56 protein-coding genes (2 of these 56 running past the window's edge) are annotated in these 57,042 nt (G+C 65.9%); 14 read left to right on the top strand and 42 right to left on the bottom strand.

What is annotated here, in order from left to right:
• The 3 genes from hisB to CCK87_RS04855 form a co-directional block, all read right to left on the bottom strand.
• Positions 1–247, bottom strand: partial view of an imidazoleglycerol-phosphate dehydratase HisB gene (hisB, locus tag CCK87_RS04865; RefSeq protein WP_086460279.1) — the start only. The gene continues 362 nt to the left of window position 1, outside the view; only the first 247 of its 609 coding nucleotides appear in the window; the start codon lies at positions 245–247; its stop codon lies off the left edge, out of view.
• A 61-nt stretch (positions 248–308) separates the two neighbouring features.
• The gene (locus CCK87_RS04860; protein ID WP_086460278.1) at positions 309–1,382 is read right to left on the bottom strand and encodes a histidinol-phosphate transaminase; all 1,074 of its coding nucleotides are present in this window, start codon (positions 1,380–1,382) and stop codon (positions 309–311) included.
• A gap of 58 nt (positions 1,383–1,440) precedes the next feature.
• On the bottom strand, positions 1,441–1,788 hold the full coding sequence (locus CCK87_RS04855; protein WP_086460277.1) for a LysM peptidoglycan-binding domain-containing protein: 348 nt from the start codon (positions 1,786–1,788) through the stop codon (positions 1,441–1,443).
• Between the two features lie 283 nt (positions 1,789–2,071).
• Here CCK87_RS04855 and lexA point away from each other — a divergent pair, with 283 nt between their 5' ends.
• Positions 2,072–2,752, top strand: coding sequence for a transcriptional repressor LexA (gene lexA / locus CCK87_RS04850; protein WP_086460276.1), 681 nt, complete (start codon positions 2,072–2,074; stop codon positions 2,750–2,752).
• 87 nt (positions 2,753–2,839) lie between these two features.
• On the opposite strand, the gene hflX is transcribed toward lexA, so the two are convergent.
• Positions 2,840–4,372, bottom strand: coding sequence for a GTPase HflX (gene hflX / locus CCK87_RS04845; protein WP_086460275.1), 1,533 nt, complete (start codon positions 4,370–4,372; stop codon positions 2,840–2,842).
• A gap of 42 nt (positions 4,373–4,414) precedes the next feature.
• Here hflX and CCK87_RS04840 point away from each other — a divergent pair, with 42 nt between their 5' ends.
• Positions 4,415–5,026, top strand: coding sequence for a methyltransferase (locus CCK87_RS04840; RefSeq protein ID WP_086460274.1), 612 nt, complete (start codon positions 4,415–4,417; stop codon positions 5,024–5,026).
• A 9-nt stretch (positions 5,027–5,035) separates the two neighbouring features.
• Here CCK87_RS04840 and dapF read toward each other — a convergent pair whose 3' ends face one another.
• From dapF to CCK87_RS04790, 10 genes are all read right to left on the bottom strand, one after another.
• Positions 5,036–5,917 (bottom strand): diaminopimelate epimerase, encoded by an 882-nt coding sequence (gene dapF / locus CCK87_RS04835; RefSeq protein ID WP_086460273.1) that lies wholly within the window; start codon positions 5,915–5,917, stop codon positions 5,036–5,038.
• A complete protein-coding gene (miaA, locus tag CCK87_RS04830; protein WP_249273709.1) occupies positions 5,907–6,872 on the bottom strand; it encodes a tRNA (adenosine(37)-N6)-dimethylallyltransferase MiaA in 966 nt (321 codons plus the stop codon). The genes dapF and miaA overlap by 11 nt, the downstream gene beginning before the upstream one ends.
• The gene (gene miaB / locus CCK87_RS04825) at positions 6,862–8,406 is read right to left on the bottom strand and encodes a tRNA (N6-isopentenyl adenosine(37)-C2)-methylthiotransferase MiaB (protein WP_086460271.1); all 1,545 of its coding nucleotides are present in this window, start codon (positions 8,404–8,406) and stop codon (positions 6,862–6,864) included. Before miaB ends, miaA begins: the two co-directional genes overlap by 11 nt.
• Positions 8,407–8,453: 47 nt before the next feature.
• Complete coding sequence (locus CCK87_RS04820; protein WP_086460270.1) at positions 8,454–9,134, bottom strand: RecX family transcriptional regulator; 681 nt, start codon at positions 9,132–9,134, stop codon at positions 8,454–8,456.
• Between the two features lie 35 nt (positions 9,135–9,169).
• On the bottom strand, positions 9,170–10,237 hold the full coding sequence (gene recA / locus CCK87_RS04815; protein ID WP_086460269.1) for a recombinase RecA: 1,068 nt from the start codon (positions 10,235–10,237) through the stop codon (positions 9,170–9,172).
• Between the two features lie 261 nt (positions 10,238–10,498).
• Positions 10,499–10,723: a DUF3046 domain-containing protein gene (locus CCK87_RS04810; protein ID WP_086460399.1), complete on the bottom strand. Its 225-nt coding sequence runs from the start codon at positions 10,721–10,723 to the stop codon at positions 10,499–10,501.
• 97 nt (positions 10,724–10,820) lie between these two features.
• Entirely contained in the window at positions 10,821–11,129 is a 309-nt protein-coding gene (locus CCK87_RS04805; RefSeq protein ID WP_044443014.1) for a helix-turn-helix transcriptional regulator, read from the bottom strand.
• A 248-nt stretch (positions 11,130–11,377) separates the two neighbouring features.
• Positions 11,378–11,875: a CinA family protein gene (locus CCK87_RS04800; RefSeq protein WP_086460398.1), complete on the bottom strand. Its 498-nt coding sequence runs from the start codon at positions 11,873–11,875 to the stop codon at positions 11,378–11,380.
• Positions 11,872–12,462, bottom strand: coding sequence for a CDP-diacylglycerol--glycerol-3-phosphate 3-phosphatidyltransferase (gene pgsA / locus CCK87_RS04795; RefSeq protein ID WP_249273708.1), 591 nt, complete (start codon positions 12,460–12,462; stop codon positions 11,872–11,874). Before pgsA ends, CCK87_RS04800 begins: the two co-directional genes overlap by 4 nt.
• Before the next feature lie 6 nt (positions 12,463–12,468).
• Positions 12,469–15,336 (bottom strand): DNA translocase FtsK, encoded by a 2,868-nt coding sequence (locus CCK87_RS04790; RefSeq protein ID WP_086460267.1) that lies wholly within the window; start codon positions 15,334–15,336, stop codon positions 12,469–12,471.
• Positions 15,337–15,414: 78 nt separating this feature from the next.
• Here CCK87_RS04790 and CCK87_RS04785 point away from each other — a divergent pair, with 78 nt between their 5' ends.
• On the top strand, positions 15,415–16,032 hold the full coding sequence (locus CCK87_RS04785; protein WP_086460266.1) for a hypothetical protein: 618 nt from the start codon (positions 15,415–15,417) through the stop codon (positions 16,030–16,032).
• 14 nt (positions 16,033–16,046) lie between these two features.
• Here the strand turns inward: CCK87_RS04785 and CCK87_RS04780 are convergent, their stop codons facing one another.
• The 10 genes from CCK87_RS04780 to hrcA all read right to left on the bottom strand — a co-directional run bounded on the left by CCK87_RS04780 (position 16,047) and on the right by hrcA (position 25,895).
• Positions 16,047–17,723: a ribonuclease J gene (locus CCK87_RS04780; protein ID WP_086460265.1), complete on the bottom strand. Its 1,677-nt coding sequence runs from the start codon at positions 17,721–17,723 to the stop codon at positions 16,047–16,049.
• Positions 17,724–17,763: 40 nt separating this feature from the next.
• Entirely contained in the window at positions 17,764–18,741 is a 978-nt protein-coding gene (gene dapA, locus CCK87_RS04775) for a 4-hydroxy-tetrahydrodipicolinate synthase (protein ID WP_086460264.1), read from the bottom strand.
• A gap of 48 nt (positions 18,742–18,789) precedes the next feature.
• Entirely contained in the window at positions 18,790–19,704 is a 915-nt protein-coding gene (era, locus tag CCK87_RS04770) for a GTPase Era (protein ID WP_086460263.1), read from the bottom strand.
• Complete coding sequence (locus tag CCK87_RS04765) at positions 19,701–20,990, bottom strand: hemolysin family protein (RefSeq protein ID WP_086460262.1); 1,290 nt, start codon at positions 20,988–20,990, stop codon at positions 19,701–19,703. Before CCK87_RS04765 ends, era begins: the two co-directional genes overlap by 4 nt.
• Positions 20,987–21,454, bottom strand: coding sequence for an rRNA maturation RNase YbeY (gene ybeY / locus CCK87_RS04760; protein ID WP_086460261.1), 468 nt, complete (start codon positions 21,452–21,454; stop codon positions 20,987–20,989). Before ybeY ends, CCK87_RS04765 begins: the two co-directional genes overlap by 4 nt.
• Positions 21,451–22,434 (bottom strand): PhoH family protein, encoded by a 984-nt coding sequence (locus tag CCK87_RS04755; RefSeq protein ID WP_249273725.1) that lies wholly within the window; start codon positions 22,432–22,434, stop codon positions 21,451–21,453. The genes ybeY and CCK87_RS04755 overlap by 4 nt, the downstream gene beginning before the upstream one ends.
• A 46-nt stretch (positions 22,435–22,480) precedes the next feature.
• On the bottom strand, positions 22,481–22,843 hold the full coding sequence (locus CCK87_RS04750) for a histidine triad nucleotide-binding protein (RefSeq protein ID WP_086460259.1): 363 nt from the start codon (positions 22,841–22,843) through the stop codon (positions 22,481–22,483).
• An 83-nt stretch (positions 22,844–22,926) separates the two neighbouring features.
• Positions 22,927–23,667 carry a 16S rRNA (uracil(1498)-N(3))-methyltransferase gene (locus CCK87_RS04745; RefSeq protein ID WP_086460258.1) on the bottom strand — a complete coding sequence of 247 codons (741 nt, stop codon included), beginning with the start codon at positions 23,665–23,667 and terminating at the stop codon, positions 22,927–22,929.
• Positions 23,668–23,669: 2 nt separating this feature from the next.
• Entirely contained in the window at positions 23,670–24,776 is a 1,107-nt protein-coding gene (gene dnaJ, locus CCK87_RS04740; protein ID WP_086460257.1) for a molecular chaperone DnaJ, read from the bottom strand.
• A 96-nt stretch (positions 24,777–24,872) separates the two neighbouring features.
• A complete protein-coding gene (gene hrcA / locus CCK87_RS04735) occupies positions 24,873–25,895 on the bottom strand; it encodes a heat-inducible transcriptional repressor HrcA (protein ID WP_086460256.1) in 1,023 nt (340 codons plus the stop codon).
• Positions 25,896–26,078: 183 nt separating this feature from the next.
• Here hrcA and CCK87_RS04730 point away from each other — a divergent pair, with 183 nt between their 5' ends.
• Positions 26,079–26,663 (top strand): DUF4870 domain-containing protein, encoded by a 585-nt coding sequence (locus tag CCK87_RS04730; protein WP_086460255.1) that lies wholly within the window; start codon positions 26,079–26,081, stop codon positions 26,661–26,663.
• Positions 26,664–26,731: 68 nt separating this feature from the next.
• Positions 26,732–27,112 (top strand): DUF4870 domain-containing protein, encoded by a 381-nt coding sequence (locus CCK87_RS04725; protein ID WP_249273707.1) that lies wholly within the window; start codon positions 26,732–26,734, stop codon positions 27,110–27,112.
• A 7-nt stretch (positions 27,113–27,119) separates the two neighbouring features.
• Here CCK87_RS04725 and hemW read toward each other — a convergent pair whose 3' ends face one another.
• From hemW to lepA, 3 genes are read right to left on the bottom strand one after another with little or no spacing between them, the layout of a single operon-like run.
• Entirely contained in the window at positions 27,120–28,343 is a 1,224-nt protein-coding gene (hemW, locus tag CCK87_RS04720) for a radical SAM family heme chaperone HemW (protein WP_086460254.1), read from the bottom strand.
• A gap of 28 nt (positions 28,344–28,371) precedes the next feature.
• The gene (locus CCK87_RS04715) at positions 28,372–29,025 is read right to left on the bottom strand and encodes a DUF1990 domain-containing protein (RefSeq protein WP_249273706.1); all 654 of its coding nucleotides are present in this window, start codon (positions 29,023–29,025) and stop codon (positions 28,372–28,374) included.
• A gap of 3 nt (positions 29,026–29,028) precedes the next feature.
• Positions 29,029–30,882 carry a translation elongation factor 4 gene (lepA, locus tag CCK87_RS04710; RefSeq protein ID WP_086460253.1) on the bottom strand — a complete coding sequence of 618 codons (1,854 nt, stop codon included), beginning with the start codon at positions 30,880–30,882 and terminating at the stop codon, positions 29,029–29,031.
• A 115-nt stretch (positions 30,883–30,997) separates the two neighbouring features.
• Between lepA and CCK87_RS04705 the strand changes: the two genes are divergently transcribed.
• Complete coding sequence (locus CCK87_RS04705) at positions 30,998–31,885, top strand: NAD-dependent epimerase/dehydratase family protein (RefSeq protein ID WP_086460252.1); 888 nt, start codon at positions 30,998–31,000, stop codon at positions 31,883–31,885.
• An 18-nt stretch (positions 31,886–31,903) separates the two neighbouring features.
• On the opposite strand, the gene CCK87_RS04700 is transcribed toward CCK87_RS04705, so the two are convergent.
• On the bottom strand, positions 31,904–33,562 hold the full coding sequence (locus CCK87_RS04700) for an aminotransferase class I/II-fold pyridoxal phosphate-dependent enzyme (RefSeq protein WP_170927143.1): 1,659 nt from the start codon (positions 33,560–33,562) through the stop codon (positions 31,904–31,906).
• Positions 33,563–33,774: 212 nt separating this feature from the next.
• Between CCK87_RS04700 and rpsT the strand changes: the two genes are divergently transcribed.
• On the top strand, positions 33,775–34,035 hold the full coding sequence (gene rpsT / locus CCK87_RS04695) for a 30S ribosomal protein S20 (protein ID WP_085487736.1): 261 nt from the start codon (positions 33,775–33,777) through the stop codon (positions 34,033–34,035).
• A gap of 104 nt (positions 34,036–34,139) precedes the next feature.
• Here rpsT and holA read toward each other — a convergent pair whose 3' ends face one another.
• The 4 genes from holA to leuS all read right to left on the bottom strand — a co-directional run bounded on the left by holA (position 34,140) and on the right by leuS (position 40,970).
• Entirely contained in the window at positions 34,140–35,126 is a 987-nt protein-coding gene (holA, locus tag CCK87_RS04690; protein WP_249273723.1) for a DNA polymerase III subunit delta, read from the bottom strand.
• On the bottom strand, positions 35,026–37,569 hold the full coding sequence (locus tag CCK87_RS04685) for a ComEC/Rec2 family competence protein (RefSeq protein ID WP_170927142.1): 2,544 nt from the start codon (positions 37,567–37,569) through the stop codon (positions 35,026–35,028). The genes holA and CCK87_RS04685 overlap by 101 nt, the downstream gene beginning before the upstream one ends.
• A 62-nt stretch (positions 37,570–37,631) precedes the next feature.
• On the bottom strand, positions 37,632–38,288 hold the full coding sequence (locus CCK87_RS04680; RefSeq protein WP_086460249.1) for a ComEA family DNA-binding protein: 657 nt from the start codon (positions 38,286–38,288) through the stop codon (positions 37,632–37,634).
• A gap of 99 nt (positions 38,289–38,387) precedes the next feature.
• Positions 38,388–40,970: a leucine--tRNA ligase gene (gene leuS, locus CCK87_RS04675; protein WP_249273722.1), complete on the bottom strand. Its 2,583-nt coding sequence runs from the start codon at positions 40,968–40,970 to the stop codon at positions 38,388–38,390.
• Between the two features lie 149 nt (positions 40,971–41,119).
• On the opposite strand from leuS, the gene CCK87_RS04670 reads away from it, so the two are divergent.
• A complete protein-coding gene (locus tag CCK87_RS04670) occupies positions 41,120–41,719 on the top strand; it encodes a DNA-3-methyladenine glycosylase I (protein ID WP_283160424.1) in 600 nt (199 codons plus the stop codon).
• A gap of 12 nt (positions 41,720–41,731) precedes the next feature.
• Here the strand turns inward: CCK87_RS04670 and CCK87_RS04665 are convergent, their stop codons facing one another.
• A complete protein-coding gene (locus CCK87_RS04665) occupies positions 41,732–43,105 on the bottom strand; it encodes an anthranilate synthase component I family protein (protein WP_170927074.1) in 1,374 nt (457 codons plus the stop codon).
• A gap of 18 nt (positions 43,106–43,123) precedes the next feature.
• Here CCK87_RS04665 and CCK87_RS04660 point away from each other — a divergent pair, with 18 nt between their 5' ends.
• Complete coding sequence (locus CCK87_RS04660; protein WP_086460393.1) at positions 43,124–43,909, top strand: aminotransferase class IV; 786 nt, start codon at positions 43,124–43,126, stop codon at positions 43,907–43,909.
• 5 nt (positions 43,910–43,914) lie between these two features.
• On the opposite strand, the gene cydC is transcribed toward CCK87_RS04660, so the two are convergent.
• From cydC to CCK87_RS04640, 4 genes are read right to left on the bottom strand one after another with little or no spacing between them, the layout of a single operon-like run.
• The gene (gene cydC, locus CCK87_RS04655) at positions 43,915–45,570 is read right to left on the bottom strand and encodes a thiol reductant ABC exporter subunit CydC (RefSeq protein WP_170927141.1); all 1,656 of its coding nucleotides are present in this window, start codon (positions 45,568–45,570) and stop codon (positions 43,915–43,917) included.
• Entirely contained in the window at positions 45,570–47,222 is a 1,653-nt protein-coding gene (cydD, locus tag CCK87_RS04650) for a thiol reductant ABC exporter subunit CydD (RefSeq protein ID WP_086460246.1), read from the bottom strand. The genes cydC and cydD overlap by 1 nt, the downstream gene beginning before the upstream one ends.
• Before the next feature lie 4 nt (positions 47,223–47,226).
• The gene (gene cydB / locus CCK87_RS04645) at positions 47,227–48,237 is read right to left on the bottom strand and encodes a cytochrome d ubiquinol oxidase subunit II (RefSeq protein ID WP_086460245.1); all 1,011 of its coding nucleotides are present in this window, start codon (positions 48,235–48,237) and stop codon (positions 47,227–47,229) included.
• A gap of 1 nt (position 48,238) precedes the next feature.
• Positions 48,239–49,675 carry a cytochrome ubiquinol oxidase subunit I gene (locus CCK87_RS04640; RefSeq protein WP_086460244.1) on the bottom strand — a complete coding sequence of 479 codons (1,437 nt, stop codon included), beginning with the start codon at positions 49,673–49,675 and terminating at the stop codon, positions 48,239–48,241.
• Positions 49,676–49,771: 96 nt separating this feature from the next.
• Between CCK87_RS04640 and CCK87_RS04635 the strand changes: the two genes are divergently transcribed.
• From CCK87_RS04635 to CCK87_RS04620, 4 genes are read left to right on the top strand one after another with little or no spacing between them, the layout of a single operon-like run.
• Positions 49,772–50,152 carry a BlaI/MecI/CopY family transcriptional regulator gene (locus CCK87_RS04635; RefSeq protein ID WP_055774399.1) on the top strand — a complete coding sequence of 127 codons (381 nt, stop codon included), beginning with the start codon at positions 49,772–49,774 and terminating at the stop codon, positions 50,150–50,152.
• 2 nt (positions 50,153–50,154) lie between these two features.
• The gene (locus CCK87_RS04630; protein ID WP_170927140.1) at positions 50,155–51,099 is read left to right on the top strand and encodes a M56 family metallopeptidase; all 945 of its coding nucleotides are present in this window, start codon (positions 50,155–50,157) and stop codon (positions 51,097–51,099) included.
• Between the two features lie 49 nt (positions 51,100–51,148).
• Positions 51,149–51,832 carry a DedA family protein gene (locus CCK87_RS04625; protein WP_086460242.1) on the top strand — a complete coding sequence of 228 codons (684 nt, stop codon included), beginning with the start codon at positions 51,149–51,151 and terminating at the stop codon, positions 51,830–51,832.
• The gene (locus CCK87_RS04620) at positions 51,780–52,616 is read left to right on the top strand and encodes a CPBP family glutamic-type intramembrane protease (protein ID WP_086460241.1); all 837 of its coding nucleotides are present in this window, start codon (positions 51,780–51,782) and stop codon (positions 52,614–52,616) included. The genes CCK87_RS04625 and CCK87_RS04620 overlap by 53 nt, the downstream gene beginning before the upstream one ends.
• 68 nt (positions 52,617–52,684) lie before the next feature.
• On the opposite strand, the gene CCK87_RS04615 is transcribed toward CCK87_RS04620, so the two are convergent.
• The 5 genes from CCK87_RS04615 to CCK87_RS04595 all read right to left on the bottom strand — a co-directional run bounded on the left by CCK87_RS04615 (position 52,685) and on the right by CCK87_RS04595 (position 56,669).
• Positions 52,685–53,611 carry an ABC transporter substrate-binding protein gene (locus CCK87_RS04615; protein ID WP_086460240.1) on the bottom strand — a complete coding sequence of 309 codons (927 nt, stop codon included), beginning with the start codon at positions 53,609–53,611 and terminating at the stop codon, positions 52,685–52,687.
• Between the two features lie 2 nt (positions 53,612–53,613).
• Positions 53,614–54,351, bottom strand: coding sequence for an ABC transporter permease (locus tag CCK87_RS04610; RefSeq protein ID WP_086460239.1), 738 nt, complete (start codon positions 54,349–54,351; stop codon positions 53,614–53,616).
• A complete protein-coding gene (locus tag CCK87_RS04605; protein ID WP_086460238.1) occupies positions 54,348–55,034 on the bottom strand; it encodes an ABC transporter permease subunit in 687 nt (228 codons plus the stop codon). Before CCK87_RS04605 ends, CCK87_RS04610 begins: the two co-directional genes overlap by 4 nt.
• Positions 55,031–55,876: an ATP-binding cassette domain-containing protein gene (locus tag CCK87_RS04600; protein WP_086460237.1), complete on the bottom strand. Its 846-nt coding sequence runs from the start codon at positions 55,874–55,876 to the stop codon at positions 55,031–55,033. The genes CCK87_RS04605 and CCK87_RS04600 overlap by 4 nt, the downstream gene beginning before the upstream one ends.
• Positions 55,877–56,012: 136 nt before the next feature.
• Positions 56,013–56,669 carry a TetR/AcrR family transcriptional regulator gene (locus CCK87_RS04595; RefSeq protein ID WP_170927139.1) on the bottom strand — a complete coding sequence of 219 codons (657 nt, stop codon included), beginning with the start codon at positions 56,667–56,669 and terminating at the stop codon, positions 56,013–56,015.
• A 67-nt stretch (positions 56,670–56,736) separates the two neighbouring features.
• Between CCK87_RS04595 and CCK87_RS04590 the strand changes: the two genes are divergently transcribed.
• Positions 56,737–57,042 carry the start of an SOS response-associated peptidase gene (locus CCK87_RS04590; protein ID WP_086460392.1) on the top strand. The gene runs 432 nt beyond the window's last position, so the window shows 306 of its 738 coding nt (coding positions 1–306); the start codon lies at positions 56,737–56,739; the stop codon falls past the right edge of the window.

The raw sequence follows: 57,042 nt of genomic DNA, 5'->3' as shown, positions 1-57,042 counted from the left end.
TGATCGCCGTGCCCAACACGATGCCCACGTCTTCGACGGTGTGGTGCACGTCGATATCGACGTCCCCCGTCGCCGTGACCGTCAGATCCGTCAACGAGTGCTTGGCGAAGGCCGTGAGCATGTGGTCGAAGAACGGAACTCCCGTCGAGATGGAGCTCTCGCCCGTTCCATCGAGGTCGAGCGAGAGCTCGATGCTGGATTCGCTGGTCGCACGCTGAAGGTGGGCGGTGCGGGAAGGTGTGGCCATGGGCTCAGTTTACCGGCCCCGCACGGCCGCAGTACGGCTGGGCTTGCTACAACGCGACGGGTCAGGACAAGGCAGCCATGGCGTCGAGAAAAGCGGTGGTCTCGGCCTGCGTACCCGCGCTCACGCGTAGATGACCCGGGATGCCCAGGTCGCGAATGATGATGCCCTTCTCGAGCAAGGTCTCGAACACCTCAGAAGGATTTTCGACACCGCCGAAGAGCACGAAGTTCGACCACGTCGGCCAGGGGTGGTAGCCGAGCTCAGTGAGCCTCTCGACAATGCGATCGCGCTGCATCGCGATGTCGTCGACCATGGCGAGCATCTCGGCCGAGTGGTCGAGCGCTGCGACCGCCGCGGCCTGCGTGAGCGACGACAGGTGATAGGGAAGACGGACGAGTCGAAGAGCGTCGGTCACTGAGGGATCCGCGGCCAGATATCCGAGCCGGGCGCCAGCAAAAGCGAAAGCCTTGCTCATCGTGCGCGAGACGATGAGCCGCGGCCGCCCGGGCAGCAGAGTGAGCGCCGACGGGGAACCGGCGGGCGCGAACTCCGCGTAGGCCTCGTCGACGATCACGATCTTGTCGGTCGCGTCGTAGGCGGCCTCGATGGTCTCGAGTGACAGAGGGGTTCCTGTCGGGTTGTTGGGAGAGCAGAAGATCACGATGTCGGGCTTGTGCTCACGGATCGCGGCGACTGCCGTGCGCGGAGAGATCTCAAACTCGGCGTCACGCTCGGCGGATATCCACCTGGTTCCTGTGCCCGAAGCGATGATGGAGTGCATCGAGTAGGTGGGAGGGAATCCCAGAATCGATCTGCCGGGGCCCCCGAAAGCCTGCATGATCTGCTGAAGGATCTCGTTCGACCCGTTCGCAGCCCAGATGTTCTCCCGAGTCAATCCGTGGCCCAGGTACCCGGCGAGACTGTCACGGAGCTGCGAGAACTCCCGATCGGGGTAGCGATTGATCGTCAGAATGGCCCGAGCAAGCGACTCGATGATGTCTCGCGCCACCGGCTCGGGAATCGGGTGCGTGTTCTCGTTGACATTCAGCTCGACACGCACGTGCTTTTGGGGAGCCCCATACGGAGACATGCCCCTGAGGTCATCGCGAATGGGGAGGTCGTCGAGTGAAGTCACGGAACGATTTTAGTAGGCCTCAGCCATCGTCACGCGTTTGCTCGTGGAGCTGAGCGACTCAGTACTCGCTGGGAACGGCGAGCTTCTGGCCCGGCTGGACCTCTGCGGACGGCAGCTGGTTGAGGCTCACGATGTCGGCGATGACTTCGCGCGGGTCGGCCGATGGAGCGATCTCTTCGGCGAGACCCCACAGGGTCTCGCCCGCCTGCACCGTGACGTAGTCGAAGGCTTGAGTCGCCCCCGACGAAGCAACGCCGTCTGCGACCGCACTGTTCGCCCCGAAGAGAGCCATCGCAGTCACGCCGGCCACCACCGGAATCGATGCCAGGGCCGCCAGCACGACCCGGCCGCGGCGCGTGAGGCGCAGGCGAACAGTGTGTGATGCGGTAGCGGGCAGTGCGGTCATGGCAACCTCCAGGAGAAATTCGTATCCGGTGCTCGGCCGGGAGCACCGGATACGAAGCTGTGTTCCGAATATAGCTTCGAATGTTCGATAGTTCAAGCGAGAAAGTCGGGAAATTCGACGACACACTCGAACATGTGTTTTGTTTGCACCCTGAGTTGGATACAGTTTCGACTGTCGGTACGTAGTGCATCAGCAGCTACCGACAGTGCATCACTAGCTACCGACATCGGTCGTCTGGCCAGGTAGCACACTCGATTCACGACTCCGACGGAAAGCGGGACACATGACCACCGAACGTGGAACGAGACGGCGCAAGAGCCTCTCGGAGAAACAGCTGGCCATCCTCGGAGTCGTCCAGCGCTCGGTCAGCCAGCGTGGATATCCGCCGAGCATGCGCGAGATCGGTGATGCTGTGGGTCTGGCTTCGCTCTCCAGCGTCACCCACCAGCTCAACCAGCTCGAGTTGAGCGGCTACCTACGCCGAGACCCCAACCGTCCGCGGGCTATGGAAGTGCTGATCGATATTCCGCAGCCCGAGTCCACTTCTGACACCGTAGACTCCTCCGACACCTCGGCGCCCATGGGCGACGCCGCTCTCGTCCCTCTCGTCGGACGTATCGCCGCTGGAATCCCGATCACGGCCGAGCAGCAGGTCGAAGAAGTGTTTCCACTGCCTCGCCAACTGGTCGGCGGCGGCGATCTCTTCATGTTGAAGGTCGTCGGAGAGTCGATGATCGACGCTGCCATCTGCGACGGAGACTTCGTGGTCGTCCGTTCGCAGCAGACCGCAGAGAACGGCGACATCGTCGCGGCGATGCTCGACGGCGAGGCCACAGTGAAGGTATTCAGGCAGCGCGACGGTCACACATGGCTGCTCCCCCGCAACTCCAACTTCGAACCGATCGTGGGCGACCACGCGCAGGTGCTCGGCAAAGTCGTTTCCGTTTTGCGCTCCGTGCGCTGACGTCCACACCGCGACACGCACAAAGGCCCCGGACGAATCATCGTCCGGGGCTTTCGTGTGCGGTGCGCGACGCCGCTCAGAGTCGAGTCAGCGGGAGACCGCGAACTCCTCGAGGGTCTGCTCGTATTCAGGATTGACGAGGGCGCGTACACGCGTTCCCGCCTCTTCGTAGTCGGTGCTCAGCACCGTGTTGTGGTCGTGCAGCAACGCAACAAGATCGCCGCGCTCGTACGGGAGCAGAACATCGACGGTGATCGTCGGCTTCGGCAGAGCCTGCTCGACCATCTCCAACAACTCGGCAATGCCTTCACCGGTTCTCGCGGAGACGAAGACCGAGCGGGGCTCGAGCCCCCGAAGAACGATGCGATCGCTCTCGGAGATCAGGTCGCTCTTGTTGAAGGCCACGATCTCGGAAATTCCTCGCGCTCCCACCTCACCGATCACGTCGCGAACCGTGGCGAGCTGGCTCGCGGGGTCTGGATGCGCGCCGTCGACGACGTGGACGATCACATCGGCGTCGGCAACCTCCTCCAAGGTCGAACGGAATGCCTCCACCAACTGATGAGGGAGGTTGCGCACGAAACCGACCGTGTCGGCGAACGTGTACTGGCGACCGTCGACGGCCGTCGTCTTTCGCACGGTCGAATCGAGGGTCGCGAACAAGGCATTCTCGACCAGCACCCCGGCGCGCGTCACGCGGTTGAGCAGCGAGGATTTGCCGGCATTGGTATAGCCGGCGATCGCGACCGACGGCACCGCGTTGCGCTTGCGGTTGGCCCGCTTCGCGTCGCGGGCAGGCTTCATCTCGACGATCTGCTTGCGCAGACGCGCCATGCGGGTATGGATGCGCCGGCGATCGAGTTCGATCTTGGTCTCACCGGGTCCACGGGATCCCATTCCGGCTCCGGCGCCGCCCACCTGTCCACCGGCCTGACGCGACATCGAGTCACCCCAGCCGCGGAGGCGCGGGAGCAGGTACTCCAGCTGAGCGAGCTCTACCTGCGCCTTGCCTTCGCGGCTCTTGGCATGCTGGCTGAAGATGTCGAGGATCACCGCCGTTCGGTCGATCACCTTCACCTTCACGACGTCTTCAAGGGCACGGCGCTGGCTCGGAGCCAGCTCGCTGTCGGCGATCACGGTGTCGGCGCCGAGCGACTGCACGAGGTCACGCAGTTCGTTTGCCTTGCCCTTGCCGAAGTACGTGCTGGGGTCAGGCGTCGGCCTGCGCTGCAGCAGGCCCTCGAGTACGACAGCGCCGGCCGTCTCGGCGAGAGCGGCCAGCTCGTGCATCGAGTTCTCGGCATCAGTGAGACTGCCCTGGGTGTAGACCCCGATGAGAATGACGTTCTCGATGCGGAGCTGTCGGTACTCGACCTCGGTGACGTCCTCGAGCTCGGTCGACAGACCGACGACGCGCCGTAGGGCCTGGCGGTCTTCTCGTTCGCTCTGGTCTCCGTCGAATCCTGACTCGCGGCCTGACGTGTCTCGTTGAAGAGCTTGGGCGGCCGAGTTCGTGAACAGGGAGTATCCCGCCGCCCGCGTTTCCGCTCTGGCCAGCACTCTCGCCACCACGTCGTCGCTGTCGTGGTTCTCTGTTGTTGCTTCAGTTTTTTCGGTCATCTGCGTCAAGGATATCCCTCCCAGGTTTGCTACTGTCCCTCTATGACGAATGAGCACTATTTCTCGGCCACCCCGGCGAGTCCGCTCATCCCTCGCGAGATCTCGGTGCGTCTGGCCGACGCAGATCACACGCTCGTCACCGCAGGTGGTGTCTTCAGCCCCGATCGCATCGACGTGGGCACGCAGGTGCTTCTCGCCAACACACCCGCTCCCCCGCCAGGCGGAAATCTGCTCGATCTCGGATGCGGCTGGGGTCCGATAGCTCTGAGCCTCGCGCTCCTGTCTCCGCGCGCCCAAGTCTGGGCTGTCGACGTCAACGAGCGAGCTCTCGACCTCGTTCGTGCAAACGCGGATCGTCTCGGTCTCACCAATGTCAACGCTGTTCTCGCATCGGATGTTCCCGCCGACATCTCGTTCATGACGATCTGGTCGAATCCGCCCATTCGGGTCGGCAAGGCAGAGCTGCACACGATCATGAAGACCTGGCTGCCGCGACTCGAGAAGGGCTCGGACGCATGGCTCGTCGTGCAGCGGAATCTCGGTTCCGACTCCCTGCAGCGCTGGATTCAGGCCGAGTTTCCCACGGAGATTCAGATCGAAAGAACAGCCACGAACAAGGGGTATCGGGTGCTTCGCGCCCGTTCCATGGTCTGACAGAGCCCGCTATCCGAGCGAGAGATCTCCTTCGAAGACGAGTTCGGCCGGTCCTGACAACGACACGTGTTCACCGTCTTCGGCCGCGAACATACGAACGCCGACCGTGCCGCCGGGCACGTCTACCCGCCAGATGTTCGGAGCGCCCCGACCAGCCCAGTGGCGGGTAGCCAACGCGGCCGCAGCGGCTCCCGTTCCGCAGGAGAGGGTCTCTCCGCTGCCTCGCTCGTGAACTCTCATGGTGATCCGCCCGACGCCATCTTTGACGAGCGGCTCGTGCGGCACGACGATCTCGACGTTCGCGCCGTCGGCGGGCTCGGGATCGATCTGCGGAATGTAGGTGAGGTCTGCGGCCGCGAGCTCCTCGGCATCCGCAAGCGCTACCACGACGTGCGGATTGCCCATGTTGATGCCCTGGCCTGGCCGGGCGACGGCAAGATTGCGCGCTCTGACGATCGGTTCGCCCGATTCGAGGCGCCAGCGGCCGAGGTCGACCTGGAAGCCGGTCGTGCTGCGCTGCACGTCGCGCACGCCGACTCGCGTGCCGATGGCGAGAGTGTCGCCGGGGCCGAGTTCGACCAATCCGTTGTCGATGAGGTATCGCGTGTAGACCCGGATGCCGTTGCCGCACATCTCGGCGATCGATCCGTCGGCGTTGCGGTAGTCCATGAACCACTCCGCGGCCGGGTCTTCAGCCAGAGCCGCGGCACCGTCGGGCAGACTGTCGGACTTCACCGCACGAATCACTCCGTCGGCGCCCACTCCGAAATGCCGGTCGCAGATGGCTGCGACCTGAGCCGGAGTGAGGTCGTTCGTGCCCTGGACGTCTGTATAGAGCACGAAATCGTTGCCCGTGCCGTGCCCTTTGGTGAAGTGGAGTTCAGTCGCCATCAGGCAAGCCTAGAGTCTCTGCCAGTGCGCGGGCCGACGCGCCCGGCTCGCGGGCATCGAGAGTGGCCGTCGCGGCATAGCGCCGGAACCACCCCACCTGGCGACGCGCATAGCGACGGGTGAGGGCTCGGGTCGACTCGATCGCCTCTTCTTCGGTTATGTCGCCGCTCAGTTGTGCCAGGGCCTGCGCGTAGCCGATCGCCTTGCCTGCAGTCGTGGCGGGATCCAGGCCGTCGGAGCGCAGCGCGGCAGCCTCATCCACGATTCCGTCTCGCCACATGCCCGCCACTCGTTCGTCGAGGCGTGCGACCAGGTCTGGGCGAGGCATCTCGAGGGCGATGATGCTCGAGGAGCGCCACTCGACCGGGGCTCCTGGCAGGGTTCCTGTCAGTGTGCGCCCCGTCATCTCGAACACCTCGAGCGCGCGCACCAGCCTGCGACCGTTCTGCGACCCGATGGCCGCGGCCGCAGCTTCGTCGTGCTCCTTCAATCTGCGGTACAGGGCGCCGGGCCCTTCTGCGACCAGCTCGGACTCGAGACGTGCTCTCACGGCCGCGTCGGTGCCGGGGAAGTCGAAGTCGAAGATCACGCTCGAGACATACAGCCCCGAGCCACCCACCAGGATCGGGACGTTTCCGCGTTCGATGATCGCATCGATCTCGGCGCGCGCCGACTGCTGGAAGTCGGCGACCGAGTTCTCTTGTGTGACGTCGAGCACATCGAGCAGATGGTGCGGAACTCCCCGCCGCTCGTCGAGAGGCAGCTTGGCCGTGCCGATGTCCATGCCACGGTACAACTGCATCGCATCGGCGTTCACTACCTCGGCTGAACGACCGCGTCGCGCGAGCCCCTCGGCGAGGTCGAGAGCAAGGCCGGATTTGCCCGTGCCTGTGGCCCCGACGACCACGACCACGTCTGCGACGGAGGTGTCGCCGCGCGGACCGCTACCGCTCACCGTCGGCGAGATCATAGATCGGCACCGTGCCGACTCGAAGTGTCGGGAGGCCCAGAGAGACGGGCCTGGGGCCTGCCGAAGCCGCGTCGTTCGCGGGGGTCGGTACTCCGCACGACTCTGCTGCGGCGCGATCCCACGCGTCGCCGGCACGGGTACGACGGACCCGAAGCGGCTGGCCGTCGGAGTCGGCGATGAGGTGGAACGGAGCAGCCTCGGTGACGATCACCGTGACGATGTCGCCGGGACGAGGAACGGAGGAGTCGGGCGACACCTCGAAGTGCACGAGCCGCGAATCCTCTGCTCGACCGCTCAGGCGGTGGGTATCCGAGTCTTTGCGGCCTTCGCCGTTAGCGACGAGCACGTTGACCTCGCGGCCGATCACGCGCTGGTTCTCCTCCCACGAGATGCGATCCTGGAGCGCCGCGAGCCGCTCATAGCGCTCCTGCACAACCGCTTTCGGAACCTGGTCTGGCATCGTGGCAGCGGGCGTTCCCGGGCGGATCGAGTATTGGAAAGTGAAGGCCGTCGCGAAGCGGGCCTCTTCGACCACCCTCAGTGTCTCTGCGAAGTCTTCTTCGGTCTCGCCGGGGAAGCCCACGATGATGTCGGTGCTGATGGCCGCGTGCGGAATCTGCTGCCGGACACGGTCGAGGATGCCGAGGAACTTGGCCGATCGGTAGGACCGTCTCATGGCCTTGAGCACCTGATCCGATCCGGACTGCAAGGGCATGTGGAGCTGAGGCATGACCGCAGGCGTCTCTGCCATGGCGTCGATCACGTCATCGGTGAATGCCGCCGGGTGCGGGCTCGTGAAGCGGATGCGCTCGAGCCCTGGAATGGCACCCGCGGCTCGCAAGAGCTTCGAGAAGGCGAACCGGTCGCCGAACTCGACGCCGTAAGAATTGACGTTCTGGCCCAGAAGAGTGACCTCGATCGCACCGTCGTCGACCAGTGCCTGGATCTCGGCCAACACATCGCCGGGGCGGCGGTCTTTTTCTTTGCCTCGGAGTGCCGGAACGATGCAGAACGTGCAGGTGTTGTTGCAGCCGACAGAGATGGACACCCATCCGCTGTAGGTCGAGTCGCGCTTCGTCGGAAGGGTCGACGGGAAGGTCTCGAGGGAGTCGAGGATCTCTATCTGCGCTTCACCGTTGTGACGGGCCCGCTCGAGCAGGCTGGGCAGCGACCCCATATTGTGCGTTCCGAAGACCACGTCGACCCACGGGGCCTTCGTGAGGATCGTGTTCTTGTCTTTCTGCGCCAAGCAACCGCCCACGGCGATCTGCATTCCGTCGTGCCTGCGCTTGACACTGGCCAGGTAGCCGAGATTGCCGTAGAGCTTGTTGTCTGCGTTCTCGCGCACTGCACAGGTGTTGATGACGACGGTGTCGGCCTCAGTGCCGGGCTCCGCTTTGACATACCCCGCGGCTTCGAGCGACCCAGAGAGCCTCTCGGAGTCGTGGACGTTCATCTGACAGCCGAAGGTGCGGACCTCATAGGTGCGAATGCGGGGTGGGGCGGTCACGCTGCTCATAAGGCAAGTTTACGTTCGACGAGGGACAAGCCCGAGCCACCGCCCGTTCAGCGGAAACGGACCGTGCTCGTGCCCGAGACCAGCGTCTTCGAGACAGCGTCGCGCACGACCTGCGAAGGATACCCCTTGCGCTGCAGGAAGCTGCTCAGACGCCGTTCAGCCGTCGCCCTGTCGAGGCGAAGCAGACTGGGCGCCTTCTTCTCGGCCAGCTCGAGCGCCCGGGCGAGCTCGTCATCGTCATCGAGTGAGGTCAGCACGTCGGAGACGATCTCTTGGCTGACGCGCTTGGCCCCGAGCTCACGCTGGATCTGACTGCGGCCGAACCCCTTGCGGCGATGCAGTCGCTCGATCTCGCGCTCGGCGAACGCATAGTCGTCGACGTAGCCCTTGGAACGATAGATCGTGAGAAAGCCTTCGAACGCCGACGACTCGACACCGTTCGCCGCGAGGATCTCTGTGACCTGCCATTCGGAGAGATCTTTTCGGGCCAGAGCCCGCACCACGAGATTCTCGAGGTCCGCGAGTTGCAGCTCCTGCTGGTCGACTTGCTCCGGGGTGAGCCCGGTGGTGTCGAGAGTCGGAACTGCTACGGGGCCGGCATAGTGACGTGCGGGCTGCTGCTGCTCATCGGGTGCACCGAACAGAAAGGCCACGGGCGCGACCGAGCTGTCGGCAGCCTCGTTGGAGCCGTCGTCGTCGGAGTCGGACGAGCCGGAGAATCTGACCATGACCGTGGCCTTTCTGTGGAGGTGGTGAGTGAGGATCAGGCGCCCTTGCGGGCAGCCGCCTTCGGTGCCAGGGCGACCGGCGCAGCAGGCGCAGCGGCCGTCTTGTCGGCGCCGATACCGAGCTTGGTCAGGATCTTGGTCTCGATCTCCAACGCGATCTCGGGATTCTCGTTGAGGAAACGGCGGGAGTTCTCTTTGCCCTGGCCCAGCTGTTCTCCCTCGTAGGTGTACCAGGCGCCCGACTTGCGGACGATCTCGTGTTCGACGCCGAAGTCGATGAGGCTACCTTCGCGAGAGATGCCGATGCCGTAGAGGATGTCGAACTCGGCCTGCTTGAAGGGCGGCGCCATCTTGTTCTTGACGACCTTCACCCGAGTGCGGTTGCCGACCGCGTCAGTGCCCTCTTTCAAGGTTTCGATGCGTCGGATGTCGAGACGAACGGACGCATAGAACTTGAGCGCCTTGCCACCGGCTGTGGTTTCGGGGCTACCGAAGAAGACACCGATCTTCTCTCGCAGCTGGTTGATGAAGATCATCGTGGTGTTCGTGGTGCTGAGACCACCGGTGAGCTTGCGGAGCGCCTGAGACATCAGGCGAGCCTGGAGTCCGACGTGCGAATCTCCCATTTCGCCCTCGATCTCGGCTCGCGGCACGAGAGCCGCCACCGAGTCGATGACGATGAGGTCGATCGAGCCGCTTCGCACGAGCATGTCGGCGATCTCGAGCGCCTGCTCACCTGTGTCGGGCTGAGAGACGAGAAGTGCGTCGATGTCGACGCCGAGCTTCTGGGCGTAAGCCGGGTCGAGCGCGTGCTCGGCGTCGATGAACGCAGCGATTCCGCCGGCCTTCTGAGCATTCGCGATCGCGTGCAGCGTGAGCGTCGTCTTTCCGGACGACTCAGGACCGTAGATCTCGACGATGCGACCCCGAGGAAGACCACCGACGCCGAGCGCGACGTCGAGGGCGATCGAACCCGTCGGGATGACCTCGACAGGCGCGCGGTCGTCGCTGCCGAGGCGCATGACGGAGCCCTTGCCGAACTGTCGGTCGATCTGTGCAAGCGCTGTTTCGAGTGCCTTTTCTCGTGTGGCATCTGATGGCATTGCTGTCTCCTTCTGTCGTGCGCGGAATCCGTCGCGTGAGTTTTTCGCCTATAGGCTGTCGCGCCGGCGGACCGGGTATCGACAAGGCGTTCGCATCGTGTGGTGCGTGTAATCCGACTGTAGACACGACCACCGACACGGACTCCGCGGCGGGATCGATCGGTGGACAACACGACCAACAGTTCTGCTGTGAAGGAGACTACACAGTTCTAGAACATATATTCGATAGGGTGCTGGCGTGTCGGCTCGGATTGCCGATATTCAGCCTCGCGGGGAGGGCAGGCCAACTCCGTGCCATCGCGACTCGGGCACGCCAGCCGCTCGGCAGAGCGCGAGCCACACCTCTCGCGGCGGAACTCCCTGACGGAGGGCATCGTCTGCGGTTCGATCGGACAGCTCGGCGATAACCAGGTCTCCGGTCAGAACTCGGCCGTAAGCCGCCCCGAACTCGTCGGAGACGGCTCTACGAAACTCGCTCAATCTCATGTTGCCCCTCAGCGCCGCACCTGCGGAAACGGTGAAGGGCCCCGTCACATCGCTCGTGACGGGGCCCCACGTGATCGATCTCGTGCTCGGAGGCGGACTACCGAGTGAGAAGCTTGGAGTCGTAGCCGGCGACGAACTCGTCGGGCACGGTATCGGGAATGGTATCGATGCCTTCGATGACAGCGAGTCGGTCTCCGACTTCACGCATGATGACCGAGATAGGCGTATCGAGCGCCTCGGCTACCGACGCGAGGATCTCGCTCGATGCCTCTTTCTGACCGCGCTCGACCTCGCTGAGATAGCCGAGGGCAACGCTTGCTTTGCTGGCAACCTGCCGAAGGGTGCGACCCTTCTGGAGACGAAAGTCTCGCAGCACGTCGCCGATCTCCTGGCGAACTAAAATCACTGGACCCCTCCTTGCTGTGTGCCTTGCGTCAATCGAACCTTGCCGACCGGGAGAAACCCGTTCGGTACTGTGTGAAACTCTAAACGACACTGAACCGTCTTTTCTGTGAATGACATTAGTTGTAACGAGATGGAAATGCCGTTCATTCCCGAGTCGGACGAATGTCGATCGCGAGTTCTCATCGATGATTCGTGGCCGGGGCCGTCACGGATTGGAAGACAGCACGGGTCGTCGTCGGCCGGTCACGTCTAACGCAGCGTCTCGAACATCAATCGGACGGCCGCCGCAACGGTCTGCTGTCGCACCGTGGCACGGTCACCGTCGAGCTGAAGCCTTCGAGAGAGCCGGCCACTCTGCGTGGCGAAGCCGAGGAACACCGTTCCCGCAGCGTGGCCGTCTTGCGAGCCGGGACCGGCCACACCCGTGGTCGAGACTCCCCAGCTGGCGGCATGCGACTCCGTGCCAAGGCGATGCCGCGCACCCTCCGCCATCTGCATGGCGACCTCGGGATCGACGGGGCCTCGATCGGAGAGGATGTCGGCGTCGACTCCGAGCACGGAACTCTTGAGATCTGTCGCGTACGCGACCACTCCCCCACGCACTACTCGGGACGCGCCCGGAATGCGGATGAGCTCGGCGACCAGCAGGCCGCCCGTCAGCGACTCCGCGACGGCCACGGTGAGTGAACGCCGCGTCATCTCGTCGATCAACGCTCGGGTCTCGTCGAGCGGCACCGACTGCGTCATGACACCGTCTTGGCCGCTCGGCTGAGGCGCCATGCCTGCACGAGGTAGTCGATACCGGTGATGACGGTGAGGATGAACGCGATCGACATCGTGACGATATTGACCCAGTCGAACCAGCCGCCGACAAGGGAAGGGAACGGAACGAGCGCGAGCGAGATCGCGATGGACTGCGCCAGCGTCTTGAGCTTTCCGCCGCGGGATGCCGGAATGACGCGATCGCTCAGGACGGCGAACCGGAACACGGTGATGCCGATCTCGCGCACCAGGATGATCGCCGTCACCCACCAGGGCAGTTCCATCAAGATCGACAGCCCGACGAGCGCCGCGCCCGTGAGCACCTTGTCGGCGATCGGATCGAGCAGCTTGCCGAGGTCTGTGACCTGGTTTCGAGATCGTGCGATGTGGCCGTCGATGCCATCCGTGGCGATGGCAATGATGAACAGTGCGGCCGCGGCATAGCGAAGCGGCGTGTCTGCGCCGTCGTCGGCAAGGAGCATCCAGAAGAACAGCGGCGCAAGCAGGATGCGGACGACAGTGATGGCGTTCGGAAGGTTCCAGTTGCTGACGCGCGCGGTGGCCTCGGTCACGGTGATCTACTCTCTGCCGGTCAGGCCCCAGGCATCTTCGTCTGAATCGCCCTCTTCTTCAGGGTACCGCTCGAGACCTCGGGCCACCGGATCGTCGGCGTAAGGATCGCTGGCAGCGTCAGGGCTCGTCGGTGCGGACGGCTGTGGCGCTGCGGCCGCAGGAGCTGCAGGCGTGCCTCGGAGCATGGCGAGCACCTCGGGGAGCTGTTCCGCCGTGACCAGGACGTCGCGCGCCTTCGAGCCCTCGGACGGACCGACGATGTCTCGCGACTCCATCAGGTCCATGAGACGGCCGGCTTTGGCGAATCCGACCTTGAGTTTGCGCTGCAGCATCGATGTCGAGCCGAACTGCGTGTTGACCACGAGCTCCGCCGCGGCGAGAAGAACCTCGAGGTCATCACCGATGTCGGCGTCGATGTTCTTCTTGACCGCCTCGACCGCCACGTCGTCTCGATACTCGGGCCGAGCCTGGTGGGTGACGTGCTGAACGACGGTGGCGATCTCTGCTTCGCTCACCCACGCGCCCTGCACGCGGATGGCTTTCGAGGAACCCATCGGCAGGAAGAGCCCGTCGCCCTGGCCGATCAGCTTGTCTGCGCCCGGCTGGTCGAGGATGACCCTGGAGTCGGTGACGCTCGTCACCGCGAACGCCAGCCGGCTCGGCACGTTCGCCTTGATGAGACCGGTGACGACGTCGACGCTCGGTCGCTGCGTGGCGAGAACGAGGTGGATGCCCGACGCTCGCGCCAGTTGGGTGATTCGGACGATCGAGTCTTCGACGTCGCGGGGCGCCACCATCATGAGGTCTGCCAGCTCGTCGACGACGATCAGCAGATACGGGTAGGGCTTCAGCTGTCGGTGGCTGCCGACCGGAAGGATGATCTCGTTGTTGACGACGGCTTTATTGAAGTCGTCGATGTGCCGGAAACCGAAGCTCTCGAGGTCGTCGTACCTCATGTCCATCTCTTTGACGACCCAGGCCAGTGCTTCGGCGGCCTTCTTGGGATTCGTGATGATGGGGGTGATGAGGTGCGGAACACCCTGGTACGCCGTCAACTCGACACGCTTGGGGTCGATGAGCACCATACGGACCTCGCTGGGCTTCGCGCGCATCAGGATCGACGTGACCATGGAGTTGACGAAGCTCGACTTGCCGGAGCCCGTGGAACCGGCGACGAGGAGGTGCGGCATCTTGGCGAGGTTCGCCATCACGAACTTGCCCTCGACGTCTTTTCCGACGCCGATGGTCATGGGGTGGTTGTCGGACGCCGCCTTCGACGATCGGAGCACATCGCCCAAGGAGACGATCTCGCGGTCGGTGTTCGGGATCTCGACACCGATGGCGCTCTTGCCCGGGATGGGCGAGAGGATACGCACCTCATTGCTGGCCACCGCGTACGACAGGTTCTTCGACAGGGCCGTGACACGTTCGACCTTGACACCGGGGCCGAGTTCGATCTCGTAGCGCGTGACCGTCGGGCCACGAGAGAAACCGGTGACCGTCGCGTCGACCTGGAACTGCTTCAGAACCTCGGTGATGGCCGCGACGATGTCATCGTTGGCGGCCGAGCGGGCAAGTGAAGGTCCGCCTGTCTTGAGGCTGGCCGCCGCGGGCAGCCGGTAATCGGCGGCGGGAGTGTCGATCTCGATTCCGGATTCGGTCGCTTCGTCGTCGAGATCGAGCTCGGGCTGCACGGCACGCACGGATGGCGGCGGGTAGGCGGATGGCGACTCGGCGGCCGCATCGTCGAGCAGGCTCGTCTGGGGTGCAGCACCGGGCCGGATCTCGCCGGTGAACCGTCGAACAGCGCGTTCGGCTGCCTTCATCTCCTTGAGCAGGCCGGCTCGGGCTGCCTCGTCTGCGTCGTCGGGATCGACGACGCTGGCGGCGTTGGCGAACGGCTCGTCCGCGATCGGGGTGCGATCTTCGACTCGCGGAGCCATCGCAGGAGCGTCGAACTCGGGATCTTCTTCGCGCTGCGACGAATTGCGCCTCCACCACGGGAGACCTTCAGAGCCGACCTCGCGCGCCGCGAGATCGATCTGCTCGGTCGACAGCGCTTCTGTGCCCGCCTGGGCCTTCAGCGCCTTTTCTGCCTTCGCCGCCTTCTTCGCCTCACGGTGCTCTGCCTCGTCGGGGAATGCGGCACCGAACAGGTAGGCATAGAGCTCGCGAAGGCGAGAGCCGATGCGGTTCGGTGGCGTCTTGGTGAGGATGAAGACGCTGAGCAGCAGCAGCGCCGAGACCACGATCGTGGCGCCGATCGGCGTGATGAGGGCGACCAAGGGCGCTGCGAGGACCCAGCCGAAGATTCCGCCGCCCGAGGCGAGCTGGCCGCCCGCGGGGTTCGGCTGACCGCCGTAGATGTGACACAACGACGACACGGTGACGAGCATGAGACCGAGCCCGATGCCGATGCGACCGTTGTTGTGCACCGAACTCGGATGCCGGAAGAGCCATGCCGCGAGCAGGATGAGCACGACGGGAAGGGCATATGCCACCCGCCCGAAGAGGAGGCCGAAGGTCCACGTCTCGATCGTGACGGCGACAGCGTTGGAGACGAGGAACCACTCGACGACGGCGCCCGCGATCGCGAGCAGCACGAGCAGGAACGGGACTCCGTCTCGCCGCTCGGTCTTGTCGAACTCTGCCGGAGAGAAGGCCCGGAACGCTCCACCGACGACATGAGCCATCGCGAGCCACGCGCGACCGGCGACGCCCGGACCCTGTTCTTGCTTGGCGGCGGGGTTCAGCCGCACGGTCTTCTGGGTCGCGGCCGCACGCGTGGGGGTCTTCCGGGCGCCCGTAGACGCACCCGTTCGACCTGAGGACGCTCCGCGTGCGCGAGAGGTCGACTTGGTACTCGTAGCCATGCGCTCACGCTACCTGTGGGCACCGACTATCGCCGGTTGCGTGGGCCGGGTGTCTGAATTCCGGCGTACTCTCGTGCCATGTCGTCTCGCCTCCGCCTTGTCTTGCTCGTGTCGCTGCCAGCCGTGATCTGCGCACTCATCGGACTCGTGCATCCGCACCATCTGACCGACGAGACGGCTTCGAGATGGCAGGTGATGCACCTGATCCTGATCCCTCTCTTCCCCCTGGTCGGACTCGGGCCCTGGCTCGTCGCGCGGCACTCGAATCGACCTCTGGGCTGGATCGCAGCCGTCGGCGGATATGGATTCGCCACGTTCTACACATCGCTCGACCTCTTAGCGGGCGTCGCGGCGGGCACCCTGCAACTGGCCGGAGTCACAGACGGAAAGGCGCCCGTCTACGAGGTGGCCCGAGCACTCGGCCTGATCGGCGTCGTCTCGCTCGTTCTCGCGTGCATCGCGGCTACCGCGGCGGTCGCGATCCGAGCGCGCCTGCGCGCGCTGCCGGGCGGCATCCTCGCGGTCGTCGGCGCCTGCCTCATTCAACCGGGACACATCTACGCCGGGCTCGGCACCGCGGCGATGCTCCTCCTCGCAGCAGGGCTTGTACTGCTCGCGCTCACGGCCACCTCGAAGCGCTCGAGCGTCGCACCGACAACGGCGAAGGGCCCGGCGACTGTCGCCGGGCCCTCCTGATTCTCGAAACGAGACTACGCCTCGATGACGAGGGGAACGATCATCGGTCGACGACGGTACGAGGTGTTGACCCACCGTCCGACCGTGCGGCGAACGACCTGCTGCATGGCGTGCTGGTCGTGCATGCCGTTCTTGGATGCCTCGGCGAGGGCCGCGACGATCTTCGGCTTCACATCGTCGAAGACGGATTCGTCTTCGGCGAAGCCCTTGGCGTGGATCTCCGGCCCGACGACCACACGGCCTGTCTGGGCCTCGATCACGACGATGATCGAGATGAATCCCTCCTCGCCGAGGATGCGACGGTCCTTGAGATCCGCGTCCGTGATCTCTCCGACGCTGGAACCGTCGACGTACACGAATCCGAGGTCGTACTGACCGACGACGGAGGCGACGCCGTCTTTCAGGTCGATCACCGTGCCGTCTTCGGCGATGATCGTGTTCTCTTCGGGGACGCCGGTCTGCTGGGCCAGTTTGGCGTTGGCCACGAGGTGGCGCTGCTCGCCGTGCACAGGTAGAACGTTCTTCGGCTTGAGGATGTTGTAGCAGTAGAGGAGCTCGCCCGCGGCGGCGTGTCCGGAGACGTGCACCTTGGCGTTGCCCTTGTGCACCACGTTGGCGCCGAGCTTCATCAGACCGTTGATGATGCGGTAGACAGCGTTCTCGTTGCCAGGGATGAGGCTCGATGCGAGGATGACGGTGTCGTTCTCCCCGATCTCCACCTGGTGTTCGCCGTTGGCCATGCGGCTGAGCACGGCCATCGGCTCACCCTGTGACCCCGTCGACATGTAGACGATCTTGTTGTCGGGGATGTCCCCGGCCTTCTTGAAGTCGATGAGCACGTTCTCGGGCACCTTGAGGTAGCCGAGTTCCGCGGCGATCTGCATGTTGCGCACCATCGAGCGGCCCAAGAGGGCGACCCGACGTCCGTTGTTGTGCGCGGCATCCAGAACCTGCTGCACGCGGTGCACGTGGCTCGAGAAGCTGGCGACGACGACACGACGCGGGGCGCGACGGATGACGTCGTCGAGGACCGGACCGATGGAACGCTCGAGCGCGGTGAAGCCGGGAACGTCGGCGTTGGTCGAGTCGACGAGGAACAGGTCGATGCCCTCCTCGCCGAGGCGCGCGAAGGCACGAAGGTCGGTGAGGCGGTTGTCGAGGGGAAGCTGATCCATCTTGAAGTCGCCCGTGTGCAGCACATTGCCCGCGACCGTCTTGATCGCCACGGCCAGCGCGTCGGGAATGGAGTGGTTCACGGCGACGAACTCGAGTTCGAACGGGCCGAACTGCTCGATCTGCCCCTCGGCCACAGTGAGCGTGTAGGGCTTGATGCGGTGCTCTTTGAGCTTGGCCTCGATGAGCGCGAGGGTCAGGCCCGAACCGATCAGGGGAATGTCGCGCTTCAGACGAAGCAGGTAGGGAACGGCGCCGATGTGGTCTTCGTGGCCGTGGGTGAGAACGATGCCGAGAACGTCGTCGAGGCGATCGCGCACGATCGAGAAGTCGGGCAGGATCAGGTCGACGCCCGGCTGGTGCTCCTCGGGGAAGAGCACGCCGCAGTCGACGATCAGCAGTTTGCCGTTGATCTCGAAGACGGTCATGTTGCGGCCGATCTCGCCGAGGCCACCGACGGGGATGACCCGGAGGGTGTCTTTGGCGAGGGCTCGTGGTTCGTATGCGGTAATGGGCATGTGCCCTCCTAGCTGGTGAATTCCAGCCCGTGGTGACGGGCTAGCGTGTTGTGCCCGCGACCTTCGGCAGAGCGCCGCCGGCGGCGGCGTTGCGGTCGGGGCGGAAGTTGGTGAAGTCGATCGAGGGGATCCCCTTGACCAGATCGATCTCGTTCTCGATGTGCGCGGCTTCCCACTCCTCGGGGCCGACGAGCGGCAACCGGACGCGGGGGCTGCCGATACGGCCGAGGCCGTGAAGAATGTATTTGGCCGCCACCGTTCCGGGAACGTGGGTCATGACCGCTCGAACCAGCGGCTCGAGCGACTGGTGCGCCGCCGTTGCCGTGGCGAGATCTCCCGCGTTGACCGCGTCGACCATCGTGCGATAAGGCCCGGAGGCGATGTTGTTCGTGACGCCGATGAGCCCGGTCGCGCCGATCGACAGGTGTGGCAGCACGTTGGCGTCGTCGCCGGAGAAGTACATGAGATCGGTCTGGTTGATCACCCGACTGACCTCGCTGAAGTCGCCCTTGGCGTCTTTGATGGCGAGGATGTTGGGGTGCTTGGCGAGTCGGAGAATCGTCTCGTAGGTGATGGGCACGCCCGTTCGCCCGGGGATGTCGTAGAGGATCACGGGCAGATCTGTGGAGTCGGCGATCATGCGGAAATGCGTGAGCAGGCCGGCCTGGGTGGGCTTGTTGTAGTAGGGCGTGACAACGAGGTTGCCATCGGCACCCGCCTTCTCGCTCTGGCGAGCAAGCTGCATGGCGTGCGCGGTCTCGTTCGAGCCGCCGCCCGTCAGCACCTTCGCGCGGCCGGCCGAGACCGATTTGGCGACCTGCACGAGCTGCAGCTTCTCCGCGTCGGTGAGCGTCGAGGTCTCCCCCGTCGTTCCCGAGACGACGATGCCGTCGGCTCCGTGGCTGATGACATTGTCGATGTGCTTCTCGACGCTCGGCCAGTCGACCTCTCCGTCGGCTGTGAACGGGGTGACGAGGGCCACGAGTACCTGGCCGAACGGATTCTCTTTCGTGATCACGGGTTACAGGCTACCGGTCGCACAAGCCCGAACACTGACACGGCGGCGTCAGAATCCGAGTCGCCCGAGCTGCTTGGGGTCACGCTGCCAGTCCTTCGCCACCTTGACCCGCAGGCTGAGGAACACCTGCTTGCCTATGAGGGGTTCGATCTGCTCACGGGCGGTGGCGCCGACGGCACCCAGCCTCGATCCGCCCTTTCCGATGATGATGGCCTTCTGACTGTCGCGCTCGACGAACACGTTCGCGTAGATCTCGACGAGCTCGCGATCCTCTCGCTCGATGATGTCGTCGATCGTGACGGCCAGGGAGTGGGGCAGCTCGTCGTGGACGCCCTCGAGCGCGGCCTCGCGAATGAACTCCGAGATGCGCGCCTCGAGGCCTTCGTCGGTCGTCTGCTCGGTCGGGTACAGCTGGGGAGAGACCGGAAGAAGGCGGATGAGCTCGGCCGACAGGATGTCGAGCTGGATGCTGCTCTGGGCGGACACGGGAACGACGGCGGCCCAGTCGCGCAGCTCGGACACGGCAAGTAACTGCTCGGCGACGGCCGGACGCGATGCAGCATCGATCTTCGTGACGATGGCGACCTTCTTCGCCTTCGGGAAGCTCTCGAGCTGCTCGTTGATGAACCTGTCGCCGGGGCCGAGTTTTTCGTTGGCCGGGATGCAGAAGCCGATCACGTCGACGTCGCCGAGTGTGGTCTGCACGATCGCGTTGAGCCGCTCACCCAGCAGGGTGCGCGGTCGGTGCATTCCCGGGGTGTCGACGAGGATCAGCTGTCCGTCTTCGCGGTGCACGATGCCACGGATGGCTCGTCTCGTCGTCTGGGGCTTCGAGGAGGTGATCGCCACCTTCTCACCCACGAGGGCATTCGTCAGTGTCGATTTGCCGACGTTGGGGCGCCCCACGAACGAGACGAATCCCGCTCGGAAGTCGTTCGGTGCTTCGGTGCCGGAGTCGGTCACTCGGATCCTCTCTCTGAGACAGTCGGCGTCGCCGAGGTGTCTCGTTGCACCAGGACGGTGCTGATTCTTTTGCGGCGACCCTCGGTGCGTTCGGCCGTGAGCACGAGGCCCGACGTCGTGACCCGGGATCCGCTCGATGGCAGGCGACCGAGCTCCTTCGAGAGGAGCCCGCCTACGGAATCGACGTCATCGTCGTCGAGTTCGAGATCGAAGAGCTCGCCGAGTTCGTCGACGGGAAGCCGTGCGCTGACTCGATAGACGCCGTCCGACACGTTCTCCACCTCCACGATCTCTCGGTCGTACTCGTCGGAGATATCTCCCACCAGCTCCTCGATCAGGTCTTCGAGGGTGACGAGGCCGGCGATTCCACCGTACTCATCCACAACCATGGCGAGGTGATTGGAGTCGAGTTGCATCTGTCGTAGCGTGTCGTCAACTTTTTTCGACTCGGGAACGAAGAGAGCAGGACGAGCGAGTTCGCGGACGGTCTGCTTGTCGACGGCCGCCGGCTTCTCGTGACTGAGGCGCGCGACGTCGCGCAAGTACAGGATGCCGACGATCTCGTCGACGTCGTCGGCCACCACGGGCATGCGCGACACTCCGGTACTGAGGAACAGCCCCATGCCCTGACCCACGGTCGCCGTGTCGTCGACTGTCACCATGTCGGTGCGCGGAATCATGACCTCGCGCACCACCGTGTCGGAGAAGTCGATGATCGAGTGGATGAGTTCGCGATCCTCCTCTTCCAGCACGTCGAGCTCCGTCGCCTCGTCGACCATGCTGAGCAGCTGCTGCTCAGACGTGAAGGCCGCGGATCGCGGCCGGCCGGGGGTGACTCGATTGCCGAATGCGACGAGAGCCCCGGCTATAGGACCGAGAACCACTCGGAGAGCGTGAACCAGAAAGGCCGTCAGACCGACGACCGCTTCTGGATGCGCCCGCCCCACGCTGCGTGGACTCGAGCCCACCAAGACGAACGACACAGTCGTCATGATCAGCGCGGCGAACAGCAGAACCAGCCAGGGCCCGTCGATCCAGACAGTGAGGACGATCGTGACGAGGACCGCGGCGGTCGTCTCCGAGACGACACGAGCGAAGTTGACCGCGTTCATATGGGGGCTCGGATCGGCCGCGATAGCGCGCAACGATCTCTTCGCCCTGTACTTCTCGGCGAGTTCGGCGATGTCACCGCGAGAGAGCACAACGAGCGCCGAATCCGTGGCCGCGAAAAGCCCGCCCAACGCCACGAGGAGGAAAGCGGCGATCAGAAAGAGTGCAGTGATCATGTACGACGGCGACGCTCGGTGGCTGCGAAGCCCGCGAGGATGTCGCGCTGCAGACCGAACATCTCCTTCTCCTCGTCGGGTTCCGCGTGATCGAATCCGAGGAGGTGAAGAACACCGTGCGCCGTCAGGAGCTGCAACTCGTCGAGGGTCGTATGACCGGCACCGACGGCCTGCACCTCGGCCACCTGCGGACACAGCACGATGTCACCGAGCAGGCCGGGAGGGGTCGGAGCGTCTTCGGTGCCCGGGCGCAGCTCATCCATGGGAAAGCTCAGGACGTCTGTGGGCCCCGGCTCGTCCATCCATTGCACATGAAGCTGCTCCATAGCGGCCTCGTCGACCAGCACGATGGCCAGTTCGGCGTCGGGATGCACGTGGAGCTGATCGAGCGCGTAGGTCGCGAGCCGCAGAATGGCCGTCTCGTCGACGGGAATCGCGGACTCGTTGTTGATCTCGATGCTCATCGCGTCTTCTTGTACCTTTGGTCTCGCTCGGAGGCGCCGATCGTGTCGCCGGCCTTCTTGGCCATCTGAATCTGGTCGTACTTCGTGTATGCGTCCACGATCTGTCCGACCAGCGTGTGCCGCACGACATCGGCGCTGGTCATCGTCGCGAAATGGATGTCGTCGATGTCGCCGAGAACTCGGGTCACCAGCTGCAGACCACTCGTTCCCATGGGCAGATCGACCTGCGTGATGTCACCCGTGATCACCATTCGCGAGCCGAAACCCAGACGGGTGAGGAACATCTTCATCTGCTCCGGCGTGGTGTTTTGCGCCTCGTCGAGCACGATGAACGAGTCGTTGAGCGTGCGTCCGCGCATGTAGGCGAGCGGCGCGACCTCGATCGTGCCCGCGGCCAGAAGCTTCGGGACGACCTCGGGATCGAGCATCTCGTTGAGCGCGTCGTAGAGGGGTCGGAGGTACGGATCGATCTTGTCCGTCAGGCTCCCGGGGAGGTATCCGAGACGTTCCCCCGCCTCGACGGCAGGACGCGTCAGGATGATGCGATTGACCTCTTTGCGCTGCAGTGCCTGCACGGCCTTGGCCATCGCGAGGTAGGTCTTGCCCGTTCCAGCCGGCCCGATTCCGAACACGATGGTGTTCTCGTCGATCGCGTCGACATAGGCCTTCTGTCCTGCTGTCTTCGGCCGGATGCTCTTGCCCCGCGTCGACAGGATCGCCTGCCCGAGCAGGTCGACCGGGCTGGCCGTCTTGTCGGCGTCGAGGATCGCAGCGCTCGAGGTGACTTCTGTGGAGGTCAAATCCTGTCCGTTCTTGATCATGAGAAGAAGTTCTTCGACGAGCCGCCTGGCCGAATCGACCTCGTCGGCGTCGTCTCCGCTGAGAGTGACCTCGTTGCCTCTGACGTGCACGTCGACGCCGGGATACTGCTTCTCGATCGTCGAGAGAAGTCGGTCCTGTGGCCCGAGCAGGCGCACCATGGCGATGCCGTCGATATAAATACGCGCCTCGCCCTGCGCAGATCCGTCAGCCGTCGGCAAGAGAGTCCTCTCCGAGTCCGCCCGCGAGAACATGCGCGTGCACGTGGAAGACGGTCTGACCCGCGGCCTCACCGGTGTTGAACACCAACCGGAACTCACCGCCCGCACGCTCGTCGGCGATGCGAGACGCTAGTGCGACGACCTCGGCGAGCAGAGCGGGGTCGCCTGCCGCGAGCTCGACGACGTTGCGGTACTTCTCGGTCTTCGGCACGACGAGCACGTGCACGGGCGCCTTCGGAGCGATGTCTTCGAACGCGATGACCGTCTCGGTCTCGGCAATGATCGTTGCGGGAATCTCTCGCGCGACGATGCGCGAGAAGATCGAGGGTGAGTCGCCTGAGGTTGACATGTTTCTATCTTAAGAGCGTGGGCCTCGCCGCAGCAGGTGGCGCCGAGCGCGTTCGCTCTCGGCACAGCCCGGGCAGGCGCTCGTCACCAGCGGTTCAGCCGCACGTTGAGCACGGAGAGCGCGGACGGACCCGCCGTCGAGGTGCGCAGGATCTCGTCGCCCAGCCGCACTCGAACGGCGCCTCGGCTCTCGAAGAGGTCGAGTTCGTGCGGCGCGATTCCGCCCTCGGGGCCGACCACGAGAATCAGGATGCGCGCATCCGCCGGAATCTCGACGTGCGAGAGGCGGGTCTCGGCCGTCGGGTCGAGAACGAGCACCGTCGCGTCCTCAGCGAGGCGAGCGAGTTGCTTGGTGTTCATGTGCTGCTCGACCGAGGGAACCCACGACCGGATGGACTGCTTCGCGGCCTCTCGAACGATGGCACCCCAGCGCTCCATGCCCTTCGTGACCTTCGCTCCCGTCCACTTCGAGACCGATCGCTCGGCCGCCCACGGAATGACGCCGGATGCGCCGAGCTCGGTCGCGGCCTGCACGGCGAGTTCGTCGCGGTCTCCCTTGGCGAGCGCCTGAGCCAGCCACACCTCGGGAACGGGCGCTGCGTCGAGCGTCGACACGTCGACCCTGATCTCGAGCGCTGCGGGTTCGACCGTCACGATCGGACCTCGCACCACGAGCCCCGCACCGTCGCCGATGGAGATGACCTCGCCGGCCCGGAGCCGATTGACGGTCACCGCGTGTCGCGCCTCAGGCCCGGCAAGCGCCACCTGGTCTCCGACCGCGTGCGGCACGGCTGCGAGGTCGGAGCGCAGAAACAGGGAACTCATGCTCAGACGTTGAGGAAGCGGTCGCGCAGCTTGGCGAACAGACCCTGCTGGAAATGGCCGAGGGTCGGTGCCGGGTACTTGTGCGCCTTGGCCAGCTGCTTCACGAGCTCTTTCTGCTTGTGGTCGAGCTTCGTGGGGGTCGTCACCTGCACGCCGATCTTGAGGTCGCCTCGGCCCTGGCCGCGGAGGTGCGTGATTCCACGCCCCTTCACCGTGATGATCTCCGCGCTCTGTGTTCCCGGCTTGATCTCGACCTCGATGTCGCCGTCGAGGGCGGTGACGGACGAGGTCGTGCCGAGCACGGCATCCCACATGAAGACCTCGAGGGTGCAGAGGATGTCGTCGCCGTTTCGGCTGAAGACATCGTGGTGCCGCACCTTCATCTCGAGGTAGAGGTCACCGTTGGGGCCACCGGCCGGGCCGACCTCGCCCTGGCCGATGAGCTGCAGGCGGAGGCCGGTGTCGACGCCGGCGGGGATGTCGACGGGAATCGAGCGGCGCGCGCGCACGCGGCCCTGGCCCTGGCAGGTGACGCAGGGAGCGGGGATGACGGTGCCGTAGCCGCGGCAGGTGCCGCAGGGGGCGCTCGTCATGACGTTGCCGAGAAGGGAGCGCACCGCCCTCTGGATCTGGCCGCTTCCGCCGCAGATGTCGCAGGTGACGGGAGATGTGCCGGGCTGGCAGCACGAGCCGTTGCAGGTCTCGCAGACCACGGCCGTGTCTACCTCGAGGTCGCGGTGGGTTCCGAAGATGACCTCTCCGAGGTCGATCTCCACTCGAAGCAGCGCGTCCTGGCCGCGCTCCTCGCGCGACTTCGGACCCCGCGAGCCCCCCTGTGCTCCGAAGAAGGTCTCGAAGATGTCGCCGAAGCCACCGAATCCGCCCTGCCCGCCCGGGAAGCCCTGCTGCGGCCCCCGGTCGTAGTCGCGGCGCTGGCCTGGATCGCTCAGCACATCATAGGCATGAGTGACGGCCTTGAACTTCTCCTCTGCATCTGGCGCGGAGTTCACATCGGGGTGCAGCTCTCGCGCCAGTCTGCGGTAGGCCTTCTTGATCTCTTCGGGGGTGGCGCTCTTGTCTACGCCGAGCACGTCGTAATGGTCAGCCACGCGGGCGTCTCCTTATAAGTCGGGATTCGCTGGCCGTGGAGCGGCAGCGTTCTGTCAGATGGGGCCGGCGTCGGCATGACGCGCGGGAAAACGGGGTCAACTCTCGCCGAGAGTGCGGGAAAGGTAGCGAGCCACCGCGCGCACGGCAGCGATGTTGCTCGAGTAGTCCATGCGCGTCGGCCCGAGAACGCCGAGGTGGGCGAGAGAACCGCCCTGGGCGCTGTATCCGCTTGCGAGGATGGACGTTTCACCGAGGCCGAACGGGGCGTTCTCTCGTCCGATGCTTACCGACACTCCACGCTGATCCGCCTCGAGCTCGCTGAAGAGTCGCAGAAGGACAACCTGCTCTTCGACTGCTTCGAGCACCGGAAGGATGCTGCCGTGGAAGTCGTTCTCCGTGCGCACGAGGTTGGACGCGCCGGCGATCACCAGTTTGTCGTGGCGCGTGGCCGCGACGTGATCGGCGATGGCGGCGACGATGACCCGCACCACCGGCATCCGGGACGCCGCGAACATGCCGGGAAGCTCGCCGAGGCGAGCGGCCGCCTCGACGACACCGACGCCCGCGAGCGCCGTGTTGAGCTTGGCGCGGAGCTCTCCGAGGAAATCGACGTCGACCTCTGAAGGAACGTCGACGACGCGCTGGTCGACGTGCCCGGAATCGGTGATGACAACGAGAAGAAGCTTCTGAGGGGCGAGCGCGACCACCTCGAGGTGACGGAACCGCGCCTGCTGCAACGACGGGTACTGCACCATGGCCACCTGCCGGGTGAGCTGGCTGAGGAGGCGCACGGTGCGTGCGAGAACGTCGTCGAGGTCGGCGGATTCGCCGAGGAACGTCTCGATCGCCTGGCGCTGAGCCGGGGTCAACGGCTTGAGGTCGGCCAGGTGGTCGACGAACAGGCGATACCCCTTGTCTGTCGGGATGCGGCCCGACGACGTGTGCGGCGCCGTGATCAGCTCTTCTTCTTCGAGGAGCGCCATGTCGTTTCGGATGGTGGCGGCCGAGACACCGAACGAGTGTCGATCGACGATCGACTTGGAGCCCACCGGCTCACGGGAGGCCACATAGTCTTGCACGATCACCCGGAGTACTTCGAGGCTGCGGTCTGACACCATATGGCGACACCTTCCTCTCGTCTGCACTCTTTCGTCTGCACAGTCTCGCGAACGATTGGCACTCGGAGATCCTGAGTGCCAATTATATCTCGCTCACGGCACCGAAGGATCATTGCCGGCCGAAGGAGTTCCGCAGTATCTTGTGCTGGAAGCCCTCATCCAGCGACGAAAGGCAAGCGACTCATGTCCGATCCCCATGCGACTCCTGAGAATCCCTCGGGCGCGGGCGGGCCGACGCCCCCTCCCTCTACGCCGCCCTCGGGCCAGGTCCCTCCCGACTTCGGAGCACCCGCCGGAGGATCCACGCCCCCGCAGTACGGAGCTCCGCAGTACGGTGGCCCTCAGTACGGCACGCCGACCGGCGGCCAGACGCCGCCGCCCGGGTACTCGCCCCCGCCCGCTGCGGCACCCGGCGCACCGCTCAGCCAGTCCGACGACAAGCTCTGGGCGTCGCTCGCGCACTTCGGCGGCGTTCTCAACTTCATCCCGCCGCTGATCATCTGGCTGGTCTTCAAAGACCGCGGTCCGCTGACCAACCAGGAAGGCAAGGAGTCGCTGAACTACCAGATCACGATCGCCATCGCCTGGGTCGCGTATTCCATCATCGCCGTGATCCTCGGCTTCATTCCCATCCTCGGCGGCCTCATCGCGACGCTCCTCTGGCTTGTCGTGATTGCGGCACAGCTCGTCTTCCCGATCATCGGCGGAGTGAAGGTGAACGGCGGCGGCACCTACCGCTACCCGTTCGCTATTCGACTCATCAAGTAGCACGCTCAGCAAAGAAGCGCTGGTCGACACCTCGTGTCGACCGGCGCTTCTTTGCTTTAATGGTCGACATGACTTCAGCCCCACCTCCGTCCAACGCCTCCTATCAGGCGCAGCCCCCGATGGCGCCGCAAGACCAACGCCTCTGGGCGACGCTGATCCACCTCGGCGGAATCCTCTTCGGATTCGTGCCCGCACTCGTCGGGTATCTCGTCTTGAAGGACCGCGGAGAGTTCATCCGCCAGCACACTCTCGAGGAACTGAACTTCCAGATCTCGCTGGCGATCTATCTGACCGCGACGGTGCTCCTCGGCTTCGTCACATTCTTCATCGGAACGGTTCTGGCGTTCCCCATCGCGATCGCGGCGATCATCTTCATGATCATCGCCGCCGTCAAGGCGAACGCGGGAGATTTCTACCGCTACCCGCTGACGATCCGCCTCGTCAAGTAACGAAAGGCTAGCTCGTCAGGCGCCTCACCACGGCGTCGGCGAGCAGCCGCCCGCGCAGGGTGAGGACGACCGTGCCCTGGATCGCCGACCGCCCGTCGACGAGACCATCGGCGATCAGGCCGGCGACCTCGCGCCTCGGCTCCGCCGCGAGCGAGTCGATGCGCAGGCCCTCGCGGATGCGTGTCAGAAGCAGCACCCGCTCTGTCTCGCGGGTCGTCGCATCCAGAGTCTCGCGGCCGGCGGCCGGCGAATGGCCGGCCGCGATGCGCTCGGCGTACGCGGCGGGATGTTTGACGTTCCACCACCGAGTGTCTCCGACGTAGCTGTGTGCTCCCGGGCCGACGCCCCACCAGTCGTGTCCCTGCCAGTACGCGAGATTGTGCCGTGAGACGAACGACTCGTCGGCCGCCCAGTTGCTGACCTCGTACCAGGAGTAGCCGGCCGCGGCGAGCATCTCGTCGGCCAACTCGTACATGTCGGCCTCGAGATCGTCGTCGGGCTCTGCGACCTCGCCCGACTTGATCTGGCGCGCCAGCTTCGTTCCCTGCTCGACGATGAGCGCGTAGGCCGAGAGGTGATCGGGCTGGGAGGCCAAGGCGCTCTCGAGCGACGTGCGCCAGTTCTCGAGGGACTCGCCCGGTGTGCCGTAGATCAGATCGAGGCTCACCTGGAGCCCGGCTTCGCGCGCCCACTCGACCACGAGCGGCACGCGCTCAGGATCGTGCGTGCGATCGAGAGTGCGCAGCACGTGGGGCACGGCGGACTGCATGCCGAAACTCACCCGGGTGAATCCTGCGTCGGCAAGGGTCTTCAGATAGTCGGCGTCGACGCTGTCGGGGTTCGCTTCGGTCGTGACCTCGGCGCCCGGTTGCAGCCCCCAGGCGTCACGGACGGCAGCGAGCATGCGCACGAGGTTCTCGGCGGGAAGCAGGGTCGGCGTACCTCCACCGAAGAAGACCGTCGACACCTCTCGAGAGGGAACGCCGGACTGCTCGAGCACACGGCGAGCGAGGTCGACCTCGACCACAGCCTGAGACGCGTAATCAGACTGCTTCGCGCCTCGAAGCTCGGTGGCCGTATAGGTGTTGAAGTCGCAATAGCCGCAGCGCACGCGACAGAACGGCACGTGCAGATAGACGCCGAAGTTGCGGGTGGCTGCGTCACGGTCGGAGCCCTGGGGCAGCAGACCGTCGAGCGGTGCGGGATCGCCGAGGGGAAGGGCCGACGCCATCAGTGTCGACCAGGCGAGGAGTGAACGCTCACGCGGCGCGACCGGGAAGAAGCGCGCGCAGATAGCGCCTCGTCATCAGGCGCTGCTGGCGGCGGAGCAGAGGTGAAACGAGTCGATAGAAAGCAGTGCTGCCGCGCGAGAAGGAGCGAACGGTGAACCAGACGGAATCGTCGGGTTCGTGTGTTACGACGAAGCTCTCCTCACCCTCCTCCGGATGCCCTGGAAGGGTTCCGTAGGCGAAGCCTGCCTCGTTCGGCTCGTCGATGACGAGAACGACCCGCACGGGCGCCGTGACGACACGGCCATAGGCCCGGATGCGCAGATCGGCCGTGACGCCGGCCGAGATCTGCGGCGTTCCGTCTTCGGAATAGGTGAGTTCGGGATTCACGTCGCGGGCGGCCAGCGGAGTGCCGTCGGCGTCGTAGACGAGCCCCGCGTAGTCGGTGTCGCTCGGCGTCGGCAATTCGATGTTCGAGACCTCGATGCCGCTGTTCTTCTGAACGCCCCACGCCAACAGGGTGGCCGCGGCGGTGTCGAAGCGGTCGCGCCCCGAGCCGATGCGGATGCTGTCTTCCGCCGGCCGGTATCCCTTCGGCGGGTAGAACATGAGATCCGGAGCCTGGGAGGCGCCGACGGCCGCGTAGGTCAGAGACTGGCCCGTGTGCGTGGATCGCTGCAGCATCGGCTACTTCTTTTCTTTCTTCGTCTCCGTGTCGCCAGACAGGGCAGCGATGAAAGCGCCCTGCGGCACCTCGACGCGACCGACCATCTTCATGCGCTTCTTGCCCTCTTTCTGCTTCTCGAGGAGCTTGCGCTTGCGACTGATGTCACCGCCGTAGCACTTGGCCAGCACGTCTTTGCGCATGGCGCGGATCGACTCTCGGGCGATGATGCGCGCACCGATCGCGGCCTGGATGGGCACCTCGAACTGCTGACGCGGGATGAGCTTGCGCAGACGCTCGGTCATGAGCGCCCCGTAGGCCTGAGCCTTGTCGCGGTGCACGATCGCGCTGAACGCATCGACCTGCTCACCCTGCAGCAGGATGTCGACCTTCACGAGGTCGGCCTCCTGATCTCCGATGGGCTCGTAGTCGAGCGAGGCGTACCCCGCCGTCTTCGACTTGAGGCTGTCGAAGAAGTCGAAGACGATCTCGGCGAGCGGCATGTTGTAACGGATCTCGACGCGGTCTTCTCCGAGGAACTCCATGCCGAGGAGGGTGCCTCGACGGCTCTGGCACAGCTCCATGATGACGCCGACGTAGTCTTTCGGCGCCAGGATCGCAGCCTTGACCACCGGCTCGTGAACGCTCGTGATCTTGCCCGACGGAAACTCGCTCGGGTTGGTGACCGTGACGGTCTTCTTGTCTTCGGTGGTGACCTCGTAGATCACGCTCGGCGCGGTGGCGATGAGGTCGAGCCCGAACTCGCGCTCGAGGCGCTCGTTGATGATCTCGAGGTGCAGCAGTCCGAGGAATCCGCAGCGGAACCCGAATCCGAGGGCCACAGACGTCTCGGGCTCGTAGACGAGCGAGGCGTCACTGAGCTTCAGCTTGTCGAGGGCGTCACGAAGCGCCGGGTAGTCGGTGCCATCGATCGGGTACAGACCCGAGAACACCATCGGCAGCGGCTCTGTGTAGCCCGGAAGGGCCTCGGTGGCCGGCTTCGAGTGGGTGGTGACCGTGTCGCCGACCTTGGACTGACGGACGTCTTTCACTCCGGTGATGAGGTAGCCCACCTCGCCGACGCCGAGTCCCTTACTGGGGGTCGGCTCGGGCGACGACACTCCGATCTCGAGGATCTCGTGAGTGGCGCGGGTAGACATCATCTGGATCTTCTCGCGCGGCGAGAGCTGGCCGTCGATCATGCGTACGTAGGTGACGACGCCGCGGTAGGAGTCGTAGACCGAGTCGAAGATCATCGCGCGAGCCGCGGCATCCGGATCGCCCTGGGGCGCGGGAACGAGGGCTGTCAGCCGATCGAGGAGTTCGGGAACGCCCGCGCCCGTCTTGCCGGAGACTCGCAGCACGTCTTCGGGCTTGCCGCCGATGAGGCTGGCCAGCTCTTGTGCGTACTTGTCGGGGTCTGCTGCGGGCAGGTCGATCTTGTTGAGAACGGGGATGATCGTGAGGTCGTTGTCGAGCGCGAGGTAGAGGTTCGCCAGCGTCTGGGCCTCGATGCCCTGGGCCGCGTCGACGAGCAGGAGCGCGCCCTCGCAGGCAGCGAGCGACCGGGAGACCTCGTAGGTGAAGTCGACGTGGCCGGGGGTGTCGATCATGTTGAGCGCGTAGGTCTGACCCTCGAGCGACCACGGCATGCGCACTGCCTGGCTCTTGATCGTGATGCCGCGCTCGCGCTCGATGTCCATGCGGTCGAGGTACTGAGCACGCATGTCGCGGTCGCTGACGACGCCGGTGATCTGCAGCATGCGGTCGGCGAGCGTGGACTTGCCGTGGTCGATGTGCGCGATGATGCAGAAGTTGCGAATGAACGCGGGGTCGGTGGATGCCGGCTCCAGGGCCTTATTAGCTAGCGGGCTCACGCGTTCCTCTTGTGTCGTACGGCGGGTAAGCGCCCATTCTCTCACGTTGTTCGAGGCCGACGCTTTTCGTCACGTCGCGGGGGTAGTAGTCAGTTCGGCGCGGTTGAATGTGGTCATGAGTATTTTTCTTACCGGTGCCACCGGCTTCATCGGATCCGCAGTCCTCCGCCAGCTCCGCCTGCAGGGACGTGACGTGACCGCCCTGGTGCGCTCTCCCGAGAAGGCGGCCAAAATCGAGGCTCTCGGAGCCACCGCGGTGATCGGCGACGTCACCGACGCCGAACTCGTGACCGAGCAGGCGATCGCGAGCGACGGCGTCATCCACCTCGCCGCTCCCGGCGACGACACCAGCCGCGACGTCGACGACGCCTTCGTGACGGCCGTCTTCGCGGGTCTCGAAGGGAGCGACAAGCGCTACGTGCACACGGGCGGAATCTGGGTCTGGGGAGACAATCCCGACATCGATGAGGATTCGCCCCGTCACGCTCCGGCCATCGTGGCGTGGCGCGAAGAGATCGAGAAGCGCGTGCTCGGCGCGCAGGGCGTCTCGACCACGCTGATCGCTCCCGCCGTCGTCTTCGGCCATGGCGCAGGCATCCCGGCGCTCTTCCTCGGCGACGACAGCGGCGTATCGCCCGTCGTCCGACTCATCGGCGACGGCTCGCAGCACTGGACCACGGTGCACGTCGACGACCTGGCCGAGCTGTACATCCTCGCCTTCGACCTCGGCGAGTCCGGCTCCACCTACATCGGTGCCAGCGGCGAGAACCCGACTGTGCGCGAGATCGGCGAGGCCGCGGCCTTTGGCCAGGGTCTCGACTCCCGCGTCGAGCCTCAGACGGTCGAAGAAACTCACGCCCGCCTGGGAGCGCCGTTCGCCGACGCGCTGCTGCTCGACCAGCAGGCCAGGGGAAGCGCTGCCCGCATCGACCTCGGCTGGGAGCCGAACGGTCCGAGCCTCATCGACGAACTGCGCACCGGGTCGTACGCGGCGAAGAACTAGTCGGTCGTCGCGCGCCTGTTACAGCTCCAGGCCGTAGGCGCGCGACGGCTCGATGCCGGGAGGGTTCTCGCGATCGGGCATGCGCGAGAACCCGCGCCGCTCGTAGAGTCCATGCGCGGTCGTCATCTCGGTTCCGCTGTTCATGACCACGCGCTCGGCTCCTCGCTCGCGAGCGAGGTCGATGACGAAGTCGGTGAGGATGCTGCCGACGCGACGACCGCGCGACGCCGGGTCGACTGCGAGGAGACGGAAGTCGAACTCGCCCGGCCGTCCCAGCGGCGTCAGCAGCTCGCCCGGTCGAGGCGTCGTGACCGAACCCAGGATGCGGCCTGTCGCGTCGTCGACGGCGACCCACACCTCGCCGATGGCCGCGTGATGCGGCACATCGAGGATCTGCACCGCGTAGTCGTCGCCGATGGTGAAGTCGAGTCGATACGCCTCGAGACGCTGACGGGCGATCTCATCGTGCTCGTCTGCTCGGGCGAGGCGCACGGAGATGCCGCCACGCGCGATCGCCTGCGCATCCGTCTCGTGTCGCTCGGGTTCGGGCAGACGACGGATGCCCTCGAGCAGATCGTCGAGGCCGGCCGCGACACAGATGCGGATCCATCCCTCTCCCCCACGACCGAACGCACTGCCCGGTGCCACGGCGACCCGTTTCTCGAGCAGGAATCGCTCTGCCCACCCCGCCACGTCGCCGTCCGTCGCGTATCCGACATTCACCCACAGGTAGAAGGCGCCCGACGGCTGGAGGTATTCGATTCCGCGCTCGCGCAGAAGCGCGGTGGCGGCGTCGAGGTTCTGCCGGTAATGCAGAGCAGCGGTTTTGACATGCTGCTGATCACCCTCGACGGCCACGAGGGCGGCCAGCTGTGCGGGCGTGTTGACACAGCTGATCATCGCCTCCTGCGCCGTGCGCATGATCGTCGACAGCCCCGGAGGTGTGACGAGGTATCCGACTCGCGCGCCCGTGAGCGCGTAGGTCTTCGAGAGCGAGAACACGGAGAAGACCCGGTCGTCGGCGTCGAGACCCGCCACCGACACGTGCGGGGACTCGTAGCTGAAGGCCTCGTAGACCTCGTCGCTCAGGATCCACAGGTCGTGCTGCCTCGCGAATTCGACGAGCGCCCGCAGAGTCTCCTCGGGAAAGATCGCTCCGAGCGGATTCGACGGCGAATTGATGATGATCATGCGGGTGCGCGGCGTGACGAGTCTCGTCAACTCATCGAAGTCCGGCAGAAAAGCGTTGTCGCGGCGCAGCGGATACGGCACCGAGACCGCGGAGATCATGGCCGCGTTCATCGCGAAGGTCGAGTAGCCCGGGTCGGGGATGAGGACCTCGTCTCCCGGCCCGAGAGCGAGACTCATCGCGAGGTACAGCGCCTGCATGCCACCGCAGGTCACCCAGACCTGCTCCGTGTCGACGACGACGCCGTTCTCGCGCGCAAGCTTGCGAACCAGGGCCTCGCGGAGCACGAGAAGGCCACCGTTCGGCCCATAATCGGTCTCGTCGGCGAGCCAGGCATCCGAGCCCGCTCTGAGGATCTCGGGGGCGACATCGACGTCGGGCTCCCCCACCGCGAGCATCAGCACGTCGTCGAGCGCCAGCGCCATCTCGAAGATGCGCCGGATTCCCGACGGAGGGACGGAATCGATGTGGGATGAGAGCTGCGGCATGAGAGCATTAAGGCTACGCCTCGGTCGGGGTACGGTGAAACGCCGCAGTCCGCACAGGCAGCGAACACGTGGGCCGCCTCGATATTGTCGAGAAGGCGCCTGTCTGGTAACGTTGCCTGTTGGCTTACGCTTCCGTCTTACTATGCGGAGCGAACTCGCGGTCGCCGGTCGATCGCATTGCATTCATCCGAACACATACAAGAGGTAATTTCGTGGCAAACATCAAGTCGCAGATCAAGCGCATCGGCACCAACAAGAAGGCCCAGGAGCGCAACAAGGCCGTCAAGAGTGGCCTGAAGACCGCTATCCGCGCCACCAAGACCGCTGTCGCCACGGGCGATAAAGACAAGGCCCTCGCCGCACTGATCGCAGCGGGCAAGAAGCTCGACAAGGCCGCCTCGAAGGGCGTCATCCACAAGAACCAGGCCGCGAACCGCAAGTCGGCCCTCGCGAAGACCGTCGCCTCTCTCTAAAGAGAGCCGCTCTCTCGAGAGACGCACGCACGAAAAAAGCCCCGCACTGCGGGGCTTTTTTCGTGCCCGGGTTCATTCGTGCCCGGGTTCATTCGTGCCTGGGTTCAGCGGGGTAGCTCGCCCCGTTCGGCGATGACGCCGATCATGCGCTCGAGCGAGTAGACGGCATCGCGGCTGCCGCCCTTGATGTTCTCGTCGGTCTCGGCGAGCATCTGGATGCTGCGTCCGAGCCCCGCGCCCGACCAGCCGGCCAGGTCGCGGCGAGCACGATCGATCTGCCACGGCGCCAGGCCCAGTTGGCCGGCGAGCTGGCCTGATCCACCGCGGGTGCCGAGCACCTTGGCCATCGTGCGGAGCTTCATCGCGAACGCGGCGACCATGGGCACGGGGTCGGCGCCCGACGCGAGCGCGTGCCGAGCGAGCGCGAGCGCCTCGCCGTGTCGACCGGCGATCGCCATATCGGCCACGGCGAAGGCGCTGGCCTCGACCCTGCCGCCGTAGTAACGGTCGACCGTGGCCTCGGTGATTTCGGCCGACGCGTCGGCGACGAGTTGTTGGCAGGCGCTGGAGAGTTCGGCGAGATCGTCGGAGAACGCGGCGACCAGGGCTCTGAGGGCGCCGGCCGACACACGACGGCCGGCGGCGCGGAACTCGGAGGCGGCGAACTCGTAGCGTTCGGAGTCTTTCTTGAGCTCGGCGCAGACGATCTCGATGCCCCCGCCCGAGCCCGAGCGGATGGCCTCGAGCAGCTTCTTGCCGCGGACTCCGCCACCGTGCCGCAGCACCAGGTAGGTGTCGTCTGCCGGGTTCTCGAGGTAGGAGAGCGTCTCACTGAGGAAGTCGTCGGTGCACTTCTCGACCGAGGAGACACGGATCATGCGCGGCTCTGCGAAAAGCGACGGACTCGCGACGGTGAGCAGTTCGCCCGGCGCGTAGGAGGACGCGTCGATGTCGGAGACCTCGAGACTCGGATCTTCGAGCTTCAGCAGGTCACGGAGCTGCCGAATGCTGCGTTCGGCGAGAAACGACTCTGTGCCAGACACGAGGACGACGGGCGCGGGGCGCACCTGCTCCCAGGAGAGCTGCGGGATCGAGGCCTTCGCCGTTTGTTTTGCGCCGCGTGCAGTAGCCACGTGTCCTCACTCTGTCGGTTCTCGTATCGAGCCTACTCGGCGGCACAGACACGAGTGACTCGGCACCGGCCCCCGCCGTCTTCTCACTCCAGACGACCGTGTCGCCATGCTCGATCGACACCACGACGAGGCCGAGCTGGTCGGTGCGGAAGACTCGAGTGCCGGCGCCCGCGAGGATCTCGAGGATGCGAGCGTTCGGGTGCCCGTAGTCGTTGTCGGCACCCACCGAAATGAGGCCTGCCCGAGCATGGATGCGGTTGTACAGTTCGGCGCTCTGGTCGCCGGATCCGTGATGGGCCACCTTCACCACATCGACGGGGCGCAGCCTGTTGTCGGCCATCACCTGAGCCTGGTCGCTCTCGCCGAGATCTCCCAGGAACAGCGCGTCGATGTCGCCGGAGAACGCCATGGTGACGCTCGCGCCGTTGCCCCGCAGCGTCGTGTCGGCCGTGGGCCAGAGCACGTCCCAGCGCAGCGCTCCGAGCTCTCCCCTGTCTCCTCGCGCCGCCTGCTGCACGGTCGCTCCGGATTCGACGAGGCGACGCACGACAGCCTCGTCGGACCGGCTGTCGGTCGGTCCGAGAAGCACGGCGTGTGCTCGGCCCACGACGGCGTCGAGACCACCGATGTGATCGAGGTCGAAGTGTGTGAGCACGAGAAGATCGATGTGAGCGACCTGCATCCGCTCGAGACAGGCGCGGAGCGCATCCGGGTCTGGCCCGGTGTCTATGAGGGCTGTGACGTCACCACTTCTCACGAGCACCGCGTCGCCCTGCCCGATGTCACACGCCGCGATGCGCCAGTTCTGCGGCACCGACAGACGAAGCGCGATGGTGCCGCCGACCAGCACCCCGCCGTAGACACCGACGACTACGGCAACCAGGAGCACTGCTGCAGCGCGCCGGATGCGAGGAGCGCGGGAGGCCAGGACGACCCAGAGTGCCAGTGCGGTCAATGCGAGTACGAGCAGAGCGCCGGCAAGGCCCGGCACCCACGGGAGCCGCGCTCCGGGTGCGCCGGCGAAGAAGCGCGCGACAGCACCGATCCAGGCGGCCGGCAGCCAGCACAGCCACGCAGCTGGCACGGCGAGGGGCGGCACGAGTGCGCCCACCAGACAGCCCAGCAGTCCCGCGACGGTGGCGACGGGAGCGGCCGGGGCCGCGAGCAGATTCGCCGGGATGCTGTACGGGGCGATCGTGGGCGTGAGGAGGGCGAGCACGGGCTGGCAGGCGAGTTGGGCGGCAAGCGGCACAGCGATGACGGCTGCAAGCCATGTCGGTATCCAATGCGACAGAGCGGATGCGAGGGGCCGGGTGAACAGCAGGAGTCCGGCCGTTGCGAGGGACGACAGCGCGAAGCCGAAGCTGTGGGAGAGCCATGGGTCGGTGACGATGAGACTGACGACGGCCAGGCAGAGCACGGGCATGCCTCGAGCCGAGCGGGACGCCCCGATCGAGACCAGAACGATCGCCGCCATGGCCGCCGCCCGGATGACGCTCGGCTGCGGCGTCACCAGGATGACGAAAAGCAGCAGCACTGCGCTGGCCGCACCGAGTCGAGCGCCCCGACGAAGACCGGCGAAGCCGGCGATCAGGAATGCACCGGCGATGACGATGGCGCAATTGGCGCCCGAGACGGCGGTGAGATGGCTCAGCCCGCTGACTTTCATCGCCTCGTCGAGCGATGCGTCGACGAGGGAGTCGTCACCGAGGGCGAGACCGGGCACGAGCTCTGCTCCATCGCCAGGGAGGCCGCGGGCTGCTTCGGCGAACCGGGTACGCAGTTCCGCCGCCCAGGCGAGCTGCCAGCCGGGAGGCCGGATCGTCTCGGGATGCCCCTCCGCGAACGCGAGCCATGCCGTCTGCGACCCGTCGTCGGTCGGGCGGAAACGCGCGTCGACTCGGATGGTCGATCCGATGGCGGGGGCGTCTGCAGTGGCAAGGTCGTCGACGAAGACCAGCACTCGTGTCGAGGTGCGGTCGCTGCGACCGTCGGTGTTCTCGAGGCGATGCAGGGTGGCCTCGAATCGCACACCTGTCACCGACTCGCCACCGAAGCCGGAGTGAGCGGTCTCCGCGGGCGTTCCCGCAACCTCGAGCTCGGCCGACAGAGCCCCCTGCGTCTCGTCGAGCAGAAGCGGCGGCTCTCGCAGGGGCTGGAGCACGAGCACGGCTGCGGCGATGCACGCGCCGATGCCCGCACACACGGCGACCGTCGGAAGCGCGCTGCGCGCTCGTCGGACAAGCCGTCCCCACGCAGATGCGCGCACACTCGAAGCAGGCAGCCGCCACAGAGCGAGCGAGACCGCGAGGCAGGCCACCGCCCCGATCAGAACGGATGCCGCAGCGTCGGGCAATCCGGCCAGCACGAACGCCGCGCCCCACGCGAAAACCGCGGGCACGGTCAGGCGATGATCGGCCCACCGAGTCGACTCCGGATTCCGTGCCTCGCGTCGCGGCGCGCTCACACGACGGCCGCATCGCGGAGTCCGTCGAGCGTCTTCTGCCCGATGCCGGGAACCTCGAGCAGCTGGTCGATCGACGTGAACGGGCCGTGTTCGTCTCTGTAGTCGATGATCTTCTTCGCCGTCTCCGGGCCGATGCGCGGCAACGTCTCGAGCGCGGCGGAATCCGCGGTGTTCAGGTTGACCGTCGTGGATGCCGGGTCGCCCGGCATCGCCGCACCGCCGGTTGCCGGCAGCGGCGGAGCCTCGCCGACCGCGGGCGCGTACAGCTGCTCTCCATCGGTCACGACGCGCGCAAGGTTGAGCTGCGCCGTGTCGGCCACGTCGGTGTATCCGCCCGCTGCGGCGATGGCATCGACGATGCGAGCCCCCTCTCGCAGTTGGTACAGCCCCGGTCGCGCAACCGACCCGAGCACGTGCACGTAGATCACCGGCGCATCGCGCGCGTCTCCGTCGCCTGCGGTCGCGCCCGCCTCGTCGAGCGGAGAGTCGCTCTGGGCGGCATCCGGATTCGTCACGAGAACCTCGCTGCTGCCCCGCGGCGCCAGAGCCGAGACGAGTACCGCGACCACCAGCACGGCGAGCACGATGACGATGCCCGCGCCGACCCCGATGCTGAGCCGAGCCCGCGCCGGCGGCTGCGGTCCGGCATCCATGGCACCACGGTAGGCGCGCGACGCATGACGACGATCGCCCCGGTGCCGCGCTGTGAACAGCACGAGCGCCGGGGCGACTGGTGAGGAGAGGTACTTCCGCTACGCCAGCGGCTTCGTCGCAATGCTCACGACGCGGGGCTCGCGCACGACGACGTTGACGATCTCACGATCGCCGATCGCACGCTGAACGGCGGCGGATGACCGGGCCATCGCCTCGAGGTCGCTGCCGGCGATCGTGGGCGGCACCTCGAGCCGGTCGCGCACCTTGCCGTCGACCTGCACGACCGCGGTGACAGACTCCTCGGTGAGCAGCGCCGGGTCGGCACCGCGCCATCCGTAGCCGGAGATCGTCGCCGGGTAACCGAGTCGCTCCCACATGTCTTCCGCCGTGTACGGAGCAAACAGGCTGAGGCCGAGCGCGATGGTCTCGACAGCCTCGCGCACTGCGGGGTCGCCGCCGCCGGGGCCCTTGTCGACGGCCTTGCGGGTCACGTTGACGAGCTCCATGATGCGGGCGACGACCACGTTGAACTTGAACGCCTCGATGAGTCCGGGGGCCTCGGCCAGGAAGCGGTGGGTGACCCGGCGCAGGGCGATGTCGCCGTCACGCCAGTTGACCTCGGGCTTGCTCGTGACGTCTCCGGCCAGTCTCCACGCGCGGGCGAGGAACTTGGAGGACCCCGCGGGCGACACGTCTGCCCAGTCGATGTCGTCTTCGGGCGGGCCGGCGAAAGCCATCGTGAGCCGCACGGCGTCGACGCCGTGCTCGTCGAGCTGGTCGCTCAGCTGAACGATGTTGCCCTTCGACTTCGACATGGCGGAGCCGTCCATCAGCACCATGCCCTGGTTCAGCAGCGCGCTGAACGGCTCGGTGAACGAGACGAGTCCCAGGTCGAACAGCACCTTCGTGATGAAGCGCGCATAGAGCAGGTGCAGGATCGCGTGCGTGACGCCGCCCACGTACTGGTCGACGGGCGCCCACTTGTCGACGTCTTTCGGGTCGAAGGCCTTCTCGCTGTCATGCGGGTTGAGGAAGCGCAGGAAGTACCAGGAGCTGTCGACGAAGGTGTCCATCGTGTCGGCGTCACGGAGCGCCGGCGTTCCATCGACAGGGTTGGTCACGTTGACCCAGTCCTCGGCAGCGCCCAGCGGCGAGCTTCCGCGCGGCTTGAGGTCGAGACCGTCGCTCGGCGGCAGCAGCACGGGCAGCTGGTCTTCGGGAACCGGAATCTCTTCGCCGTTCTCGCCGTGGATGATCGGAATCGGGGTGCCCCAGTAGCGCTGACGAGAGATCAGCCAGTCGCGCAGCCGGTAGTTCTTGGCCGGACGGCCGGCGCCCTGCTGCTGCAGGATCTCGATGGCCTTCTTGATGGCGTTGACCTTCGAGAGCCCGTTCAGCGGGCCGGAGTTCATAAGGCGTCCGTCGCCGGCGAGCGCCTCTCCTGTGACCGCGGGGTCGTAGCTGCCGAAGTTCGGGTCTTCCAACATCTCGTCGGTGATGATCGGGATGGCGCCGGTCGCGGGGGCGGTGACGTCGACGACCATCCGAATCGGCAGGTCGAAGGCGCGGGCGAAGTCGAGGTCGCGCTGGTCGTGGGCGGGAACGGCCATGACCGCACCCGTGCCGTAGTCGGCGAGCACGTAGTCGGCCGCCCAGATGGGCATGCGCTCACCGTTGACGGGGTTGATCGCGTAGCGCTCGAGGAACACACCGGTCTTCGGCCGGTCGGTGGCCTGGCGCTCGGTCTCGGTGCTCTTCTGAACGGCGGTCAGGTAGGACTTGAACGCCTCCTGCACCTCGGGCGTGGACTCGGCCGCCAGTTCGATCGCCAGGTCGGAGTCGGGAGCGACGACCATGAACGTCGCGCCGAACAGGGTGTCGGGGCGCGTGGTGAAGACGGTCACCGGCTCGTCACGGCCCTCGACGGCGAAGTCGACGTCGGCGCCGATCGAGCGTCCGATCCAGTTGCGCTGCATGCTCAGCACCTTCGACGGCCAGCTGCCCTCGAGCTGGTTCAGGTCGTCGAGCAGACGGTCGGCGTAGTCGGTGATCTTGAAGTACCACTGGGTGAGCTTCTTCTTCACGACCACGGCGCCGCTGCGCTCGGAGGTGCCGTCGGGCAGAACCTGCTCGTTGGCGAGCACGGTCTGGTCTACCGGGTCCCAGTTGACCCAGCTGGCCTTGCGGTAGGCGAGACCCTTCTTGTACATCTGCAGGAACAGCCACTGGTTCCACTTGTAGTACTCGGGATCGCTGGTGTGCAGCACGCGGTCCCAGTCGAACGACGCGGCGTAGCGACGCATGCTGCGCTTCTGCTGCTCGATGTTGTCGTAGGTCCACTGTCGCGGGTCGAGGCCGCGCTTGATCGCGGCGTTCTCGGCGGGCAGTCCGAAGGAGTCCCAGCCGATGGGGTGCAGAACGTTGAAGCCCTGCTGACGCCAGTAGCGCGCGATCACGTCGCCCAGGGCATAGGCCTCGGCGTGGCCCATGTGCAGGTCTCCCGACGGGTACGGGAACATGTCGAGAACGTACTTGCGCGGACGCTTGTCGCCCTCGAGATCGGTCTTGAACGGCTGCATCTCGTCCCATCGAGGCAGCCATTTGTTCTGGATGGCGGCGAAGTCGTAGTGGAGGGCCGGGTCGTTGCGGGGGTCGTACTCTTCGGCGCTCGTCGTTTCGATGGTCACGCGACTCTCAATTCCTGCTTGGGTTCGGCTGCTGGGGCCAATATCGCCGCGACAGACGCCCATGGAGGCTCGGATGGAGCGTGGCATGGGGGCGCGGCAGCAATCCATCGTACTAAACCTGCCCGCGCCGTATCGTTGAAGCCGTGGATGCGACCATCACCAGTGCTGACGGCATCACCCGGTGCGGGTGGGCCCACTCGGCGGCGGAGATGCTGCCGTATCACGACGACGAGTGGGGCCGACCACTGCACGGCGACCAGCCGCTGTTCGAGAAGCTCTGTCTCGAGACCTTCCAGTCGGGACTCTCGTGGATCACCATTCTGCGCAAACGCGAGGCCTTCCGCGCCGCCTTCGCCTCATTCGACATCGACCGCGTCGCCTCCTTCGACGACAGTGACGTGGAGCGACTCCTGTCCGATGCCCGCATCGTGCGCAACCGCGCGAAGATCACCGCCTCCATCGAGAACGCCCGGGCGACGAAGACCCTCGTCGACGCTCAACCGGGCGCACTCGATGATCTTCTCTGGGGCTTCGCTCCCCCACGTCGCACGGTCGCACCAGTGTCGTACGCATCGATCCCCGCATCCACCCCGTTCTCGGCAGCCGCGAGCGTCGCACTCAAGAAGCTCGGCTACCGCTTCGTCGGGCCGACGACCATCTACGCGCTTATGCAGTACGCGGGGCTCGTCAACGATCACGCGGCCGGATGCCACCTGGCCGTGGGTGAACCGGGCGCGCTCTAGCCGGGCCCGGCGTCACAGACCGAGCGCATCCAACAGCGGTCTGGCCTTGACCCGCGTCTCCTCGACCTCGTCTTCGGCGATCGAGAGCGCGGTGATGCCCCCGCCCGTGCCGATGGATGCTCCGCCCGGTGTGAGCACGACGCTGCGGATGATCATGGCCAGGTCGAGTGCGCCGTCGAGCCCGATGTAACCGAAGACGCCGGCATAGATGCCGCGCGCCCCGCCTTCCAGCCTGTTCAGGATGCGCATGGCGCTGATCTTGGGAGCTCCCGTCATCGACCCCGCGGGAAACAGCGCGCCGACGGCGTCGAGCGAGTCGGCGGTCGGAGCAAGTCGAGCGGTGACCGTGCTGACGAGTTGGTGCACGGAGCTGTAGCTCTCGACCGCCAGGAGACTCGTCACCTCGACGGAGCCGAGCAGCGCCACCCGCGAGAGATCGTTGCGCATCAGGTCGACGATCATGAGGTTCTCTGCGCGCTCCTTGTCGCTGGAGAGAAGCTCCTCTCTCAGCCGCTCGTCGTCGACGACGTTCGCCCCGCGCGGCCGCGTTCCCTTGATCGGCTTCGTCTCGACGGCGCCCGCAGAATCGACGCGCAGAAAACGCTCGGGGCTGGCGCTGACGAGCGCGACGTCGCCGATGCGCAGGTACCCGCCATGGTGGCTCGCGTTCGCGGCGCGCACCGCGAGGTAGAGGCCCAGAGGGTCGGGGTGCACCTCGGCGGTGATCTCGTTCGTGAGGCAGAGCTGATAGGCGTCTCCCCGCCTGATCGACTCCTGGCACTCGCGCACCAGCCGCGCGTAGTCGGCAGCGTCGTGCCGCCACACGACACGCGGTGCTGCAGGCGACTGCCGGATGGGGGCGGCCGGCGCGAGGGGAAAGGGCTCCGACACCGTCGGATGCTCGAGATCGAGGGGCTCGAGACGCAGAGCCTCGAGGCGGCGGGCCGTTCGCTCGAGCCAGCCCTCGGCATCCGGTTCGCCCTCGAGGGCGAGCAGCGTGACCACCCCCGCGTGGTGGTCGAAGGCGATGGCGCGGGTCACCCACAGCAGAGCAGCGCCGGGCAGGCGTGACGGCGCCGTCGTGACCGCGTGTTCTGCAGCGCCGAACTCGTACGACAGCCAGCCGACCCAGCCGAGGGCGAACCCCTCGGAGGAGCCGACGACAACGTCGGCCGCTCGGCGTCGCGCGCGAAGATCGTCGATCAGTGTCGGCAGGTCTGCCGGAGTCTCGATGGGGTCGCCGGCGCCGAGGTAGCTCGTTCCATAGGCGGCGTCACGCCCGGAGTCGAGCCAGAACGCGTTCGGCTCACGACCATAGAGCGCGATGAACACCCGCTCGGGATCGACCCAGTGCTCGAGTGCTCTGGTGACGACGCGGCGGGACACTGTAATAGCGTAGGCCGTGTGATCGCGCCCCGCTTCTTCGTCTGGACGGCGGGAGAACTGGCCGAGACTCCGGATGCTCTGGCGCACGACGGCATCCTCGTGGCCGACAGCTGGCTGGTCGCCGAGGGGGGCGTGCGAGCCCTGCAGCTGCATCGCGACAGGTTCCTTCGCGCCGTCGCGTCGCAGACGACGATCGACTCCACTACTGTCGAGAGCTTCTGGCAGGCCGCGGTCGACACCCTCCCCCGCGCGGGCGAGTGGTTTCCTCGCGTCGAGGCGCTGCAGACCGGCGGTGAATCGACTCTGTCCCTCCGTTTGCGGCCGGCACCGCCCCTCGGCGGGTCCGTCCGTGTGGCCTCGCTCGTCGACGGCGACCCGAGAACGGTCGCCACGGTGAAGGGTCCCGACCTCGAGCGACTCGGCGCGCTGAAGAGCACGGCCGCGCAGAACGATGTCGACGAGCCGATCATCGTGTCGGCGGCGGGTCACATCGTCGACGGAGCCACGAGCGCCGTTCTGTGGTGGCGCGGCGACCGCCTGTTCGCGCCGTCGGCGTCACTCGCCCGGGTCGACAGCGTCACCGCGAAGTCCATCCGCCTCCTGGCCTCGGCGACGGGAACGGACACCGGCGAGGAGTTCGCGACACCGGCCGACCTCGCGGGCTGCGAGGTGTGGGTCGTCAACGCGCTGCACGGCATCCGCGTCGTGACCTCGTGGCGAGGCGGACCGGTACTCGCGCGGACCAAGGGACGAGCGGCCACCTGGCAGCGCCGACTCGACGCACTCGTGCGCCCCATCTCCTGACCCGCTCAACCCAGACGCAACCGGCCCGTGATCAGCTCGGCGGGCACGGGCAGGTGGCTGATGATCACCACCGCGCGTCGGCCGTCGGGGTCGGCGGATGCGGACAGCAGGTCTCGCAGCAGCGCGTCGGCGCGGCCCGGGTCGACGTTGGCCGTGGGCTCGTCGAGCACGAGCACGGGGAAGTCGGCGAGCAGCGCCCGGGCGAGCGCGATCCGCTGCGCCTGCCCGCCCGACACGAGCGATCCGCGCTCGCCGACCCGGGCATCCAGACCACCGCGCCGTTCCACCCACTCTGTGAGGCCCACTCGCTCGAGCACGGCGATCAGATCGTCATCGGAGGCGTCGTCTCGAGCGAAGAGCAGGTTCTGCCTGATCGACTCGTCGAACAGATACGGCGTCTGCTCGCTGAGCCCGATCGTGCGCCTGACCTCGGCGAGGGGCAGGCTGCGCACGTCGACCCCGCCGAGCCGGTACGAGCCTTCGAATTCGAGGAATCTCACGAGGACGTGAGCGAGCGTGGTCTTCCCCGATCCGCTTGCGCCGGTCACCAGGATGCGGTCGCCCGGCGACACGGTGAGATCGATTCCCCGAATCGCCGGCGACGATTCCTGCGGCCACGAGGCCGACACGCCGCGCAGCTCGATCACCGCGTTCGATGCATCGACGGTGGCGATCGCGCTCGTCGGCCTGTCGAGCGGAATCTCCGGGGGAACGTCGTCGGGTACGGCGGAGCCGATGCGCTCGGCGCTCGAGCGAACCTGACGCAGGGCCGGCATCGCGAGCGGAACGCTCGAGATCACCTCGAAGACGGCGATGGGCACCAGGGCGATGATCGCCAGCACGGGCCCGTCGAATCCTGAGCTGCCGAGCGCGGGGATGCCCATGAGAAGCGCGGCCACGCTCGCCGCCCCCGCCAGCAGAGACAGGATGCCCGTGGCGACGCCGCTACCCGCCGCGCTCGAGAGCACGGCGCGGGTCAGCCGAGCATCGGCTCGCTCGACGGCAGCCAGGCGCTCATCGGTCGCATCGAACGCGGTCAGCACATCGAGATTCACGACCGTGTCGAGAACCTCGTCGGCGAAAGCGCCGCGTAGCGGGGCGATCGACCGCTCGGAACGCGCAGCGATGAGGCTGTTGGCCGCGGTTCCCACGAGCGCCGCCAGCAACAGCGCCACCAGAAGAGCTATCCCCGCCGCCGGAAGAAGGATCCAGACCGTGACCACACTGGCGACGGCCACGGCGCCCGAGATCAGCAGCGGCTGGACGACACGCAGGGGAAGGTTCTGCAACTCGTCGACGTCGGCGGTCAGTCGGGTCAGCAGGTCTCCGCGCCGCGTGCCGGCGAGGCCATCGGGGGCAAGGGGTACGAGGCGCTCGTAGATGCCGACGCGCAGTGTCGCGAGCGTTCGGAACGCTGCGTCGTGGCTCGCGAGACGATCGGCGTATCGGAAGCCGGCGCGGCCGAGCGCGAAGGCCCGCACGCCGACGATCGCCATGTTCAGGTAGAGGATGGGCGGCATCTCGGCGGCCCGCGTGATCAGGTAGGCCGAGGTTGCGAGCAGGCCGACCGCGCACAGCGCACTCAACAGCCCGAGCAACGCTCCGGGGGCGAACCGCCGGGCGCTCGGCTGCGCGAGGTGCAGGATCTCGGTCGTGCGCATCAGGCCGCCATCGCTGCCGGCTCGAGCGAGAGGATGCTGTCGGCGGCTCGAGCGACCGCCTCACGGTGCGTGACCACGATGAGCGTGAGCGTCGTGGTCGCGCTGAGAAGGCGGAGCCCGTCGACGAGTCTCGACTCCGACAGCTCGTCGAGCGCCGAACTCGGCTCGTCGAGCACCAGAACGGCAGATGTGCGCTCCAGGGCGCGATATACGGCGCGAGCGATCGAGATGCGCTGCGCCTGCCCACCCGACACGCCTGCTCCGGCGACCCCGAGCATCCGGTCGAGCTCTAGCTCGTCGGCCGCGGCGACGCCCAGTGCTCGCGCGGCCAACTCACGATCGGGCGCACGACTTCCGAGAGTCACGTTCTCGAAGACCGAGCCCGCGAGCAGCCCCGGTCGTTGCCCGCACCACGAGATCCAGTCGAGACCTGTCGCACCCGCCTCGATCGCCCGACCGCCGAGGGTGACGGCGCCCGTGTGACCGATGAAGCCCAGCAGCGCGGCGACGAGCGTCGACTTGCCGACGCCGGACGGGCCCGTGATGGCGGTGAAGCTGCCCGTCGGGAACTCCGCGTCGATCGGCCCGACAACCGGCTGATCGTCGTATGCCGCACCGAAACCCGTCAACACGAGAGCGCCCGCCGACGGCCGACCGGGCGCGCTCTGAGCAGCGGTCCCTGCCTCCGCTCCCCTGGCGGAGGCCGCATCGATGATCTCGAAGACGTCGTCGGCGGCGGCCACTCCATCGGCCGCAGCGTGGAACTGCGTTCCCACCTGACGCAGCGGCAGGAAGGCCTCCGGTGCGAGCAGCAGCACGAACAGGCCGACCGAGAGGCCCAGCGATCCGTCGATCAGTCGGAGGCCGACAGAGACGGCGACCACGGCGACCGCGAGACTCGAGACGAGTTCGAGCACGAAGCCGCTGAGGAACGAGACCCGCAGCACCTTCATGGTCTGCACGCGGTACTGCTCGGTCACGACGCGGATGCGCTCGGCCTGGCGTGCGGCGCGTCCGAACAGCGTCAACGTAGCGAGTCCCCCGACGACGTCGAGGAAGCTCGTGGAGAGGGCGTTGAGCAGATGCCACTGCTTCTTCTGCACGGTCTGCGTCGCCCACCCGATGAGGATCATGAAGACGGGGATGATCGGCAATGTCAGCACCACGCCCAGGGCGCTCGGCCAGTCCTGGAGGAAGATCACGAGAACGACGATCGGCGTGGCGATGGCTGTGAGGATGAGTTGAGGGAGATAGCGGGAGAAGTAGGTGTCGAGCGCATCGAGGCCGGGACCGGTGACGGTGGCCACCGAGGTCGCGTTGCGGTCGGCCATCCATCCAGGACCGAGCTTCGTGATGGCTGCGAGAACGCGAGAGCGCAGTTGGCTCTTGACCCGGGCTGCTCCCCTCGTGCTCGTCACCTCCGCGATCCACAGAAGCACGGCGCGGGCGACCACGACACCCGCGAGCGCGGCGATCATCGGCGCCAGCTCGGACAGGCTCTGCCCGTCGATCGCTCGCACGATCACCTGGCTGAGAAACCAGGCGAATCCCACAATGCAGGCGGTCTGTGCCAGCCCGATCAGCGCACCCGCCGCCAGGAATGCCCGGGCTGCTCTGGCATAGCCGAGCAGCCGGGGATCGAGAGGTTTCACTCGTCTAGTGTGCCGCCTGCGCACCCTCGATGTGCGCACGAGTGACTCTCTTGCGAAACACCCAGTACGTCCACCCCTGGTAGGCGAGGATCAGCGGGAGTGCCACGAGGGCGACCCACGTCATGACCTGGAGCGTGTAGGCCGACGATGAGGCGTTGGCGATGGTGAGGCTGTTGGCCGGGTCGTTCGAGGCTGGCATCACGTCGGGGAACAGCGAGAGAAACAGGCTGAGCACCGCGAATGCGACAGTCGCGGCCATGGCACCGAAGGCCCACCCCTCGCGGCCCCGGGCGTTGGCGAGCACGGCGGAGATCAGCGTGATCGCAGCGACGAGAGACAGCACGGCCGACCAGAAGCTTCCGTACGCCAGCGTCGTCCAGAGCAGGAACGCTGCGGCGACGACGATCGTGAGGATTCCCGAGCGAGTCGCCAAGCGACGTGCACGCTGCTGCAGCTCACCGTCGGTCTTCAGCGAGACGAACAGCGTGCCGTGTGTGAAGAAGAGCAGCAGTGTGGTGACCCCGGCGAGCAGCGCGTAGGGATTCAGGAGGTCGAAGAACGACCCGGTGTAGTTGAAGCCGGCATCGAGAGGAACACCACGGACGATGTTGCCGAACGCGACGCCCCAGAGGAACGCGGGAACGGCCGAACCGACCACGATCATGGCGTCGAAGCGGCGCTTCCACGAAGCCTCGGGCCGCTGGTGTCGGTATTCGAACGAGACACCTCTCAGAATGAGTGACAGCAGGATCAGCAGCAGCGCCAGGTAGAAACCCGAGAACAGGGTCGCGTACCACTCGGGGAATGCGGCGAACATCGAGGCTCCGGCGACGATCAGCCAGGTCTCGTTCAGATCCCAGATCGGTCCGATCGTGTTGATGATGACGCGGCGGTCGGTGTCGTCCTTGCCGAGGAACGGAAGGGACATGCCCACGCCGAAGTCGAAGCCGTCGAGAACGAAGTATCCGATGAAGAGGAACGTGATGATTCCGAACCAGACAATGGTGAGGTCCATATCAGTACACCGTCGTTTCCTGGCGACGAACGCCGGTCTCTGGATGGGGCTCGGGCAGATCGTCCGGACCCTTCTGGGCGGCCTTCTTGATGAGCTTGAACTCGACGACCGCGAGCGTGCCGTAGATGAGGGTGAAGGCGATCAGCGAGATCAGAACCTCGAGACCGCTGACATTCGGCGAGACGCCGTCGGCCGTCTTGAGCAGGCCGAACACGAGCCACGGCTGTCGGCCCATCTCTGTGAAGACCCAGCCCATGATCATGGCGCCGAGCGAGAGCGGGAAGCTCCAGATTGCGGCCTTCCAGATCCACCGACTCCAGCGGCCCGAGAACAGGCGGGCTCCGAGGGCGCTCTTCTTTCGGGTCAGCACCAGGCCGACGAACGCGGTGAACACGTGCAGGACGCCGAGAGCGATCATCCACCGGAACGCCCAGTAGGTGACCCAGATGGTGGGCGTGTAGTCGCCGGGGCCGTAGAGCTGAACGTACTGTGCTTGCAGATCGTTGATCCCCTCGACCGTGCCGTCGAACGTGTGCGTCGAGAGGAACGAGAGCAGATAGGGAATGCGGATCGAGAACAACTCGCTCGAGCCGTCGGGCGTGCCCAGCGTGAAGATGCTGAACGAGGCGTCGGCTCCCGTCGATGTCGTGTACATCGCCTCGGCGGCCGCCATCTTCATGGGCTGGGTCTGCACCATGGCGAGGCCGAGCGAGTCTCCGCTCAAGACGGTGAGAGCACCCGCGATCATCATCATCCACAGACCGAACTTGAGAGCCGGGCGCATGGTGTCGAGGTGCTGATTGCGCGAGAGATGCCAGGCCGCGACGGTGACGATGAGACCGGCAGCGACCATGAAGCAGGCGAAGATCGTGTGCGGGAAGGCCGCGAGCGCCACCTTGTTGGTGAGCAGCGCCCAGATGTCGGTGAGCTCGGCGCGCCCCTTCGCCTCGTTGATGTCGTAGCCCACCGGGTTCTGCATGAACGCATTGGCGGCGATGATGAAGTAGGCCGAGAGGACGCTGCCGACCGCGGTCGCCCAGATGGTGGCCAGGTGCAGGCCGCGAGGCAGTTTGTCCCAGCCGAAGATCCACAGCCCGATGAACGTCGCCTCGAAGAAGAAGGCGAGGAGGCCCTCCATGGCGAGCGGCGCCCCGAACACGTCGCCCACGAATCGCGAGTAGTCCGACCAGTTCATGCCGAACTGGAACTCCTGCACGATTCCGGTGACCACGCCCATGGCGAAGTTGATGAGAAAGAGCTTTCCGAAGAACTTCGTGAGCTGCAGATACTTCTCTTTGTCGGTGCGCACCCAGGCGGTCTGGAACAGCGCCACGGTGAGCGCCATGCCGATGGTGATGGGGACGAAGAGGAAGTGGTAGACGGTGGTGAGGCCGAACTGCCAGCGCGACAGGAGCAGTGGATCGAGCCACTCGTTCATGGAGGTTTCTCCTTCGGAAGTAGACTTCTACACGACGTAGAAATCCTTCTTCTACAGAGCGTAGAACATATCGAAACGAAAAGGTAGTCTTGTCGCATGATCACTCTCGGCGTACTCGAGCGTTCGGTGATGAACGCCCTGTGGGAGTCCCCCGACGGCCTCTCCGCCCCCGAACTCGGCGAACGACTGGTGGCAGCCGAGGCTCCCGCCAAGCGTCGCGAACTCGCGACCACCACTCTTCTCACCGTGCTCTCCCGGCTCGAGAGCAAGGGCTTCGTCTCGCGCAGCCGCGCCACCAGGCCGCACCGCTATCACGCGGTCAACTCGCGCTCGGAGCACACGGCCGAGCTCATGCACGAGGTTCTGCAGCTCGCGCCCGATCGAGACGACGCTCTTGCCCGTTTCGTCGGCGGGGTCTCGCCGACCGAGGCCGAGACGCTTCGCCGGCTCCTCGCATCCCGCGGCACCGGTAACTGACGGTGGCCGGAGCCTGGATCGGGCTCGCGGTTCTCGCCCTCGCTCTGGCCTGGCCCGTTCCCATCGCCCTGTCGAAAGCGGCGTGGCCCGCGCGCGCGCCCGGCACGGCGTTGGCCCTGTGGCAGGCCGTGGCACTCTCGGGAGGTCTCTCGATGATCGGGGCTTTGCTGGCATTCGGCCTCACCCCGTTCGAGAACGACCTCGGCGTCGCATCCACGCTCCTCTCTGGCCACATCCTCGACGGCCCCGTGCCTGCTCAGGCTGGGGCGCTGCAGATCGTCTCCCTCGCCGGCGCCGTCGTGCTGGGCCTCCATCTTGTGCTGAGTCTCGCGACAACGGCGGCCAATACCGCCCGCGAGCGCCACCGGCATCGGGCCCTGATCGAACTCCTCAGCTCGCCACTCCAGGGCAGCCCCGGCACCCGCATGCTCGATTTTCCGGCGCCCGTCGCCTATTGCCTGCCCGGCGTCCGGTCGATCACGGTGCTCACCGAGGGGCTGGTCCGGGTTCTGGATGCCTCACAGCTCCGCGCGGTGCTGGCCCACGAGCGGGCTCACCTCCGTCAGTACCATCACCTCGTGCTGCTCGCATTCAAGGCGTGGAACATCGCGCTGCCGTGGTTTCCTATCGCGAACCGGGCGGAGAAGGCTGTCGCCCTCCTCGTGGAGATGCTCGCAGACGACGATGCCCGGCGCGAGGTCGACGATGCGTCGCTCGCCACCGCCATCGCCATCGTCGGATCCCCCTGGCGAGACGGCGACCCCGCCGCCTCGGCCATCGCGGCAGACGAGATCGTGCCCGAGGCTGATCCCGAGACCCTCGGTGCACGGGTGTCGCGCCTGATCTCACCACCCGGCTCCCTCAGTCGCGCGGCTCGCGCTCTGGTGCTCATGAGCGGAGTCGCACTCGTCGCCGCGCCGGTCGCCGTCCTCGTCGCCCTGGTGTGATCGAACGGATGCTCAGGTCACGGAGAACGACAGGTCGTAGGCTCGGGTCGTGAACGAGATTCTCACCTGGATCCTCGACACGGTGTCCAGTGTCGATCCCGTGTGGCGGACCCTCATCGCCGGTGTCGGCATGCTGCTCGAGACGAGCATTCTGCTCGGACTCATCGTGCCGGGAGACACGGTTCTGCTCGTCTCCGCCACGGGGGTTCAGGGACCGGTGCAATACGTCGCGCTCGCGCTGGCCTCGATCCTCGGCGCTCTGTGCGGCGAGAGTATCGGTTTTATGCTTGGCCGCTACTTCGGCCCGCGCATCCGCCATTCACGACTCGGCCGCCGCATCGGAGAGCGGCACTGGCAACGTGCCGAGCGCTACCTCGATCGCCGCGGCGGCATCGCCGTATTCCTGTCACGCTTCCTGCCCGTTCTGCACTCCCTCATCCCCGTTACCGTGGGCATGAGCACGATGACCTACCGTCGATTCATCGCGTGGACGTTACCCGCGTGCATCCTGTGGTCGTTCGCCTATGTCACGGCCGGATCGATCGCCGCGGGCAGCTACCGCGAGTTGGCCGACAAGCTGCATTTCGCCGGGTACATCTTCGTGGCGGTCATCGTGGTCTTCGTTATCGTGGTGCTCATCGTGAAGAAGCTCATCGCACGCGGTGAGGAGAGGCATATGAATGACGAACTCGACTCCCCCGACACCGCCGATCCGGGCACACACCCCCGCTGACGCATCCGACGACTACTCGTCGATCGACTACCGTCCGGCCTCGGCCATCCGCTGGGGCCTGCCCCAGTTCTTCATCGGGATCGGGCTGTTCCTCGCCATCATCGTCGTCGTGAACGTCCTCGCCCTGTTTCTGCCGGCGTGGGCACAGAGTCCCCTGCTCTTCGCCGCCATCCTCGCCGGGTACGGCGCGCTGTTCGTGACGGCGCTTCGGGCAGCTCGCTCACGTGGAACCGGATCTCTCGCCCGCGACTTCGGTCTGCGCTTTCGGCCCGTCGATCTCGCGATCGGGTTCGGCGTCGGGATCGCGGCCAAGATCGCTGGACTCATCGTCGCGATCCCGCTGCTCCGGCTGACCGGCGGCACGCCCACCAGCAACGTGCCGATGCAGAGCGATATCTTCTGGATCGTTCTCAATACGGTGGTCGCCACCACCCTCATTGCGCCCGTGGTCGAAGAACTCTTCTTTCGAGGTCTGCTGCTGAGAGCCATCCGACACCGCATTCTGCGCGGCCGCGCATCGCAGCCGCGCACTACTCCGCCCAGTTCGGCGCGCAGGCGAGGCGCGCTGCTGGCCAGCGTACTCATCTCGTCGGCCGCGTTCATGGCCATGCATCTGTATCAGGCGCGTGACCTCGCGACGCTCGTCGTACTCGGAAGCGCGACGCTCATTCTCGGACTGGCGAACGCCGTGTTGGCGACGCGCACCGGGCGGCTCGGGCCGGGCATCGTCGCCCACATGGTCTTCAACGCTGTGGCACTTCTCGGATTCTTCGCCACCGGCTGAGACGCATCGACCGACAACAAACGGGCCCGCCGACACCAGTCGACGGGCCCGTTTGCGGTGACGAGACTCTAGAAGAGCTTCTTGTCGTCGAGCCAGGCCTTGGCGATGACATCGGCCGACTTCTGGTCGTTCACGCTCTGCGCGTTGAGGTCGACCAGGTCTTCCTCCGTGAGTGCGGCGCTGACCTTGTTAATGATGTCGGCGGCCTTGTCGTCGACCTTCTTCGATGCGACCGGAACCACGTTGTCGGCGACGAACAGACCATCGGGGTCGGCAAGCGCGACGAGGTTGTTCGACTTGATGTTCGGGTCGGCGGTGTAGATGTTGCCGAGCTGAATCGTGTTGTCGACCAGCGCCTTGACCGTGAGAGGTCCGCCGGAGTCCTCGATCGACTGGAACGTCGTGTCGATTCCGTACTTCTCTTTCAGCGTGGCCGGGCCGTAGGGCCGGGTCTCGAGCTCGGCGTTGCCGCCGACCACGATCGGGGTCTTCACGTTCTTCAGCGACGCGATGTCGGTGAGCTTGTTCTCTTTGGCGTAGGCCTCTGTCACCGTGTACGAGTTCTGGTCGGACGCCTCGGACTTGTCGAGCACACGAAGGCCCTCCGGCAGCGCGGACTCTAGCTCGGTGTAGACCTCGTCGCTCGTCGTCGCCTTCGTGTCGGGCTTGAGCGCCTGCAGCAGGCTTCCCGTGTACTCAGGGAACAGGTCGATCTTGCCGTCCTCGATCTCGGGGAGGTAGACCTCGCGCTGGCCGATGCGGAACTGGCGATCGACGGTGTAATCGTTCGCCTCGAGCGCCTGGGCATAGATCTCGGCGATGATCTCGCTCGAGTAGTAGTCCTGCGAGCCGATGACGATGGAGTCGGTGCTGGCCGCATTAGTGGATCCGGCGTCCAGCGGATCGGATGTTGCGCACCCTGCCAGTGCCACCACGGCACCGACCGCGATAACGCTTGCGGCGATCCGGCCCTTCTTAATGTTTGCTGTGAACATCGCTATTTCCTCTCTTCGGTGGGAGACCCCACCACCGCGACGCGTCGGGATGACGGCGTGCGGACATCTGCGTTCTGATTTGCGACAACGCCGCGTGGTACGACCAACTTCTGCAGCAGCGCGAAGATTCCCTCGCTGATCAACGCAAGCGCGATCACCAGCAGTGATCCCGCGAGCATCTGCGAGTAGTCGTTGGATTTGAGGCCGACGAAGATGAAGCGACCGAGGCCGCCGGCCCCGACGTAGTCGGCGAGCGTCGCCGTGGCGATGATCTGCAGGGTGGCCGAGCGAAGCCCCCCGATCAGCAGAGGGAGGCCGAGCGGAACCTCGACCTTGCGCACGATCTGACCCTCTGTCATGCCCACGGCACGAGCGGAGTCGATCGTGCGGCGATCGATCGCCTCGAAACCGGAGTAGGCGCCGGCCAGGACCGGCGGGATGGCCAGCACCACCAGCGCGATGATGGGAGCCTCGATGCCGATCCCGAGCCAGAGCGCGACGATGATGAGCAGACCGAGGGTGGGCAGCGCCCTGAATCCACCGGTCAGGCTCACGGCCAGGCTGCGACCGCGACCGGTGTGACCGATGAGATACCCCAGAGGGATGGCGATCACGCTCGCGATGACGAGCACGGCCAGGCTGATCGTGAGGTGCTGCACGAGACGGATCGGAATGCCGTTCGGTCCCCCGAGATGTGCCGGGTCGAAGATCCAGGCGAAGGCGTCGATGAGCAGATTCACGATGCGGCCGCCTCTGCGGTCAGTCGGGAGCGGCGCGTGGACGACGTCCGGGTCGCACGTGCCCAGGGCATCAGTAGACGACCGAGGAGCACGAGCGCTGCGTCGATGAGCAGCGCGAGGGCGATGGTGGCGACCATACCGGCGAGCACCTCCGCCACGATGTTGCGCTGCAGTCCGTCGGTGAACAGGAGCCCGAGGCTCTTGATGCCGAGAACCGCGCCGACGGTCACCAGGCTGACGGTGCTGACGGCAACGACTCGGATGCCCGCGAGCAGCACCGGCCCCGCCAACGGCAGATCGACCTTCCAGAAGCGCGTCCACGGCGAGAATCCCATCGCGGTGGCCGACTGGCTGATGTCGGATGACACCGAGCCGAGGGCATCCGACGTCGTGCGCACCATCAGAGCGATTCCATAGAGCGTGAGCGCCACGACGACGTTGATCGAGTCCCTCGCCCCCGTTCCGAGGATGATCGGAAGGACGATCAGCAGCGGCAGAGACGGGATCGCGTAGAGCAGGCCGAGCACGGTGAGCAACACTCCGCGACTGAGGCGATAACGGTTCGCCACCCAGCCGAGCGGCACCGAGAGCACGAAGCTCAGAACGATGGGCGGGATGCTGAGCGCCAGGTGCTCGAGCGTGCGCTGCCCGATGAGGGGCAGGTTCTCGATGACCCAATTCATGTGGGGACTTCTTCGCCGGTGCCCGTCGACCCCTCTACGAGCACACCCGCGGCGCGGCCCTCGCTGTCGAGCACCACGTCGCGACCGTCGCGTCGGTCGATGTGCAGCGCCCTCTTGCCCTTGGTCGCTCCAATGAAATCGGCCACGAAGTCGTTCGCCGGTGCGGTGAGGATCTCCGTGGGCGATCCCTTCTGCACGATCACGCCGCCCTTCTGCAGGATCACGACCTGGTCGCCCAGGAGGAAGGCCTCGTCGATGTCGTGGGTGACGAAGACGACCGTCTTGTCGAGCTCCCGCTGCAGGCGGATGAGTTCGTGCTGCAACTCGGCACGCACGAGAGGGTCGACCGCGCCGAACGGCTCGTCCATCAGCAGGATGTTCGGGTCGGCCGCGAGGCCGCGTGCGACTCCCACACGCTGCTGCTGGCCGCCCGAGAGCTGACTCGGGTAGCGGTTCGCCAGTGAGCGATCGAGGCCCACCGTGTCGAGGAGCTCGAGGGCTCGGGCGTGCGCCTCCTTCTTCGCAACCCCGTTCAGGAGTGGCACGGTAGCGACGTTGTCGACCACCTTGCGGTGTGGAAGCAGCCCGGAGTTCTGCATCACGTAGCCGATCCGGCGGCGCAGCTTCACCTTGTCGAGGCCGACGATATCTTCGCCGTCGATCTCGATCGAACCCGACGTTCGGTCGATCATGCGGTTGATCATGCGGAGGATGGTGGTCTTTCCGCAGCCGGAGGACCCGACGAAGACCGTGGTCTTGCGCGACGGGATCACGAGGCTGAAGTCCTCGACGGCCAGAGTGCCGTCGGGAAAGCGCTTCGAGACCTGACGGAATTCGATCATGTCATGGCCCGTTCGTCTGGCGCGCTTGTGCGCACGCGTGTGACATCAGCCAAACATGACCCGGCCCAATAGGCAAAGCATGCGAGGCGCGCGTGACGAACTGTGTCCGGCAGGCTAGAGTGCGGCTCGCCCTAGATCAGGCCCGGTGCGCTTCGCTGTCATAGGTAGTGAGGTAGGCGCGCACGACCTTCTCGCACTCGCCGATGATCGTCGCGTCGCCCTTGCCAGTGAGCAAGAAAGCCCGCACGAGGAGCGCGTCGATCATGGTCACTGCGACCTCGAGCCCGGTCAGGAGAGACTCGGCCTGCGGCATGCCATAGCTGTCGATCAACACGTCGCGGAGAGTCTGCGCGATGCGGTGCGTCTTGATGCGCGAGACATCGGTCTCGGGCGACGATACGAGATCGCCCAGCCGGATGGACGTGAAGCCCACCTCGTTGCGGTGCATGGTGACCGACGACCCGATTGAGACGACGACCGCGTCGACCCAGGTCTCGGGCTGCTTCTCGGCGAGATCGGACTCGAACTGACGCAGGAAACGATCGACACTGCGAGTGCTGAGTGCGGTCAGAACCGCGATGCGGTCGGGGAAGTACCGGTAGACGGTGCCGATGGAGGCTTCGGCGCGATCTGCCACGAGGGCCGTTGTGAGGCGCTCGATTCCGACCTCGTCGACAACCGCTGCTGCCGCGTCGAGAAGAGCCGCGATGCGATCCGAGCTGCGGGCCTGGATCGGTTCGTTGCGCACCTGTACGGCGTCGGCGCGGGTTTCCTCGAAGACGTTGCTGGGCACGGCGCCGATCCTTTCATAGGGGACGTTCTGATCATACTAGTTATGCGGAGGCGGCAGAATGGAGCACATGTGTGGTCGTTTCGTCGTGTCCCGTGCAGCCAGTGATCTGGTCGCCCTCTTCGATGTCGACATCGAGGGCGCCGGGCTACCCGAGCCATCGTGGAATGTGGCGCCGACGCAGCGGATCCCGGTGATCATCGACGCGGTCAATCGCGCCGCCGCCACCGACGAAGACGCGCCGGCCGTGCTGAGGCGGCTCGAGCCGGCCCGCTGGGGGCTCGTTCCGGCGTTCGCGACCGAGCCCGCGGCATCCGCGCCCCTGTTCAACGCGCGCATCGAGACGGCCGCCGAGAAACCCGCGTTCCGCGAGGCG

The sequence above is a fragment of the Agreia sp. VKM Ac-1783 genome (genome assembly GCF_900177765.1).
In the GTDB taxonomy this organism is placed as follows: Bacteria; Actinomycetota; Actinomycetes; order Actinomycetales; family Microbacteriaceae; genus Agreia.
This window is presented reverse-complemented; position numbering and strand designations above follow the sequence as displayed.

Bases quoted from the DNA above. Each gene is read 5' to 3' on its own strand.
- CCK87_RS04855 (WP_086460277.1), bottom strand. From the start codon at position 1,788: ATGACCGCACTGCCCGCTACCGCATCACACACTGTTCGCCTGCGCCTC.
- lexA (WP_086460276.1), top strand. From the start codon at position 2,072: ATGACCACCGAACGTGGAACGAGACGGCGCAAGAGCCTCTCGGAGAAA.
- hflX (WP_086460275.1), bottom strand. From the start codon at position 4,372: ATGACCGAAAAAACTGAAGCAACAACAGAGAACCACGACAGCGACGAC.
- CCK87_RS04840 (WP_086460274.1), top strand. From the start codon at position 4,415: ATGACGAATGAGCACTATTTCTCGGCCACCCCGGCGAGTCCGCTCATC.
- dapF (WP_086460273.1), bottom strand. From the start codon at position 5,917: ATGGCGACTGAACTCCACTTCACCAAAGGGCACGGCACGGGCAACGAT.
- miaB (WP_086460271.1), bottom strand. From the start codon at position 8,406: ATGAGCAGCGTGACCGCCCCACCCCGCATTCGCACCTATGAGGTCCGC.
- CCK87_RS04820 (WP_086460270.1), bottom strand. From the start codon at position 9,134: ATGGTCAGATTCTCCGGCTCGTCCGACTCCGACGACGACGGCTCCAAC.
- recA (WP_086460269.1), bottom strand. From the start codon at position 10,237: ATGCCATCAGATGCCACACGAGAAAAGGCACTCGAAACAGCGCTTGCA.
- CCK87_RS04810 (WP_086460399.1), bottom strand. From the start codon at position 10,723: ATGAGATTGAGCGAGTTTCGTAGAGCCGTCTCCGACGAGTTCGGGGCG.
- CCK87_RS04800 (WP_086460398.1), bottom strand. From the start codon at position 11,875: ATGACGCAGTCGGTGCCGCTCGACGAGACCCGAGCGTTGATCGACGAG.
- CCK87_RS04790 (WP_086460267.1), bottom strand. From the start codon at position 15,336: ATGGCTACGAGTACCAAGTCGACCTCTCGCGCACGCGGAGCGTCCTCA.
- CCK87_RS04785 (WP_086460266.1), top strand. From the start codon at position 15,415: ATGTCGTCTCGCCTCCGCCTTGTCTTGCTCGTGTCGCTGCCAGCCGTG.
- CCK87_RS04780 (WP_086460265.1), bottom strand. From the start codon at position 17,723: ATGCCCATTACCGCATACGAACCACGAGCCCTCGCCAAAGACACCCTC.
- CCK87_RS04765 (WP_086460262.1), bottom strand. From the start codon at position 20,990: ATGATCACTGCACTCTTTCTGATCGCCGCTTTCCTCCTCGTGGCGTTG.
- ybeY (WP_086460261.1), bottom strand. From the start codon at position 21,454: ATGAGCATCGAGATCAACAACGAGTCCGCGATTCCCGTCGACGAGACG.
- CCK87_RS04755 (WP_249273725.1), bottom strand. From the start codon at position 22,434: ATGGTGCGCCTGCTCGGGCCACAGGACCGACTTCTCTCGACGATCGAG.
- CCK87_RS04750 (WP_086460259.1), bottom strand. From the start codon at position 22,843: ATGTCAACCTCAGGCGACTCACCCTCGATCTTCTCGCGCATCGTCGCG.
- CCK87_RS04745 (WP_086460258.1), bottom strand. From the start codon at position 23,667: ATGAGTTCCCTGTTTCTGCGCTCCGACCTCGCAGCCGTGCCGCACGCG.
- hrcA (WP_086460256.1), bottom strand. From the start codon at position 25,895: ATGGTGTCAGACCGCAGCCTCGAAGTACTCCGGGTGATCGTGCAAGAC.
- CCK87_RS04730 (WP_086460255.1), top strand. From the start codon at position 26,079: ATGTCCGATCCCCATGCGACTCCTGAGAATCCCTCGGGCGCGGGCGGG.
- CCK87_RS04725 (WP_249273707.1), top strand. From the start codon at position 26,732: ATGACTTCAGCCCCACCTCCGTCCAACGCCTCCTATCAGGCGCAGCCC.
- hemW (WP_086460254.1), bottom strand. From the start codon at position 28,343: ATGGCGTCGGCCCTTCCCCTCGGCGATCCCGCACCGCTCGACGGTCTG.
- CCK87_RS04715 (WP_249273706.1), bottom strand. From the start codon at position 29,025: ATGCTGCAGCGATCCACGCACACGGGCCAGTCTCTGACCTACGCGGCC.
- CCK87_RS04705 (WP_086460252.1), top strand. From the start codon at position 30,998: ATGAGTATTTTTCTTACCGGTGCCACCGGCTTCATCGGATCCGCAGTC.
- CCK87_RS04700 (WP_170927143.1), bottom strand. From the start codon at position 33,562: ATGCCGCAGCTCTCATCCCACATCGATTCCGTCCCTCCGTCGGGAATC.
- CCK87_RS04680 (WP_086460249.1), bottom strand. From the start codon at position 38,288: ATGGATGCCGGACCGCAGCCGCCGGCGCGGGCTCGGCTCAGCATCGGG.
- cydC (WP_170927141.1), bottom strand. From the start codon at position 45,570: ATGCGCACGACCGAGATCCTGCACCTCGCGCAGCCGAGCGCCCGGCGG.
- cydB (WP_086460245.1), bottom strand. From the start codon at position 48,237: ATGGACCTCACCATTGTCTGGTTCGGAATCATCACGTTCCTCTTCATC.
- CCK87_RS04640 (WP_086460244.1), bottom strand. From the start codon at position 49,675: ATGAACGAGTGGCTCGATCCACTGCTCCTGTCGCGCTGGCAGTTCGGC.
- CCK87_RS04635 (WP_055774399.1), top strand. From the start codon at position 49,772: ATGATCACTCTCGGCGTACTCGAGCGTTCGGTGATGAACGCCCTGTGG.
- CCK87_RS04620 (WP_086460241.1), top strand. From the start codon at position 51,780: ATGACGAACTCGACTCCCCCGACACCGCCGATCCGGGCACACACCCCC.
- CCK87_RS04615 (WP_086460240.1), bottom strand. From the start codon at position 53,611: ATGTTCACAGCAAACATTAAGAAGGGCCGGATCGCCGCAAGCGTTATC.
- CCK87_RS04605 (WP_086460238.1), bottom strand. From the start codon at position 55,034: ATGAATTGGGTCATCGAGAACCTGCCCCTCATCGGGCAGCGCACGCTC.
- CCK87_RS04600 (WP_086460237.1), bottom strand. From the start codon at position 55,876: ATGATCGAATTCCGTCAGGTCTCGAAGCGCTTTCCCGACGGCACTCTG.